The sequence below is a fragment of the Rhizobium sp. SVR5-9E genome (assembly GCF_056755095.1).
This window is the reverse complement of sequence record NZ_JBNDHS010000010.1, coordinates 1-56,343: the sequence shown is the minus strand read 5'-3', so window position 1 is coordinate 56,343 and position 56,343 is coordinate 1. Positions and strand designations below refer to the sequence as shown.

At 61.0% G+C, this 56,343-nt stretch carries 53 protein-coding genes and 1 pseudogene (1 of these 54 only partly in view); 23 read left to right on the top strand and 31 right to left on the bottom strand.

All coding sequences use genetic code 11. The annotated features are described in order from the left end of the window. The 6 genes from ACPYOJ_RS07845 to ACPYOJ_RS07820 all read right to left on the bottom strand — a co-directional run. Positions 1-1,009: the 5' portion of a cell wall hydrolase gene (locus ACPYOJ_RS07845; RefSeq protein WP_481415736.1), read on the bottom strand. The gene continues 170 nt to the left of window position 1, outside the view; only the first 1,009 of its 1,179 coding nucleotides appear in the window; the start codon lies at positions 1,007-1,009; the stop codon falls past the left edge of the window. A gap of 165 nt (positions 1,010-1,174) precedes the next feature. Further along, entirely contained in the window at positions 1,175-3,073 is a 1,899-nt protein-coding gene (locus tag ACPYOJ_RS07840; RefSeq protein ID WP_168828558.1) for a potassium transporter Kup, read from the bottom strand. Between the two features lie 18 nt (positions 3,074-3,091). Next, the gene (locus tag ACPYOJ_RS07835) at positions 3,092-4,069 is read right to left on the bottom strand and encodes a magnesium transporter CorA family protein (RefSeq protein WP_481415735.1); all 978 of its coding nucleotides are present in this window, start codon (positions 4,067-4,069) and stop codon (positions 3,092-3,094) included. Positions 4,070-4,483: 414 nt separating this feature from the next. Beyond that, a complete protein-coding gene (gene apbC / locus ACPYOJ_RS07830) occupies positions 4,484-5,623 on the bottom strand; it encodes an iron-sulfur cluster carrier protein ApbC (RefSeq protein WP_481415734.1) in 1,140 nt (379 codons plus the stop codon). Between the two features lie 520 nt (positions 5,624-6,143). After that, a complete protein-coding gene (locus tag ACPYOJ_RS07825; protein ID WP_168828555.1) occupies positions 6,144-6,878 on the bottom strand; it encodes a helix-turn-helix transcriptional regulator in 735 nt (244 codons plus the stop codon). Positions 6,879-7,105: 227 nt separating this feature from the next. After that, positions 7,106-7,900 (bottom strand): IclR family transcriptional regulator, encoded by a 795-nt coding sequence (locus ACPYOJ_RS07820; RefSeq protein ID WP_481415733.1) that lies wholly within the window; start codon positions 7,898-7,900, stop codon positions 7,106-7,108. A 98-nt stretch (positions 7,901-7,998) separates the two neighbouring features. Between ACPYOJ_RS07820 and ACPYOJ_RS07815 the strand changes: the two genes are divergently transcribed. The 5 genes from ACPYOJ_RS07815 to ACPYOJ_RS07795 all read left to right on the top strand — a co-directional run bounded on the left by ACPYOJ_RS07815 (position 7,999) and on the right by ACPYOJ_RS07795 (position 12,028). Then, positions 7,999-8,769, top strand: a complete 771-nt coding sequence (locus ACPYOJ_RS07815; protein ID WP_481415732.1) for an SDR family NAD(P)-dependent oxidoreductase — start codon at positions 7,999-8,001, stop codon at positions 8,767-8,769. After that, complete coding sequence (locus ACPYOJ_RS07810) at positions 8,769-9,686, top strand: 2-dehydro-3-deoxygalactonokinase (protein ID WP_481415731.1); 918 nt, start codon at positions 8,769-8,771, stop codon at positions 9,684-9,686. Before ACPYOJ_RS07815 ends, ACPYOJ_RS07810 begins: the two co-directional genes overlap by 1 nt. Positions 9,687-9,696: 10 nt before the next feature. Beyond that, positions 9,697-10,329, top strand: a complete 633-nt coding sequence (locus ACPYOJ_RS07805; RefSeq protein WP_481415730.1) for a 2-dehydro-3-deoxy-6-phosphogalactonate aldolase — start codon at positions 9,697-9,699, stop codon at positions 10,327-10,329. 2 nt (positions 10,330-10,331) lie between these two features. Next, positions 10,332-11,219 (top strand): SMP-30/gluconolactonase/LRE family protein, encoded by an 888-nt coding sequence (locus ACPYOJ_RS07800; protein WP_481415729.1) that lies wholly within the window; start codon positions 10,332-10,334, stop codon positions 11,217-11,219. Between the two features lie 209 nt (positions 11,220-11,428). Continuing rightward, positions 11,429-12,028: a PRC-barrel domain-containing protein gene (locus ACPYOJ_RS07795; RefSeq protein WP_168828549.1), complete on the top strand. Its 600-nt coding sequence runs from the start codon at positions 11,429-11,431 to the stop codon at positions 12,026-12,028. A 50-nt stretch (positions 12,029-12,078) separates the two neighbouring features. Here the strand turns inward: ACPYOJ_RS07795 and ACPYOJ_RS07790 are convergent, their stop codons facing one another. From ACPYOJ_RS07790 to ACPYOJ_RS07780, 3 genes are all read right to left on the bottom strand, one after another. Continuing rightward, positions 12,079-14,124, bottom strand: a complete 2,046-nt coding sequence (locus tag ACPYOJ_RS07790; RefSeq protein WP_481415728.1) for an oxidoreductase — start codon at positions 14,122-14,124, stop codon at positions 12,079-12,081. 126 nt (positions 14,125-14,250) lie between these two features. After that, positions 14,251-15,612 carry a putative bifunctional diguanylate cyclase/phosphodiesterase gene (locus ACPYOJ_RS07785; protein ID WP_481415727.1) on the bottom strand — a complete coding sequence of 454 codons (1,362 nt, stop codon included), beginning with the start codon at positions 15,610-15,612 and terminating at the stop codon, positions 14,251-14,253. A 130-nt stretch (positions 15,613-15,742) separates the two neighbouring features. Then, positions 15,743-17,467 carry a response regulator gene (locus ACPYOJ_RS07780; RefSeq protein WP_481415726.1) on the bottom strand — a complete coding sequence of 575 codons (1,725 nt, stop codon included), beginning with the start codon at positions 17,465-17,467 and terminating at the stop codon, positions 15,743-15,745. 178 nt (positions 17,468-17,645) lie between these two features. On the opposite strand from ACPYOJ_RS07780, the gene mutL reads away from it, so the two are divergent. Both mutL and ACPYOJ_RS07770 read left to right on the top strand, forming a co-directional pair. Continuing rightward, complete coding sequence (gene mutL, locus ACPYOJ_RS07775; protein WP_481415725.1) at positions 17,646-19,463, top strand: DNA mismatch repair endonuclease MutL; 1,818 nt, start codon at positions 17,646-17,648, stop codon at positions 19,461-19,463. A gap of 64 nt (positions 19,464-19,527) precedes the next feature. After that, entirely contained in the window at positions 19,528-19,758 is a 231-nt protein-coding gene (locus tag ACPYOJ_RS07770; RefSeq protein WP_168828544.1) for a DUF2093 domain-containing protein, read from the top strand. A gap of 2 nt (positions 19,759-19,760) precedes the next feature. On the opposite strand, the gene lpxK is transcribed toward ACPYOJ_RS07770, so the two are convergent. From lpxK to ACPYOJ_RS07740, 6 genes are all read right to left on the bottom strand, one after another. Next, positions 19,761-20,798 carry a tetraacyldisaccharide 4'-kinase gene (gene lpxK, locus ACPYOJ_RS07765; RefSeq protein WP_481415724.1) on the bottom strand — a complete coding sequence of 346 codons (1,038 nt, stop codon included), beginning with the start codon at positions 20,796-20,798 and terminating at the stop codon, positions 19,761-19,763. Between the two features lie 189 nt (positions 20,799-20,987). After that, positions 20,988-21,707: an HAD family hydrolase gene (locus ACPYOJ_RS07760; RefSeq protein WP_481415723.1), complete on the bottom strand. Its 720-nt coding sequence runs from the start codon at positions 21,705-21,707 to the stop codon at positions 20,988-20,990. Between the two features lie 7 nt (positions 21,708-21,714). Beyond that, positions 21,715-23,034: a lipid IV(A) 3-deoxy-D-manno-octulosonic acid transferase gene (waaA, locus tag ACPYOJ_RS07755; RefSeq protein WP_481415722.1), complete on the bottom strand. Its 1,320-nt coding sequence runs from the start codon at positions 23,032-23,034 to the stop codon at positions 21,715-21,717. Positions 23,035-23,203: 169 nt separating this feature from the next. Continuing rightward, positions 23,204-23,452, bottom strand: a complete 249-nt coding sequence (locus ACPYOJ_RS07750; protein ID WP_481415721.1) for a DUF4170 domain-containing protein — start codon at positions 23,450-23,452, stop codon at positions 23,204-23,206. A 59-nt stretch (positions 23,453-23,511) separates the two neighbouring features. Beyond that, positions 23,512-24,321: a 3'(2'),5'-bisphosphate nucleotidase CysQ gene (locus ACPYOJ_RS07745; RefSeq protein ID WP_481415720.1), complete on the bottom strand. Its 810-nt coding sequence runs from the start codon at positions 24,319-24,321 to the stop codon at positions 23,512-23,514. A 14-nt stretch (positions 24,322-24,335) separates the two neighbouring features. Then, complete coding sequence (locus ACPYOJ_RS07740) at positions 24,336-25,682, bottom strand: TldD/PmbA family protein (RefSeq protein WP_481415719.1); 1,347 nt, start codon at positions 25,680-25,682, stop codon at positions 24,336-24,338. Between the two features lie 119 nt (positions 25,683-25,801). On the opposite strand from ACPYOJ_RS07740, the gene ACPYOJ_RS07735 reads away from it, so the two are divergent. Beyond that, positions 25,802-27,610, top strand: a complete 1,809-nt coding sequence (locus tag ACPYOJ_RS07735) for a monovalent cation:proton antiporter-2 (CPA2) family protein (RefSeq protein ID WP_481415718.1) — start codon at positions 25,802-25,804, stop codon at positions 27,608-27,610. 9 nt (positions 27,611-27,619) lie between these two features. Here ACPYOJ_RS07735 and ACPYOJ_RS07730 read toward each other — a convergent pair whose 3' ends face one another. From ACPYOJ_RS07730 to ACPYOJ_RS07720, 3 genes are read right to left on the bottom strand one after another with little or no spacing between them, the layout of a single operon-like run. Further along, positions 27,620-28,501 (bottom strand): patatin-like phospholipase family protein, encoded by an 882-nt coding sequence (locus ACPYOJ_RS07730; RefSeq protein ID WP_481415717.1) that lies wholly within the window; start codon positions 28,499-28,501, stop codon positions 27,620-27,622. Between the two features lie 24 nt (positions 28,502-28,525). Next, positions 28,526-29,086 carry a 16S rRNA (guanine(966)-N(2))-methyltransferase RsmD gene (rsmD, locus tag ACPYOJ_RS07725; RefSeq protein ID WP_168828535.1) on the bottom strand — a complete coding sequence of 187 codons (561 nt, stop codon included), beginning with the start codon at positions 29,084-29,086 and terminating at the stop codon, positions 28,526-28,528. After that, entirely contained in the window at positions 29,067-30,935 is a 1,869-nt protein-coding gene (locus ACPYOJ_RS07720) for a pseudouridine synthase (RefSeq protein WP_481415716.1), read from the bottom strand. The genes rsmD and ACPYOJ_RS07720 overlap by 20 nt, the downstream gene beginning before the upstream one ends. Before the next feature lie 91 nt (positions 30,936-31,026). Between ACPYOJ_RS07720 and ACPYOJ_RS07715 the strand changes: the two genes are divergently transcribed. Next, positions 31,027-31,461, top strand: coding sequence for a nucleoside deaminase (locus tag ACPYOJ_RS07715; RefSeq protein WP_168828533.1), 435 nt, complete (start codon positions 31,027-31,029; stop codon positions 31,459-31,461). A 20-nt stretch (positions 31,462-31,481) separates the two neighbouring features. Here the strand turns inward: ACPYOJ_RS07715 and ACPYOJ_RS07710 are convergent, their stop codons facing one another. Together ACPYOJ_RS07710 and ileS are read right to left on the bottom strand one after the other, a co-directional pair. Continuing rightward, on the bottom strand, positions 31,482-32,108 hold the full coding sequence (locus ACPYOJ_RS07710; protein WP_481415715.1) for a hypothetical protein: 627 nt from the start codon (positions 32,106-32,108) through the stop codon (positions 31,482-31,484). Between the two features lie 136 nt (positions 32,109-32,244). Continuing rightward, positions 32,245-35,145 carry an isoleucine--tRNA ligase gene (ileS, locus tag ACPYOJ_RS07705; RefSeq protein WP_481415714.1) on the bottom strand — a complete coding sequence of 967 codons (2,901 nt, stop codon included), beginning with the start codon at positions 35,143-35,145 and terminating at the stop codon, positions 32,245-32,247. Positions 35,146-35,520: 375 nt separating this feature from the next. Here ileS and ACPYOJ_RS07700 point away from each other — a divergent pair, with 375 nt between their 5' ends. Next, on the top strand, positions 35,521-36,732 hold the full coding sequence (locus ACPYOJ_RS07700) for an MFS transporter (RefSeq protein ID WP_481415713.1): 1,212 nt from the start codon (positions 35,521-35,523) through the stop codon (positions 36,730-36,732). Positions 36,733-36,744: 12 nt separating this feature from the next. On the opposite strand, the gene ACPYOJ_RS07695 is transcribed toward ACPYOJ_RS07700, so the two are convergent. Beyond that, positions 36,745-37,728 carry a bifunctional riboflavin kinase/FAD synthetase gene (locus ACPYOJ_RS07695; protein ID WP_481415712.1) on the bottom strand — a complete coding sequence of 328 codons (984 nt, stop codon included), beginning with the start codon at positions 37,726-37,728 and terminating at the stop codon, positions 36,745-36,747. A gap of 13 nt (positions 37,729-37,741) precedes the next feature. Beyond that, the gene (locus ACPYOJ_RS07690) at positions 37,742-38,590 is read right to left on the bottom strand and encodes a TIGR01459 family HAD-type hydrolase (RefSeq protein WP_481415711.1); all 849 of its coding nucleotides are present in this window, start codon (positions 38,588-38,590) and stop codon (positions 37,742-37,744) included. A gap of 315 nt (positions 38,591-38,905) precedes the next feature. On the opposite strand from ACPYOJ_RS07690, the gene groES reads away from it, so the two are divergent. From groES to ACPYOJ_RS07675, 3 genes are all read left to right on the top strand, one after another. Further along, on the top strand, positions 38,906-39,202 hold the full coding sequence (gene groES / locus ACPYOJ_RS07685) for a co-chaperone GroES (protein ID WP_004675403.1): 297 nt from the start codon (positions 38,906-38,908) through the stop codon (positions 39,200-39,202). Between the two features lie 55 nt (positions 39,203-39,257). Next, complete coding sequence (groL, locus tag ACPYOJ_RS07680; protein ID WP_481415710.1) at positions 39,258-40,904, top strand: chaperonin GroEL; 1,647 nt, start codon at positions 39,258-39,260, stop codon at positions 40,902-40,904. A gap of 639 nt (positions 40,905-41,543) precedes the next feature. After that, a complete protein-coding gene (locus ACPYOJ_RS07675; RefSeq protein WP_481415709.1) occupies positions 41,544-41,990 on the top strand; it encodes a hypothetical protein in 447 nt (148 codons plus the stop codon). 52 nt (positions 41,991-42,042) lie between these two features. Here the strand turns inward: ACPYOJ_RS07675 and ACPYOJ_RS07670 are convergent, their stop codons facing one another. Then, positions 42,043-42,753 carry a glutathione binding-like protein gene (locus tag ACPYOJ_RS07670; RefSeq protein ID WP_481415708.1) on the bottom strand — a complete coding sequence of 237 codons (711 nt, stop codon included), beginning with the start codon at positions 42,751-42,753 and terminating at the stop codon, positions 42,043-42,045. 218 nt (positions 42,754-42,971) lie between these two features. On the opposite strand from ACPYOJ_RS07670, the gene ACPYOJ_RS07665 reads away from it, so the two are divergent. Further along, on the top strand, positions 42,972-43,397 hold the full coding sequence (locus ACPYOJ_RS07665; protein ID WP_168828524.1) for a DoxX family protein: 426 nt from the start codon (positions 42,972-42,974) through the stop codon (positions 43,395-43,397). Positions 43,398-43,471: 74 nt separating this feature from the next. On the opposite strand, the gene hisG is transcribed toward ACPYOJ_RS07665, so the two are convergent. The 3 genes from hisG to hisS are packed head-to-tail and all read right to left on the bottom strand — an operon-like array spanning position 43,472 to position 46,918. Beyond that, positions 43,472-44,167 (bottom strand): ATP phosphoribosyltransferase, encoded by a 696-nt coding sequence (gene hisG, locus ACPYOJ_RS07660; RefSeq protein ID WP_481415707.1) that lies wholly within the window; start codon positions 44,165-44,167, stop codon positions 43,472-43,474. After that, positions 44,164-45,285, bottom strand: coding sequence for an ATP phosphoribosyltransferase regulatory subunit (locus ACPYOJ_RS07655; RefSeq protein WP_481415706.1), 1,122 nt, complete (start codon positions 45,283-45,285; stop codon positions 44,164-44,166). Before ACPYOJ_RS07655 ends, hisG begins: the two co-directional genes overlap by 4 nt. Position 45,286: 1 nt before the next feature. Next, on the bottom strand, positions 45,287-46,918 hold the full coding sequence (gene hisS / locus ACPYOJ_RS07650) for a histidine--tRNA ligase (RefSeq protein WP_481415705.1): 1,632 nt from the start codon (positions 46,916-46,918) through the stop codon (positions 45,287-45,289). A gap of 137 nt (positions 46,919-47,055) precedes the next feature. Between hisS and ACPYOJ_RS07645 the strand changes: the two genes are divergently transcribed. The 5 genes from ACPYOJ_RS07645 to copM all read left to right on the top strand — a co-directional run bounded on the left by ACPYOJ_RS07645 (position 47,056) and on the right by copM (position 49,299). Continuing rightward, positions 47,056-47,814 (top strand): hypothetical protein, encoded by a 759-nt coding sequence (locus ACPYOJ_RS07645; RefSeq protein ID WP_481415704.1) that lies wholly within the window; start codon positions 47,056-47,058, stop codon positions 47,812-47,814. 66 nt (positions 47,815-47,880) lie between these two features. Then, on the top strand, positions 47,881-48,144 hold the full coding sequence (locus tag ACPYOJ_RS07640; protein WP_481415703.1) for a BrnT family toxin: 264 nt from the start codon (positions 47,881-47,883) through the stop codon (positions 48,142-48,144). Next, positions 48,125-48,436: a BrnA antitoxin family protein gene (locus tag ACPYOJ_RS07635; RefSeq protein ID WP_481415702.1), complete on the top strand. Its 312-nt coding sequence runs from the start codon at positions 48,125-48,127 to the stop codon at positions 48,434-48,436. The genes ACPYOJ_RS07640 and ACPYOJ_RS07635 overlap by 20 nt, the downstream gene beginning before the upstream one ends. Before the next feature lie 133 nt (positions 48,437-48,569). After that, positions 48,570-48,848, top strand: a complete 279-nt coding sequence (locus ACPYOJ_RS07630) for a hypothetical protein (protein ID WP_481415701.1) — start codon at positions 48,570-48,572, stop codon at positions 48,846-48,848. Between the two features lie 76 nt (positions 48,849-48,924). Continuing rightward, positions 48,925-49,299, top strand: coding sequence for a CopM family metallochaperone (gene copM / locus ACPYOJ_RS07625; RefSeq protein ID WP_481415700.1), 375 nt, complete (start codon positions 48,925-48,927; stop codon positions 49,297-49,299). A gap of 55 nt (positions 49,300-49,354) precedes the next feature. Here the strand turns inward: copM and ACPYOJ_RS07620 are convergent, their stop codons facing one another. Then, positions 49,355-50,404 (bottom strand): aldo/keto reductase, encoded by a 1,050-nt coding sequence (locus tag ACPYOJ_RS07620; protein WP_481415699.1) that lies wholly within the window; start codon positions 50,402-50,404, stop codon positions 49,355-49,357. 237 nt (positions 50,405-50,641) lie between these two features. Between ACPYOJ_RS07620 and ACPYOJ_RS07615 the strand changes: the two genes are divergently transcribed. Beyond that, complete coding sequence (locus tag ACPYOJ_RS07615) at positions 50,642-51,346, top strand: HAD family hydrolase (RefSeq protein ID WP_481415698.1); 705 nt, start codon at positions 50,642-50,644, stop codon at positions 51,344-51,346. A gap of 1 nt (position 51,347) precedes the next feature. On the opposite strand, the gene ACPYOJ_RS07610 is transcribed toward ACPYOJ_RS07615, so the two are convergent. Continuing rightward, on the bottom strand, positions 51,348-51,851 hold the full coding sequence (locus ACPYOJ_RS07610) for a hypothetical protein (protein ID WP_481415697.1): 504 nt from the start codon (positions 51,849-51,851) through the stop codon (positions 51,348-51,350). Further along, complete coding sequence (locus ACPYOJ_RS07605) at positions 51,848-52,477, bottom strand: DNA-3-methyladenine glycosylase I (RefSeq protein ID WP_481415696.1); 630 nt, start codon at positions 52,475-52,477, stop codon at positions 51,848-51,850. The genes ACPYOJ_RS07610 and ACPYOJ_RS07605 overlap by 4 nt, the downstream gene beginning before the upstream one ends. A gap of 210 nt (positions 52,478-52,687) precedes the next feature. Between ACPYOJ_RS07605 and ACPYOJ_RS07600 the strand changes: the two genes are divergently transcribed. The 3 genes and pseudogenes from ACPYOJ_RS07600 to ACPYOJ_RS07590 form a co-directional block, all read left to right on the top strand. After that, positions 52,688-53,446, top strand: a complete 759-nt coding sequence (locus ACPYOJ_RS07600) for a L,D-transpeptidase (RefSeq protein WP_481415695.1) — start codon at positions 52,688-52,690, stop codon at positions 53,444-53,446. A 136-nt stretch (positions 53,447-53,582) separates the two neighbouring features. After that, entirely contained in the window at positions 53,583-54,254 is a 672-nt protein-coding gene (locus ACPYOJ_RS07595) for a L,D-transpeptidase (protein ID WP_168828510.1), read from the top strand. Between the two features lie 163 nt (positions 54,255-54,417). Next, positions 54,418-54,804: pseudogene (locus ACPYOJ_RS07590) on the top strand (lipid A oxidase); the annotation flags it as partial. A 92-nt stretch (positions 54,805-54,896) separates the two neighbouring features. Here ACPYOJ_RS07590 and ACPYOJ_RS07585 read toward each other — a convergent pair. Together ACPYOJ_RS07585 and ACPYOJ_RS07580 are read right to left on the bottom strand one after the other, a co-directional pair. Next, the gene (locus tag ACPYOJ_RS07585; RefSeq protein ID WP_481415694.1) at positions 54,897-55,325 is read right to left on the bottom strand and encodes a hypothetical protein; all 429 of its coding nucleotides are present in this window, start codon (positions 55,323-55,325) and stop codon (positions 54,897-54,899) included. A 37-nt stretch (positions 55,326-55,362) separates the two neighbouring features. Continuing rightward, the coding region (locus ACPYOJ_RS07580; protein ID WP_481415693.1) for a heterodisulfide reductase-related iron-sulfur binding cluster at positions 55,363-56,343 on the bottom strand (981 nt) is incomplete at its 5' end.

Below are 56,343 nucleotides of genomic sequence, written 5' to 3'. Positions count from 1 at the left end.
GGGCGACACGCCAGTGATACTGGGAGTTTACGCGATCCCTGATGTTGTCGCAGGCAAAGGAGAACTGGCAGCGATTGCGCCAGTCTTCGTTCTGGTAGACGACGCCGCAGATGGTTTTCGGATAGGCCGGATTGCGCACCCGGTTGAGGATGACCTGCGCAACGGCGGCCTGCCCCTTCACCGATTCGCCGCGGGCTTCGAAATAGATGCCGGATGCCAAACACTGCTGTTCGCCCGCGGAAAACACGCTGGCCGGCAGAATGCTCGCCGCCCACGCGTGATCTTTCGCACCGATCTGAGGGACGAAGCGGCCATCGTTTGCGGAATCGGTGAGAATCGAATCGAAGGGCGATTGGCGGGCGTAGTCCGGCGCCGCCGGAGCATAGGCCGTCGCCAGCACATCGGCCTTGTCGTTGTTAACCAGGCCGGCCAGCAGCGCCGGAACTCCGGGGGCCGGCTTGACCGGCTGTTTCCGGTAGAAGTTGGTCGCGATTTCGATTTCCTTGCCCTTGATCTTCGGCTTGACGAAGGCGGACTTGTCCTTGAGATCGAAGCTCGGTTGGAACAGCAGCTGCGTACGGTGGAGAATGGAGCCGGCGGAAAAATCCTTCGGCGGCTGCATCTTCTCGACGGCGACAATGCGGCCCTTCTTGGTTTCTCGGTTCACGCGGTCTTCGTCCGGCGTGTCCTCGTGGCCCTTGCCTTCTGCGACAAAGGCGACCTTGCGGCCATCCGGAAGCACCATCCCTGCCCCGGCGGCAATCGACCCCGTCACAAGCGGATCCGTAAAAGCGAGTTCGGCCTGATGGAGCGAACCCGCCGGGGAATTGGTCATGACCATGCGCCAGTTGTCACGGCTCTCATCAAGCCCGGCGAGCATGGCTGCGAGATCGGCGTGGGAAGCCATGCTTGGAGATGCGAGCCACCCGCAAATGCCGAAGACGGCGGGTGAAATCCAGCTTTGAGGGAGGGAACGCAGCTTGCTGCGGACAACGGGATTTCGACGCAACGCCAGACTCCGACACGGGACGCTAAACACTCCCTCGAAAATCCTCCATTAACCTTGATGCTTGGTTAATGCGGATGCGCCGAAATTCATCCATAAGCACTTTTGATAGCCGAACACACAGAACCCGGCGCGACGGCCGGGCCCTTGAAAGCGCTGATTGGGTCGTCAGATGATGACGTGCGAGCCGAGCTCGACCACGCGGTTTGCCGGCAGGCGGAAGTAGTCGGAAGGGTTCGCTGCGGCATTGGCGAGCGCGATATAGAGCCGATCCTGCCAATAGGGCATTCCCGACTTCGCATCGGGAACCAGCTTGCGCCGGCCGAGATAGAAGGAAGTGGACATGATGTCGAACTTCAAGCCGGTCTTTCTGAGTGTCGCGAGCGCCTGCGAGACGTTCTGCGTTTCCATGAAGCCGAAGAGCAACTCGACCCGGGTGAAACGCTCGGAGACTTGCTCGACCTTGTAACGGTCAGCACTTGCAACACGCGGCTTGTTGACGGTTCGGATCGTCAGGATGACGTTCCTGTCATGCAGGACGTGGTTGTGCTTCAGATTGTGCAGCAGCGCCGCCGGCGCCGATTCCGGATCGCTGGTGAGGAAAATCGCGGTACCCGGCACATGAGCAGGCGAGTGATCGCTCTTGCGCTCGATGGAGCTGACGAAGGAGGCCAGCGGAATGTCCGTGTGACGGGTCTTCTCCATGAGAAGCGCCGTGCCGCGCCGCCAAGTCCACATGATGATGATGAAGGCGCTGGCGATCAGGATCGGAATATAGCCGCCGTCGTGGATCTTCAGCAGGTTGGCGCCCAAGAAGATCAGTTCCAGCGCAAGCAGCGGCAGGAGGACGATTGCAGTCACCGGGAGCGACCAGTTCCAGCGCGTCCGGACGAATTCGAAGGCCATGATGGAGGTGACCACCATCGCGCCCGTGACCGAGATGCCATAGGCTATTGCAAGCGCATCCGAGGTCTTGAACGTGAGGACGAGGAACAAGACACCGATGAAGAGCACGGTGTTGACCGCCGGCAGGAAGATCTGACCGGTATGGGTTTCCGAGGTGAAGAGGATTTCCATGCGTGGCAGGAAGCCAAGGTTGATCGCCTGCCGCACGAGCGAGAAGGCGCCGGTGATGACCGCCTGGCTAGCGATGATGGTCGCCGCCGTCGCCAGAATGACGGCGAAAGGAAGCGCCCATTTCGGGAACATGAGGTAGAAGGGATCCGACATCGTCTGCGGGTCGCCGAGTACCAGCGCGCCCTGGCCGAGATAATTCAAGGCAAGCGCCGGGTAGACCAGCACGAACCACGCCCATTGGATCGGACGGCGGCCGAAGTGGCCAAGATCCGCGTAAAGCGCTTCGGCCCCGGTAACCGTCAGGAAGACGGCACCCAAAACGACGATTCCGTAAAATCCTTCCTTGAACAGGAAACTGACGGCATAGTACGGATTGAAGGCTGCCAGGATCTCGAAGTCATCAGAGATGTGTGAGATGCCGACAATCGCCATGACAAGGAACCAGACCGCGGTGATAGGCCCGAAGAAACGGGCCACGGCAGTAGTACCGTGCGATTGGACGACGAACAGCAAGACTAGGATGCCCGCCGAGATCGGCATGATGTAAGACGAGAGGTCCGGCGCGACCAGCTTGACACCTTCCACGGCGGACAGAACCGAAAGCGCCGGTGTAATCATGGCATCGCCGAGGAACAGGGCCGCGCCTGCGACACCGAGCAGAAGCAGCACTGCGGTGTGGCCGTTTGCCGTCTTCATCAAAAGAGCAAGCAGGGAAAGCGTACCGCCCTCGCCTTCGTTATCGGCGCGCAACAACAGCAGCACGTATTTGAGCGTGACGATGATCGTCAAAGCCCAAAGCATCAGCGAGATAAGGCTGATGACCTCGAAACGGGTGAGACCGTCGTGAGCGACCGGCTTCAGCGCTTCGCGGAATGCGTAAAGCGGGCTGGTGCCGATGTCCCCATAGACGACGCCCACAGAGCCCAGCGCAAGATAGAAGAGCTTGCGCGGCGTCATGTTGCGATCCTGCGAATGGCTTTCGTCAAGCATTGGATGACTACAAGCTCCTCAGAGCCAGCCTTTCCATCGGAAGAAGAAAAACGGAACGATAGCGGAGATCGCCATCAGGCCCAGCGAGACTGGATAACCCGCGATCCAATGAAGCTCCGGCATGAATTCGAAATTCATACCATAGATGGAGGCAACAAGCGTCGGCGGCAAGAACACCACGGATGCGATCGAGAAGATCTTGATGATCGAGTTCTGCTCGATGTTGATGAGGCCGAGCGAGGCATCCAGCAGGAAGGTGATGTTTCCGGCGATATAGGACGCATGCTCCGTCAGCGACTGGATATCGCGAGTGACGGTGCGCGCCAGTTCCTTCGTCGCCTGATCCTTCTGAACGGCGGGAATGGTATAGAAGAAGGTCATGAGGCGTGCGAGCGACGCAAGGCTGTCGCGCACCTTGCTGACCAGGCGTTGATGGCCGGCAATGTCGCGGAGCTTCAGCTCGAGATAGTTCGAGGGCTTGCGGACCTTCTTGGCGCGGTCCCCGAAGACGTGCGTCGAAAGAATGTCGATACGAGCGACGGCCAGCTCGAGAATTTCCGCCGTGCGGTCGGTGATCGTCTCAAGCAGCTTGCCAAGAAGAGCAGCGCCGTTTCGCCACTGTTCCGGCACCCGATGAAGAGCGGCAATGAATAGCGCAAAGGATTTGGGATGGGCGTAACGGATGGTGATCAGCCGGTTGCCGGCAAGGATGAAAGCGACATCGGTCAGTGTCGGTACGTCAGTCTCGGTTTTCCAAAGCAGCGAAGCCGTCATGAAGACCGCACCATCGTCCGTGTAGAGACGCGCGGAAGGCTCGATATCCTTCATGTCGTCGCGGGTCGGAACCTCGATGCCGACGACCTTTTCGACATAGAGCTCTTCCTCTCGGGTCGGTTCGACCATATCGATCCACACCGCGTCCTCCGGAAACTCCGCAAGCTGCGAAAGGTCACGGATTTCGACCGAATTGCAATTCGAACGATAGGCGGTAATCACCGGGCGTTGCTCCAGCCGCCGGCTTGCCTTGCAGTGCCTGTGTTGTTCATCGAGATCCCTTTCACTGGCGCGGCAGCCGCCGAGGCGCCGCGCGAGCTATGAGTCTCCGATCCTAACGACCACGGAAAAAAAAGGTTCATACAACTCCAGCTGCATCCGGTCATAGCCCGGATATGCATTCTGCTCAACCGCACCGCAGTCACCAATCCCGACCGGCAAGACAACTGCGAAGATCCAGGCTAGCCGAGGCCTTCAAAGCAAGCACGGCCATCCCCGGGCATCCGCAGAAGCTGCCATCATGGCGACGGCGGGCCATATGACGGAAAGCTGTGAAATAATCAAGGTGTGTTGCGAAAAGTCGGCGGTTCGGTCGCATTTCCTTCATAATTTGGAGGATAGCGCCCGCCGAAGCAGCTACTCGAAAACGATGGCCGGCGCCTGCCGTTGTGGCTGGCCGCCGAGCTGCGCCCAGACCTTTGAAGCGATCTCACGATAGATACCCGCAACGACGCCGTTCGGCTCCGATGCAACGAGCGGCGTACCGGCGTCAGAGGTTTCGCGGATATTAATCGTCAGCGGAACCTCGCCAAGGAAGGGTATGCCGATGCGCTCGGCTTCCTTGCGGGCACCGCCATGGCCGAAAATATCGTAGCGGGTGCCAGTATCGGGCGCGATGAAATAGCTCATATTCTCGATGATGCCGAGAACCGGGACCTCCACCTTGCGGAACATGTTAAGGCCCTTGCGGGCGTCAATGAGCGCGAGGTCCTGCGGCGTAGAGACGATGACGGCGCCGGCGAGCGGCACCTGCTGCGCCATCGTGAGCTGCGCATCGCCGGTGCCGGGGGGCATGTCGACGACGAGCACGTCCAGTTCGCCCCAGGCGACTTCGCGCAGCATCTGCAGCAGCGCCGATTGCACCATCGGGCCGCGCCAGATCATCGCCGTTTCCTCGTCGACGAGGAAGCCCATCGACATGACCTTGAGGCCGTAATTTTCCATCGGATTGATGATGCGGCCATCGATCTGCGTCGGGCGGCCTGAAATCTTGAGAAGGCGCGGCATCGAGGGGCCGTAGATATCGGCATCAAGAATGCCGATGCGAAGACCGTTGGCCGATAGGCCGAGAGCGAGATTGACGGCAGTCGTCGATTTGCCGACGCCGCCCTTGCCGGAGGCGACCGCGATGATGGCGTTGATGCCGGGAACACCGAGCTTGCCGGCCCGCGGCGGCTGTTGCTGCTGAGCGTGGGAATGGCCGTGCGGAGCGCCCGCAGCGGGGCGGGCGGCGGGCGCGGATGCCTTCTTGTCGGCGGTCAGCGTTACAAGCGCACCCTTTACGCCAGGCAGCTCCCTGGTGACGCGTTCGGCGGCGAGACGCAAAGGTTCGAGCTCGTTGGCGCGCTCGGCAGGAACGGTGATCGAGAAGTAGACTTTGCTGTCGGAAATGAAGACGTCTGAAACCATGCCCAGCTCGACAATATTATTTTCGAGATCGGGACCGCGTACGGTCTTCAGCGTTTCGAGAATCTGTTCCTTGGTGACCTCGGTCATTCCCACCCTCATCATCGTCCTTGAAGAAAGGTAGATAGTGGAGGGCCGCGACTTCGCCAAATGAAATCGGCGTTTGAAGCAGCGGAAATGCTCAATCTAAATCCGTTGCGGCCATCTGGTCCGCCGGGCTTTCGCCCTGATGACCGCAACGGTTTCTCCGATAACCCGGCGCTGAGGGCCGACTAAAACAACATCCGGAAATAGCCAAAGGAAAGATGACCCACACCTTGCGCCTAGAGCCACATCTCAGGTGAGCCGTTACAAAAAGGCAACAACCGCCGCCGGCTGCGGATGAAGGAGATGCATCAACGCTGCCGACGACGAATTGCCGATGGCGCCGTTCTTTTTTGGCGCTCTTCAAAGTCCCCTCTGGACCTCTGCCAGTAGTTATGCAGAAAGTGTGCCAACTGCTCAGAGGCCAGAGTTGTCCTTCTAGAGGGGTTTCCCGTCGCGATCGCGCCAGAGGGGTGCCGAAGTTTTGTGCGCCGCGCCACGCCGCTGCATGCGCTTTAGGCTGGGGCTACTTGATGATGCCAATGCGCAGCGCCTTGGCGACGGCTTGGGTGCGGTTGACCGTATCAAGCTTCTTCGTGGCGCGATTCAGGTAATGATTGACCGTATGTTCCGAGAGGTGGAGGATCTCGGCGATTTCCGCGCTCGTCTTTCCCGCCGCCGTCCAATTCAAGCAGTCGACTTCGCGATCCGTCAGCGTGTCCCTCATGCGCGTATCCAGGCTGCGGATCTCCGCGAGCCTGTCGAACACATGGATCGAGATATAGGAAAGATCGCGCATCTCTTCCGGCGTGAAGTGCTCCCGATCACCGGAGAAGGAGATAGCGCCGCGCACGCCGGATGGCTCCTGCGTCGGAAAATATGCGGCGCGCGTCATCTTGAACCGCTCGAAAAGCGCCGCGACCAGCACCGCCTTGCCGTCCTCCCTGGATCCAGTGGGCTTCGTGGTGTCATAGAAAAAAGGAACAGACGACGTCCGCAAGCGACGCAGGATCGGGCTGTTCGCCAGCAAACTCTCCTGATCATAGACAGTAAGCAGTTCGGCGGGCCAGTTGGTGATGACCGTCGTGCCTTGAAGCTCGAGTGAGGTGACCGGCGGGAGATTGAGCACCATGAATGCACGGCTTCGATATGCTTCCGTCACACGCTTCATGATCCGGAAGATATCGAACTGGGTTTTCAGCCCCACGATCTCCTGAATAAATCCATCTACACCGGTGGATGCTGGCGACAATGGTGTCATTTACTTTTTCATCTTCTCAAGGGCGCTATGGCGTCTCAGACCGTTTGTGCCTGCAAGCCTGGGGGCGCCCACATTAAATTATGAAAACCGGTCGAAATACAATGGCCGACATAACTATAGGTTTTAACAGGCTCTAATTGTCGTGATTCGCGAAGGAATCTCAACATATAGCTTATAACCCATTACTATCACGATAATATTTACATATACGCATCCATGGGATGCATTTATCCGCGCGGACCAAGGCGGATTCGGATGGCGTCCATTATCGATTGCGCTGCCTGCTTTACGGGCGTTGTCCATTCTTCGAGGCGCTCAAGCGTCAGCCGGTAGGCCGGGCCGGTAATCGAGACACCGCCTGTGAAGCTTCCGTCCACCGTCCAGACCGCCGCCGCGACACAGCGAATGCCGAGTTCGTGTTCCTCGCGATCGAAGGCGGCGCCGGTTTGGCGGATCGTCTTTAGTTCTTGCAGCAACGCATCGGCTGAAGGGAGTGTGTGCGGCGTGAAGCGGTTGAAGGAGAGGTTGCGTGCAAGCGGCTCCACCGCATCGTCAGGCAACACCGAAAGAGCGGCCTTGCCGACGCCGGTGCAATAAACGGGCGACGCATTGCCGATCTGCGAGTACATGCGGACAGATTGCCTACCCTCGATCTTGTCGAGATAGATGATCGAGGTTCCGCGCAGGACGCCGAGATGAACGGTCTCGCCGCTCATCTGCTGCAGGTCCTTGAGATATGGTTCGGCGATCAGCCGGAACTCATTCCTCGCCCAGCTCCTTGACGCAAGATCGAGAAGCCGCAACCCCGGCACGTAGCGGCCGTCGGCATCGAATTCCAGAAGCCCTTCTTCGACAAGATGGACGAGCTGGCGATGCAGCGTGCCGCGCGGCTGGCTGGAAAGTGCAAGAATATCTGTAAAGCGCATGGGACCATCGGAGTGCGTCACGAGTTCGAGCAGCGCCATCGCCTTGCCCAATGTACCCGTTTCGCTTTCCCCAGACGCGCCTTTTCCCCGAGCCATCTATCGCCTACCCTGGCCTTGACATGATCGGCAGGCTAATTGAATAATTCCACATAGTCAAATTGTGTTCCAAATAATGGAACAGCGGGAGGCAAACCGTGACGGCCATAGTTGCGCAGTTTCCGGAATTCAAAGATCGCACCGTACTCGTCACAGGTGGCGGCTCCGGCATCGGTGTTGCGATCGTGGAAGGCTTTGCCCGGCAGGGTGCGAAGGTCTCTTTCATCGACATCGCCGAGAAGGAAAGCCGCGAGCTTGCAATGCGGCTCTCCCGCGATACGGAGCACCCGGTGCATTTCTTCAAGGCCGATCTTCGCGATATCGGCGCGATCCGGCAGGCGGTCGATGCAGTGGTCGCCCAGTCGGGGCCGATTACCGTTCTCATCAATAATGCTGCCTGGGACGACCGGCATGATTTCGACGCGGTGACCGAGGAATACTGGGACAACAACCAGGCGACCAACCTTCGCCATGTCTTCTTCACCGCACAGGCGGTAGCACCGTCCATGCGTGCGGCTGGCGGTGGCGCGATCATCAACATGTCGTCCATCGCCTTTCTGTTGAACATGCCGGACTTTCCGTCCTACACCGCGGCAAAGGCCGCCGTCATAGGGCTCACGAAGAGCATGGCGGGGAAGCTTGGACCGGACAATATCCGCGTCAACTGTATCCTGCCGGGCATGATCGTGACCGAGCGGCAGATGGAGCTCTGGCTGACCGAAGAGAGCATCGCGCAAACCATCAAGCGGCAATGCCTCAAGAAGGTCCTGCATGCCGACGCGATCGTCGGCCCTTGTCTGTTTCTTGCATCCGACTGCGCGGCCGCTGTGACTGCGCAGTCCATGATTGTCGATGGAGGCATTTTCTGATGGCGAATCCCGCTTATGTCGCGGTGGATTGGGGTACGAGCAGTTTCCGGCTCTGGCTGATCGGCGCAGACGGTAACATTCTTGGCGAGCGCCGCAGCGGCGAAGGCATGACGACGGCGGCCAAGACCGGCTTTGCCGATGTTCTCAACGCGCATCTTGCAGCACTCTCGGTGCCGGAGAACGTACCGGTCATCGCCTGCGGCATGGTCGGTGCCAAGCAGGGCTGGGTCGAAGCGGGCTATATCGATGTTCCGGCTTCACTTTCCTCGATCCTCACTGGTGCGGTTTCCGTTCCGGGCCAAAGCCGGGATGTGCGTATCCTCCCGGGTCTTGCACAACGCGACAAGGCAGCGCCGGACGTGATCCGCGGCGAGGAGACACAGTTGCTCGGCGCTCTCGGCCCCGGCAGCAAGGGCATGCAGGCCGTCTGCGTGCCCGGAACTCATTCGAAATGGGTTCACGTCCAGGACGGGGATGTGATCGGGTTTTCGACCTTCATGACCGGCGAACTCTTCGACGCGATCAGCAAGCATACGATCCTGTCGCATGCCGTTGCAGGCGCCGATGATGCTCCCGCCGACAATTCCGCATTCAAAGCGGCGGTCTCGACGGCGTACCGTCAGCCCGCGATGGCGACGAACCTTTTCTTCACCGCCCGTTCCGGCCAGCTTCTTCACGGACTGACCGCAGCCGGTGCCCAAGCAAAGATCTCCGGCACGCTGATCGGCCTGGAAATCGCCGGCGCGCTGTCCGATGCTCCGGCTGACACGCCTGTGACGCTCGTCGCCTCGGGCCGGCTGCAGAGCCTTTATGAAACGGCGTTCAAGTCCCTGTCCTTAAAATATACTAGCATTGATGCAGACACAGCCGTGCGCCGCGGGCTCTCGGCCGCTGCCGAAGCCATCTGGCCGAACTGAGGAAATTTCCATGAACCGCATCCCCTTCCCCTCCATGAAGCGCCCGCTCATTGCCATTCTGCGCGGCATCAAGCCGGAAGAAACCCAGGCTGTCGTCGGCGCGCTGATCGAAAACGGCCTGACCGCGATCGAAATCCCGCTGAATTCGCCCGAGGCCTTCAAGTCCATCGAGATCGCCGCCAAAATGGCGCCGCCGGAATGCCTGATCGGCGCGGGGACCGTGCTGACCGTCGAAGCAGTCGACAGCCTTGAAAGCGCCGGCGGGAAGCTGCTCGTCACTCCGAATGTCGAGCCCGACGTCATCATCCGCGCGCGCGGCTATGGGATGGTCACGATGCCCGGCGTCTTTACGCCGACCGAGGCTCTCGCCGCCGCCCGCGCCGGGGCGACCGGCCTGAAGTTCTTTCCGGCCAGCGTACTCGGACCCTCGGGGATCACCGCCATCCGCGCCATTCTGCCGCCGGATCTGGTGATCGCGGCAGTCGGCGGCGTTTCCGACAAGAATTTCGGCGATTACACGAAGGCAGGCATCCTCGCCTTCGGCCTGGGCACCAGCATCTACAAGCCGGGAATGACGGCCGCGGAGGTTGCCGAGCGCGCCAAGGCCACCATTTACGCCTATGACGCAGCCGTAGGAGCGTAGGCATGACGGAAATGTATGAATTTCAGGGCAAAGTTCTTTGCAACACCAATTCGGTACTTGGTGAAGGCCCAACCTACGACCCCGGCACTGATACCGTCTGGTGGTTCAATATCCTCGGCAAAGAACTGCACGAACTGAACCTCGGCACCGGGGAGAAGAAGATGCATTCCCTGCCGATGATGGCGAGCGTGATGGCGCGCATCGATGCCAACCGCCAGCTCCTGGCGACCGAGGAAGGACTTTTCGTCCGCGACACGAACAGCGGCAACCTGACCTTCTATGCAGCGCTCGAAAACGACAAACCGGAGAACCGCTCGAACGATGGCCGCACGCACCCCTCCGGCGCGCTGTGGATCGGCACGATGAGCAAGCGCGCGGAGAACCAGGCAGGCGCGATCTATCACGTCGCCGGCGGCAAGGTGACCAAGATCTTCAGCGGCATCAGTATCCCGAATTCGATCTGCTTTTCACCGGACGGTGCGATCGGCTACTACACCGATACGCGCATCAGCCGTCTCATGCGCGTCATGGTCGATCCGCAGACGGGACTTCCGGCAGGCGAGCCGATCGTCATGGTGGACAGCATGGAGGATCCAGGCGGTCTCGACGGCTCTGTCTGTGATGCGGACGGCTATATCTGGAACGCGCGCTGGGGAGCGGGCGTGGTCGACCGGTACAGTCCCGACGGCTTGCGTATCGCCCGTTACACGGTGCCTGCCGCACAGCCGTCCTGCCCCGCCTTCATCGGTGTCAATGCGGATCGCTTGGCGGTAACGACCGCCTGGGAAGGGCTCGACGAGTCTGCACGGTCGTCGCAGCCGCAGGCTGGCGCGCTGTTGGAGCTCGGAGTGACGGTGAAGGGTGTTTTCGACCCGATCTACGTGCTCTGACACGCCCGGAAGAGCACGCGCCGTGGCTACGTTGCATCGGCCAAAATCACACGCATGTCGCTAAAAGTTCCACCTAAATGGTGAAATTTTTCCGCATTTATCAGCGGAACCAATAGCCTACCCAGTCATTGTCCTTTCGAACCGGCACGGAAAACGCCAACGGGCGGCCGCGCTTAAGACCACTCGAAGGAACAAAAGGTAGGTTCGAAATGACACGCAAACTTCTGACGACCGTTGCCGCTGGCGCCCTGTTTGCCACGGCCTTCGCACCGGCGGCATTCTCGCAGACCCAGCCGGCTCCCGCCGCGCCGGGTGCTACGCAGACGGCTCCGGCCGAACCGGCTGCACCGAAAATGCCGGACGCCACCGCGCCGATGAATGACGCAGCCAAGGCTCCGGCTCCGGCTCCGTCAGCCGATACGGCCCAGGCTGGCGGCGGCTATTTGACGGAACAGGGAGCGGACCAGATCAGCGCCAACACCTATATTGGCCAGTCGGTCTATAACGCCGAGAACAAGAGCATTGGTGAGGTCGACGACTTGATCATGAAGAAGGATGGCGGCCTGGTGGCTGCTGTGATCGGCGTCGGCGGCTTCCTCGGTATCGGCGAGAAGGATGTCGCCGTGCCGATGGAAAAGATCACCGCTGCCCAGAACCCGCAGGACGGCAGTATGAAACTGACGACCACGGAAACTGCCGACTCGCTGAAGGCCGCTCCGGAATTCAAGACGCTGCAGATGCAGGCAGCCGAAAAGCCTCCGGCAACAACGGGCACAGACACAACGGCAACCGGTTCGACCAAGAACTAGTTTCGCGCTTTAAGTAGAGCGTAGGCGGCGTCCGAAAGGGCGCCGCTTTCTTATAAGAGAGCACAGAAACGCAATGCGTCGTAAATCGCCGCATGAATGTTGCGGCTTGAGACCGCGTCGCCGATCCTGATGAGATCGAACTGCGCATCAGGGTTTTTCACTGCAAGCGGATATCGACGCCCGACGAGAGCGGCATAGTCGACGGCACCGAGGTTTCGCGACTGCGGCTTGAGTTCCAGATAGAGATCGGCATTCGCAACGGTGCCATGCTCGACGACGACTTGTGCGACGTGACGCTCCCGCACGACGTCTCCTGCATAATCTGAACCCAGCACGGCGACGAGCCCGTTTCCTTCGCGGCGGACAGCCATCAGCCGGGTGTTGATCGTCACGCGGACATCCCGCTCGGCGAAAGCCTTGGCATACGGCACATGGTTCATGCCTCCCATTTCGGGAGCGAAAAAGCGCTCGGGCGAGACGAGTTCCAGTTCCGCGCCGCTGTTGGCGATGACCTCGGCCGCCGACATGCCCGGATGGCCGCCGTTGTCGTCAAAGAGCAGGACGGAGCCCTCCGGCTTGATTGCCCCCGCAAGAATATCCCAGGACGAGGTGACCAGATCATCTCCCGCATCGAGTTCCGGCGACTGCGGGATACCGCCCGTTGCCACGACCACCAGATCGGGCTGAAATGCGAGGACCTCCTCGGCGCCGGCATAGACGTCATAGTGGATTGCGACGCCGAGGCGCTCAAGCTCGGCGAGCCGCCAATCGACAATCCCGACCATCTCCTTCCGGCGCGGATTGCGGGTCAGCAAGTTGATCTGACCACCTGCCTTGCCCGTCGCCTCCAGGACTTCAACATGATGGCCGCGTTCGGCGAGCACCCTTGCCGCCTCGAGACCCGCCGGTCCCGCTCCGACGACGGCGGCCTTTCGCAGGACGTCCGCCTTCTCGATCTCGTGTGGCATTTCGGCCTCGCGACCGGTGGCGGCATTGTGAATGCAGAGCGCCTCGCCGCCTTCGTAGATGCGGTCCAGGCAGTAGGTGGCGCCGACACACGGGCGGATGCGGGCCTCCTCTCCGGCCATTACCTTTCTGGCGATATGCGGATCGGCGATGTGGGCACGCGTCATGCCCACCATATCGAGCTTGCCCTCGGCAATCGCATGCCTTGCGGTCGCGATGTCCGCTATTCGCGCGGCGTGGAAGACGGGAAAGTGCGTCGCCGCCCTCACCTCGCCTGCGAAATCCAGATGCGGCGACGCAGGCATTCCCTGGATCGGGATGACGTTGTTCAGCGCCGCATCGTGATCGATATGGCCCCGAATGATGTTCAGGAAATCGACCGTGCCGGAAGCCACGAGGCGCTTGGCGATTTCGATACCTTCTTCGCGCGAAAAGCCTTTCTCCCAGTCCTCGTCCGCAGCCATGCGGATGCCGACGATGAAGTCCGGCCCCACAGCCTTTCTGACCGCTTCGGTGACCATCAGCGAGAAGCGCATGCGGTTTTCCAGCGATCCGCCGAACTCGTCTTCCCTATGGTTGGTCGCAGGCGACCAGAAACCGTCCATCAGGTGCCCATAGGCTTCGAATTCGATGCCATCCAGTCCCGCAGCCTGCATGCGCTCGGAGGCCGATACATAGTCGGCGACGATGCGCTCGATGTCCCATTCCTCCGCTTCCTTCGGAAACGCGCGGTGGGCGGGCTCGCGGATGGGAGACGGCGCCAGCACCGGCAGCCAATCGCCCCGGTTCCAGCCGGTGCGGCGGCCGAGATGGGTAAGCTGGATCATCACCGCCGCGCCATATTCGTGACAGTCGTCCGTGAGCTTTCTTAGCCACGGCACGATCTCGTCGCGGTCGGCATGCAGGTTACCGAAGGCGGGCGGCGAATCCGCCGAGACGACAGCCGAGCCGGCAGTCATCGTCAGTGCGATGCCACCCTTCGCCTTTTCGCGATGATAAAGCCGGTAGCGGTCAGTCGGCATGCCGTTTTCGGAATAGGCCGGCTCGTGCGCGGTGGACATGATGCGGTTCTTCAGCGTCAGATGCTTGAGCTGGAAGGGTTGCAGGAGGGGATCTTTGGATGACGTCATCGACACTCGCTTTTCCGCGCCGGCACGCGGCATGAATCTTCCGCCAGGGCGATCATGACGCAGGACTGGAGGAATTGCGATGCCTGATGGCGGCGCGGACTGGCCTCGATGCGGCCTGCCTCAAACTCAGGCCGGCAGACGGTCGATCGCGGCTGTGTCGTAATAGTTCTCGTGGAGGAAGCGCAGCGTCGCAATGCCGTCGGCAGGCTTGCCGAAGTGGTAGCCCTGTCCCATGCCGCACCCCAGCGACCGCAGCTTCGCGGCTTCCGAATAGTCCTCGATGCCTTCGGCAACGACTTCGAGATCGAGACCTTCGCACATCGTCAGGATCGCCTTGACGATGTGCTCGGAGGCACGGTCGGAATTGATGCGCGAGACGAAGGCACGGTCGATCTTCACCTTGTCGAAGATGAAATCACGCAGGCGGCCGAGACTGGATTGGCCGGTCCCGAAATCGTCGAGCGAGATGCGCACGCCCGCCTGGCGCAGATCGGAAAGGATGCGGTGGGCCGTATCGGCGGAACTCATGACGGCGGTTTCGGTGATTTCGAGCTCCAGCCGGTGCGGGTCAAAGCCGACGCGGCCGAGGATGGAGAGCACGTTGGTGCTCGTGCCCGGGTCCATCAGCTGCGCGGAGGAAAGATTGAAGGACAAGAACAGCTCGCGCGGCCATGAGAGCGCCGCCTCGGCTGCCTTTCTAAGCAAGGTTTCCGACAGTGCGTCGATGAAACCGCGCTCCTCGGCAAGCGGTACGAAGACACCCGGCGAAACGAAGCCGAGATCCGGATCGTTCCAGCGCGCCAGGGCCTCAAAGCCGATCACCTGATTATTCGACAGCGAGACGATCGGCTGAAAATGCACATCGATGGCGTCCGAAATGATGGCATTTCGAAGCGCCTGCTCCAGCTGCGTGGCGCGCTTCATCTCCTGTGCGATCTCGCGCGAATAGACGGTGATCTGGCTGCGCCCGCGGCGCTTGGAGCGATAGAGAGCGGTTTCAGCGCTTTTTAAAAGTTCGTCGAATTCCTCACCGGCAAACGGATAGATGGCAAACCCGAAGGACGCGGAAAGGCGAACATTGCGATCGCCGAGATCGTAGGGCGCCGACAGCACTTCGCGGATCATCTGCCCGAACTTTTCGGCACTCGCGCGCTCGAAGATCAGCGGCAGCACGAAGGCAAATTCGTCGCCATCATGGCGGGTGACCAGGGCTCCATCCGGAATGCATGCCTTCAGGCGAAGGGCAACCTGGCAAAGGATCTCGTCGCCGGCCGCGGAACCGAAGAGATCGTTGATCGGCTTGAAGGAATCGAGGTTAGCAATACCGATGGTGAAAGGAGCCGGATCGCTTGCGCGCTCCGTGGAAATCTGGCGGACGCTGTCGCGCATGCGGTGGCGGTTACCGAGGCCGGTAAGCGGATCGGTATATGCCATAGCCTGAAGCTCGTTCTGGCTCACAGGCAAGAAGGGTATATCCGCCGGCTTCATCGTTCAACCTAAGCTGTCGTCATTCGCACTCGGAAGAATGGCGAGCAAGTCTTAACAAACCGATAGTACGCGGCGCCCTCAGCGCATTCGCGTGTAGGCGGCCAATGGTATCGCTTAGGGTCAGAACCTACTAAATGCGTGCCCGGAGCGGCTCGGCGGCAAGATACTTCTGGAAGATCGTTTCCAGCATGTCCGGACTGACGGGCTTCATGATGACATCATCCATTCCCGCCTTCGTGCATTCGGCGCGATCCCGCTCAAATGCCTGGGTCAACACACCGATGATCGGCGTATGTTGCGGCTGGTCTTCTTCCATCTCACGGATCATGCGCGCCGCCTCGAAACCATTCAGTCCCGGCAGCGAAATGTCCATCAGCACGATCTGCGGCTTGTGCTCCGTCCAGAGACGCACAGCATCGTCGCCGCTGGCCGCGATCATATAGCGATAACCCAGTCCCTCGAGGATTTGGGAAAAGACGATCTGGTTGATGTCGTTGTCTTCCGCCACGAGCACCTGGAGAAAGTCCGCCTCCGAGGACGTCGTGATCTCCCAGTCGGCTTCGCCTTCGGTTGTGGGCGTCTGCTTGTTGCGGTTGAAGTGCCGGGCGATCTGGAACGTCAACTCGTTGGCAAGCTGGAACCCATCCATGACCAGAACCGGAATGCCATAGTGCCCGGCGAGCTCCAGGCAGCGCATGCCCATTTGATTGTCGATGATCACAAGATCCAGCGTAAGGCCGGCAGAGGTTGCCATCTCGAGGAACCGCTCCTCCTCATCCTCGCCCCTGACCGCGCATGCTTCAAAGCCGTATTTCGCAAGCGTGCGGATCGCGCCCGCTTCAGCGGCGATGTCGCCGGTGACGACCAGGATCTTGCGGCCGGAAAAGTTTTCCGGAACGATCGTCTCCATCGCGGCCGGCTCCCGGTGCTCGGTATCGCCGTTAAGCGGCACGTAGGCCCGGCGATAGGAGTGATGGCTCGACGTCGTGATTGCAGTTGCCCGGTCGAACTCGTCGAGATCGGCGCCCTCGCGCGGCAGATCCTGCATCGTGGAGACAAGGAAATAGCGCCCCGGCTTACCGATGCGGTGCTTGCGGCTGACGATGTCGCGCTCCGAACCATCGCGCGAGATCTGCCGCTGACGCACCACGGACATCTCGCCCGTTTCCAGAACATGCCGATCACTCTCTTCGAAGCGCTGAGCGACTTCGGGGGAGAAGAGATCACTGCTCTTGTGGCCCAGCACCTGGTCGACGGTCGTCTGATATTTCTCGCAGAAGGCGATGTTGGCGGCGACGTAAGTGAGATTGCGGTCCTTGACGAAGAGCGGGAACGGCAGGTTGTCGAGGATATCCTCGGTGAGCTGCACGCGTTCGAGGTCGGAACGCCACTGCTCCTCGCGTTTCCTCTCCTCGGAAATATTCGAGATGACGGAAACGCAATAGCCGCTCGGCAGACGGCGCTTGACCAACCGGACCCAGCGGTCGATGCCGTGGCGCTCGATCATCTCGTACCGCTCGCGCCAGTGGGAGGCAATCCTCTGCGAAAGCCAATCCTCGCGGCCAAGCGAACCGCCCGGTTGCTTAGCTGCATATTGCTGGTGAAGGCCAGTGTCGTAGACCGCACCGAGAAAATCCCGTAGCCGGGTCCCGGGCTTCAGGACGACCGGCGAGATCGGGAAAAAATCGAGCACCTGCCGGCTCGCGAAAATTATCTGATCGTTCTTATCGTAGATGATGAGAGCGGCCGAGAGGCCATCCGCAATGGCTTCAAAGAGCGCAGGCTGCAGGTCAGTTTCAGGCAGCATTTCATCGCTTATGGATGATGCGTCCGCCTTTTCGAAGCCGGCACTCATTCCTTCACGTCCCACATCGATCCGATTTCACAGCGCTCATTGGTTGTATGCGCCCAAAATGCCAGCTTTCCCCTAACGGCAGCTTAACATTAAGCAGTACAATTCAGGGAAGCTGAACACTCCTCTGGACGGAGCTTTTTAGCCTTCCCTCGGACATGCGAATCCGCGAAAATGAGATATGGCCATCAGACAGCTCTCCGAAACGCTCATCAACCAGATCGCCGCCGGCGAAGTCATCGAACGTCCGGCCAGCGCGGCGAAAGAACTGATCGAGAATGCGCTGGATGCCGGTGCAACCCGCATCGAGATCGCCACCTCCGGGGGCGGCAAGGGCTTGCTGCGTGTCAGCGACAACGGCGTCGGCATGGATGCCGCCGATCTGGAACTTGCAGTGCGGCGGCACTGCACCTCGAAGATTTCGACAACGCTCGATGACATTCGCACCCTTGGCTTTCGCGGCGAGGCTCTGCCTTCCATCGGATCCGTAGCGAAGCTCAGCATTTCCAGCCGCCGGAAGGATGGCGGCGTCGGGAGCGAAATTGCAGTCGCTGGTGGCAAGGTGCTGCATCTCAGGCCCTCCGCAGGCAATCCGGGCACGATCGTCGAAGTGCGCGACCTCTTTTTCGCAACGCCTGCCCGCTTGAAGTTCCTGAAGACGGAAAAGGCCGAGGCGGCGGCCATCACGGAAGTCGTCAAACGGATGGCCATCGCTTTTCCACGCACGCGCTTTGTGCTGTCCGGCACCGACCGCAGCACGCTCGAGTTTCCCGCGACCGGAGACGACCACCTGGCCCGGATGGCGCAGGTGCTCGGCAAGGAATTCCGCGACAACGCGATTGAGCTCGATGCAGAGCGCGAAGGTATCGCACTCACCGGTTTTGCCGGCGTGCCGACTTTCAACCGCGGCAACTCGGCGCATCAGTATGCCTTCGTCAACGGCCGCCCGGTGCAGGACAAGCTGATCCTCTCGGCGATCCGCGGCGCCTATGCAGAAACGATCCCGGCCGGACGCTATCCGGTAGCCGTGCTGTCGCTGTCGCTCGATCCGGCTCTAGTTGATGTCAACGTGCATCCGGCCAAATCGGACGTCCGCTTCCGCGATCCCGGTCTCGTGCGCGGGCTGATCATCGGCGCGGTTCGCGAGGCACTGGCGCGCGACGGAAGCCGGGCGGCAACGACAGGCGCCGACGGCATGCTGCGCGCCTTCAGGCCAGGCTTCCAGCCGAACTACCAGCGACCGCCGCAAGCGGCATGGTCGGCCGAAACCTCCCCGTCCCGCCCCTATCAGACGACAAACGGCAGTTTTGGCGAGAGGCCGCAGAGTTCTTTCGACGGGCTGAGCATGCCGGCCGCGCGCACCGAACCGCAGGCTCGGACATTGCAGCAGACCGCGCCTCGCGAAGAACCGCAACCGCACTATCCACTCGGCGCGGCGCGGGCGCAGATCCACGAAAACTACATCGTCGCGCAGACAAATGACGGACTTGTCATCGTCGACCAGCATGCCGCGCATGAGCGGCTGGTCTTCGAGGCAATGCGCAAGGCGCTGCATTCGAACCGGCTGGCGTCTCAGGTTCTGCTGATTCCGGAAATCGTCGACCTGCCGGAAGAAGATTGCGACCGGCTGATGGTGCATGCCGAGGGGCTTGGCGAGCTCGGTCTTGCGATCGAGCGCTTCGGGCCGGGCGCGATTGCCGTACGCGAAACGCCGGCAATGCTCGGCGAGGTGGATGCGCAAGGCCTGATCCGCCAGCTTGCCGACGAGATCGCAGAGTGGGATACGGCCTCGGGTCTCGCGGCCAAGCTCGAATACGTCGCTGCGACCATGGCCTGCCACGGCTCGGTGCGCTCCGGCCGCAGGCTTCGCCCGGAGGAAATGAATGCGCTGCTCCGGCAAATGGAAGTGACGCCGGGTTCCGGCCAGTGCAATCACGGACGGCCGACCTATATCGAACTGAAGCTGTCGGATATCGAGCGCCTGTTCGGACGCAGCTGAAAATACTGGCAATCGTGCTTTCGCCGCGATATTGGCAGGAGAAGGCAACCGGGAACGGAGCAGGATGAACTTGTTTGAAGCAAATGGAAACCGCGAAGCGAAGATCCGCTATCTCGACGCAGATTTCCAGATCCTGTCGCCGGGCTCCTACGTCGTCTGCGCCATGACCGGCAAACATATCCCGCTCGACGAACTGCGCTACTGGAGCGTTGCCCGGCAGGAACCTTATGCCGACGTGGTCTCGTCCTTCGAGGCGGACAAACGCGCGGGCGTGCTGCCGAACCAGAAGCGCTGATATTACTTGCGTTTTTCCCTCAGCCGCCGCTGCCGGCAGGCATCTATCGCACGATCGACGATAAGACCGGGCGCCTGATGATCCTCGAAAGCCATTTCGACTTCGATGACGCGGCATTTGGCGGCGAGTTCTTCGGCCCTGCCATGATGGCCCGCGAGCCGCACGAAGTCCTTCGATGTGGTGACGATCGACAGGTTTTCCCGTTCGGCGGTTGACAGCAGATCCACCATCTCGTCGTCGGTCAGGTGCTCGTGGTCACCGAAGGACCTGCTGACTGCGATCTCGGCGCCAAGCGATTCCACCGTCCGGAAGAATTTGCCGGGATCGGCGATGCCTGCGAAAGCCAGCACCTTCCGGCCGGCGAGATCGTTCTCGCCGTAGACTTTCAGCGATGCGGTGAAATAGGGTTTTGCGGCACGGGCAGCCATGCGGACGACCGCGTCCGCGGCATTGCCCTTTCCTACTTTTAAGAGAGCGCTGACGTAGCGCATCTGCACCGCGATCGGCGCGCGTACCGGCCCGCCCGGCACCGTATGTGCGTTGCCCAGGCCGCGCACGGCATCGATAACCAGCAAGGCGTAGTCGATTGCGAGCTTCGCGCTCTGGAAGCCGTCATCCATGATGATGAGGTCGGCGCCCTCCTTGACCAGCCGCTCTGCGCCCTCGACCCGGCGGCGGGAAACGACCGTCAGCGCCTCGCGGGCAAGCAGCAGCGGCTCGTCGCCGACGGCAACCGCGCGATGATGAGCGGGTTCGACAACCACTGTAACGTCCAGAGAGCCTCCGTAACCACGGCTCAGGAAGCCGGGCTTCAGGCCCTTTGCTTTAGCCGCGCGGGCGATCGCCAGCGCTGTCGGCGTCTTTCCGGCGCCGCCGACGGTGAAGTTGCCGACGCAGATGACCGGTACGGGAACGGAGGCGCGGTGCGCATGCTTCATCCGGTAGCCGGCGATGCGTCCGTAAAGGAAGGAAAAGGGCGAGAGCGTCCACGCCCGCCAATCGGCTTTCGTCCACCAGAACGGCGGCGCTTCGGATACCATAGGTGCCGCCTTGCGCTCTTCCGGTGCCCCCAGCACCCGGTTACTCATCGACTGCGGGGAAACAAAGGGCAAAACTGAAGAAAAAGCAAGCTTTTGCTTCCCGCACCCTCATTCCTGTGCTCGTCGGTGGAGTGAGGGAGCTACGGAGGTGCGGTCGCGACATAATCGACCGGCTATGCCTGCAGCCAATCACGCTGGCTGGAGGTCGTGCAGCAAATCCTCAAGTTCGGTGATGTCGTTGAGGCAATAATCGGACGCAGCCGCGAGCGATTCCCGCGAACCGGTGCCCGTCAGAACAGCGACCTTGAGGCCCGCCTCCGCATTGTGGCCCATGTGCAGATCGTGATTGTTGTCGCCGACGACCGCCACTTCCGCCGGCTTCAGCCCGGTCGCCTTGCAGAAGCCAAGAACCATCCCGGCTTCCGGCTTGCTGCCGAAACCGCTGTCATAGCCGGCGATGTAGTCCACAAACTCGGCAAAGCCGAAACGCTGGGCCATCAGGCGGATAGAGCGTTCGTTGTCGCTGGAAGCGATGCCCAGTTTGAAGCCACGGCCATGCAGGCGGCCGAAGAAAGCGGCCAGATCCGTCACAGGAACGCTGAATTCCGCGGCATTGGAAAAAAGCTCGTCGAGCTTGATCGCCAGTTCCACGACCTCGACCTTGGATCCGGCAGCGACCAATCCTTCGGCGATCTGCCGGGTATTGCCAGCCGCAAGCAGGCTGTCGGGCACGATGTGGCCGGTCAACGGGTCCATGCCGCAGGCGGCGAGCAGCTGATCGGCAAGAACGGCATCTCCTTGGGAAGCGATGCGCGCCAGCTCGCGGTTCACCGGCAGCCAGCTCTCATCATAGTCCAGCAGGGTGCCGTCCTTGTCGAAGAGAATGCCCTTGATGCTTCTAGCCACCATCTTTGAATCAGCCCTCTGCCATCATTTTCGGCAGCAGTCTTGCCTTTACGGTCAGCGGATTGATGTAGGGCTCGAGAGACTTCACCGTAGCCGTCAATGCGCCGCGCATTTCTTGCACAGCGCCAATGCCGGCGTCGATCATTTTGCGCCGCGCCTCGTCGTTGATAAGAAGATAGTGGACCCCCTTGGCCAGCATCTCGGTATCGCGCACCATGCGCGCGCTGCCGCGCCGGGCGAGCTTCTGATAGGCCTCGCGGAAATTCTGGACATTGCTGCCGGAAAGCACGGCGCAGCCGAGCATGGCAGGTTCGAGCGGATTTTGGCCGCCCTCCGCAAACAGGGAACGGCCGACGAAGGCGACTTCCGTCAATCGCAAGTAAAGGCCCATCTCGCCAATCGTATCGCCGAGGAAGATATCGGTGTCCGGCGACAGCACGTCGTTGCGTGTGCGGCGGGCAACCTTGAGCCCAAGCTTGACGAGCTCTGCTTCGATCTCATCCGAGCGCTCGGGATGCCGCGGCACGATGATGGTCAGCTGTCCGTTGCGATCCTTGAGCGTGCGATGAACGATCGCCGCGGCATTCTCCTCGCCGTCGAAGGTCGAGATCGCGGCCCATGTCTTGCGCCCCCCGATCTGCTTCTTATAGCGGGCCAAGGTCGATGCGTCATAAGGCGGCGCGTCCGTATCGACCTTCAGGTTGCCGGAGGTGGTCACATGCCTTGCGCCGAGATCACGGAAGCGCTCCGCATCAACATCCGACTGAGCGATGACAAGTGCGAGATTTTCGAACAGAGCTTCGGCGATCGCGAGACGCCGCTGCCAGCGCGCGAACGAACGGTCGGACATGCGGGCATTGACGAGAATCTGCGGAATGCGCCGGCGGCCGAGTTCCATGATCGTCGCCGGCCAGATCTCCGACTCCGCAATGATGGCGCAATCCGGCTGCCAGTATTCGAGGAAGCGGCCGACCGCAGGCTTCAGGTCGAGCGGCACATATTGGTGGATCGCTTCATTGCCGACGCGCTCGGCGGCAAGCTTTGCGGAAGTGATCGTTCCGGTCGTCAGGATAACATGAATGTCGCGGCGGCGGATCTCGCGGATGAGGGGAATGATGGCGTTGGTCTCACCGACGCTCGCGGCGTGGATCCAGACAAGCGGACCCTGCGGCCGGTTGGCGCTCGCATAACCGAAGCGCTCCATGCGGCGGGCGCGCTCTTCCTTGCCCTTTGCGGTCCGGTAGGCGAGATAGGCACTGACGAGTGGGGAAGCGATGGTCCCCGCCGTCCGATAGAGGCCCAGCGCGAACCGCGCGCTCGGCGAGCTCATCTAGAATGCCTCCGATCAGCAGTGATCCTCATCAAACCCATTCCCCAATCATTGTTGCGGCCGGAATGACCGAGTAATTTGTTCAGAATGCGTCAATCGACGGCGGCGAGTATGGGCTGCTGCAAGCCGGCACCGCCGCTTGAGCAAATGCCGGTGCATAAACGCCTAATCAGGCTTTTCCGCTCATATTCTCGGGATCGAGCAAGCGATGCATATGGACGATGAAATAACGCATATGCGCGTTGTCGACCGTCGATTGCGCCTTACCTTTCCAGGCCGTCAGCGCGGAGGCGTAGTCCGGAAAGATGCCGACGATATCGAGATCCTTCAGATCGCGAAACTGGACATCTGCCAGGCTTTCCAGTTCGCCGCCAAATACGAGATGCAAGAGCTGCTTTTTGCCGCCGGATTCCGTCATTTTTCTTCTCTTTCGCTTCTATCCCCCGCGCCTTCATCTGCGGGATTTTGACGCAAACGTCAACTGCTTCGTCTCAGCGCAAGCCCTTCGAGGAACTCCGCAACGCGGGGCGCGGCAGCGCCGCAAAGCTCGGCGTGACTGACCTGCGGGCGATTGTAGAGAACCGCGCGTCCCTCGAGGTCGGTGAGCCGGCCTCCGGCGCGCTCCAGGATAAGGTCGGCCGCCGCCAGATCCCAATCATGCGAATTGCGCTTGACGAAGGTGCCTTCGAGGCGGCCGTCGGCAACCATCGCGAGGCGATAGGCGAGCGACGGCACATGCTTTACCCGCTCGATTTTCTCCTGAAGATGACCAGGAAACGATTTCAGCACATCCTCGCCTATCGCAAAACGGCTGACGGTTTCCGGCCCCTTGGCCGATGCGGCGATGCGCTCGCCATTCTTCATCGCAATGCCGCCTTCGACGGCCTCGAAAAGCTCCTCGAGTGCGGGAGCGTAGAGCACTCCCGCGACGGGCCTGCCGCGATGGACCACGGCGACGCTGACACACCACAAGGTCTGGCCGCCGAGGAAGGCGCGCGTGCCGTCGATCGGATCGATGATGAAAAGCGTCTCTGTCGAAAGACGGGCGGCGCTATCTTCCGTTTCTTCGGAAAGCCAGCCGTAATTCGGCCGGGCGGCGCGCAGGATCGATTCAAGCCGTTCGTTCGCGGCGAAATCCGCGGCGCTCACCGGAGAGCGGCCTTCGTTCTTCCACCAGACTTCCGGCGACTTGTTGAAGAAATTCAGAGCGACGCCGCCTGCCTGTTTCGCGGCATCGGCGATCAATTCGAGATCGCTCTGCCAGCGAAGCGTTCCAACGTCGTTCATTGCATCAATCCATTCTAGCGCCCGGCGAGCGTCATTCCCTCGATCGCGAGAGTCGGGGCCGCAACACCGTATTTGCGGTCAATGTCGTTGGCGGGCGTTATGCGCATGAACATGTCCATGAGGTTCGAAGCGATCGTCACTTCGGACACCGGGAATGTCAGTTCGCCGTTTTCGATCCAGAAGCCGGTGGCGCCGCGGCTGTATTCGCCGGTGATCATGTTGACGCCCTGGCCGATAAGCTCGGTCACATAAAAGCCGTTGCCGACGCTCCGGATCAGATCTTCCGGCGAAATGTCGCCAGGCTCAAGGGCGAGGTTCGTGGAGGTGGGTGTTACCGAATTGCCGCTGCGCACCCCGCGCCCGTTGGTTTGCATGCCGATTTCGCGCCCTGTCGCGGTGGAGAGAAACCAGTGCTTCAGCACACCATCCTCGATCATGACCAGCCTCTCGCCGGAAATGCCCTCGCCATCAAAGGGACGCGACGACGGGCCGCGAACGATCAAGGGGTCGTCCGTAATCGAAAGGCCGGATTTCAAGACCTGCTGGCCCATCTTGTCGCGCAGGAAGCTGGACTTGCGCGCGACCGCCGCCCCATTGATCGCGCCGGCGATATGGCCGACAAAGCCCCGGGCGATGCGCGGATCGAAGACGACCGTGACGTCCTTGCCGGTATCGACCTGGCGCGGATTGACACGCTTGACCGCACGCTCGCCGGCACGGCGGCCGATTTCGGCAGCCTCGTCGAGTTCGGCATAATAGAGGCGGCTGTCGTAGTCGTAGTCGCGCTCCATGCCGGTGCCTTCGCCGGCAATGACGCTGACCGAACGGCCGAAGCGCGAGCCCATGTAGCTTCCCTCGAAGCCGTGCGACGTGACGAGAACCAGGCCTCCATAACCGGCCGAAGCCCCGCCGCCGGAGGAATTGGTGACGCCCTTGACCTCAAGCGCCGCGGCCTCCGTCGCAAGGGCGGCCTCGCGCAACATGTCGGAGGAAACCTCCGTCTGGTCGAAAAGCTCGAGGTCGGGATAGGACTTCGCAAGCCTGTCCTCGTCCGCAAGGCAGGCGAACGGATCTTCGGGCGAAACCTTCGCCATTGCGACGGCGCGTTCGGCGAGCGCCTGTAGATCGAAGCCGGGATTGGCGGAAACGCTGGCAACCTTCTTGCTGACGAACACCCGCAGCGAAAAATCGTCGCTCTCAGACGATTCCGTGCCTTCGACCTTGCCCAGGCGGACGCTGACGGACTGCGAGCGAGAACGCACGACAACCGCATCGGCGGCATCGGCGCCGGCCTTCCTGGCGAGATCGATCAACTGGCTTGCGCGGGAAAGAAGTGTCGAGGAAGCTATTTCTGAGGACATGATTTGGCCTTTCCTTGGGCTTCCATTTATTGTGCACTTCCGGAAGCATCAAGGCCGCCGCTGCCGATTCTTTTTCGCGCAGCTTGCAGCCCACCCTATCATTGAAAGAACTTCACAGCATGTCCGCTCCCAATGCCCTCTTTTCCGAAACGATCCTGCTGCTCGGCGGAGCGGTCGTCGCAGCTCCGATTTTTAAGAAGCTCGGGCTTGGAACCGTGCTCGGCTATCTTGCCGCAGGGGTGGTGATCGGCCCGATCCTTCACGGCATCGCCGATAGCGAGCAGGTTCTGGGCGTTGCCGAACTGGGCGTGGTCTTCCTGCTCTTCATCATCGGCCTTGAGCTGAAACCGTCGCGACTTTGGCAGATGCGCCGTGACATCTTCGGGCTCGGCACCGCGCAGGTCGTGCTGACCGGACTAGCTTTGATGGCGCTTGCCTATCTTTCCGGCGTGCTCGACTGGCGGGGAAGTATCATCGCGGGTTTCGGGCTTGCGCTTTCCTCCACCGCCTTTGCCATACAGATTCTCGACGAGCGGGGCGAGGTGAACACGAGGTACGGACAGCGCTCCTTCTCGATGCTGCTTCTTCAGGACCTGGCGATCGTACCGCTGCTAGCGCTGATCACCGTTCTCGACGGTGGAAACGGCAGCAATACCCCGTTGCTGGACTTTGCCATCTCCGTCGGCGCCGTCGGCGCGATGATCATTATGGGCCGCTATCTGCTGACACCGCTCTTTCAGGTGATCGCAAGGACCGGCGCACGCGAGGCGATGATCGTGGCCGCCCTCTTCGTCGTTATGGGATCAGCCAGCCTGATGCAGTTCGCCGGGCTTTCCATGGCGATGGGTGCGTTTCTCTCCGGCGTCATGCTCGCCGAATCCTCCTACCGGCACGAGCTTGAAGCGGACATCGAACCCTTCCGCGGCGTGCTGCTCGCCATTTTCTTCATGGCGGTCGGACTGTCGCTTCAACTGAACGTGCTGATCGACAATGCAATCTTCATCATCGCCGCGGTGCCGATCTTCATGGCCGTCAAGGCGGTGATCATCTATGGCCTCTGCCGGGTGACCGGGTCTTCGCACGACGATGCCATCCGCATTGCCTTCCTGTTGCCGCAGGGAGGCGAGTTCGGGTTCGTGCTGTTCACCTCTGCGGGTGCGGTCGGACTGATGCCCTCGAGCACCGCATCGCTTCTCGTTGCCATCGTGACGCTCTCAATGGCACTGACACCACTCGGCGCCGCACTTTCGAAGCGCATGCTGAAGGGGGACGAACAGGAAGAACTCGACGAGGACTTCGAGGGAGCAGGAGCCGATGTGCTGATGGTCGGCTTCTCGCGTTTCGGTCAGATCGCTGCACAGATCCTGCTGGCCGGCGGGCGGGACGTGACGGTGATCGACTTTTCCCCGGACCGCATCCGCCAGGCCTCGTCGTTCGGCTTCCGCATCTATTTCGGCGACGGCACGCGCAAGGACGTGCTGCGCTCTGCCGGAATCGACAGAGCCAAGATCGTTATCGTCTGCACACAAAAGCGAGAGATCACCGATAAGGTGGTGGAACTGGTGCAAGCCGAATATCCGCATGCCAAGCTCTTCGTGCGCTCCTACGACCGCATCCATTCGATTGCGCTCAGAAACCTCAATGTCGATTACGAACTGCGCGAAACGCTGGAGTCCGGCCTGCTGTTCGGCCGCCGCACGCTGGAGGCGCTCGGAGTGAGCATGGAGGACGCCTATGAAATCGGCGAGGATATCCGCCGGCGCGACGAGGAGCGGCTGGTGCTGCAGGTCACCGAAGGCCTGCAAGCCGGCCGTGACATGCTCTTCTTCCGGCCGGTACGGCCGGAACCGCTGGTGAAGCCCAAGCGGGCGCTGGAACTCGACGACGATCCGTTGGCTGGAACCGCAGAAGCGACCGCCGATGCTTAGGGCGGCGAACTAGGCTCTGATGCGAGCGTCGAATTCCTGTTCGAGCGCACGCTTCAATTCGTCCTTCACGCCTGCCGACATCGCCAGCACCTCGCGCGCCTTCAGGAAATCCATGACGCCGGTGCGGCCGACGGAAGGGCGCAGGAAGATATGCGGCGGCTGGAGCTTCAATTTGAGGCTGATCGCGGTCTGCATCATCAACTGGCCGGATCCGAAGATGCTTTCCATGCGGTTCGGAATATGCGTGCCATCGCCTTCCGGAGCGCCGACGACATCGACGCCGATGACGATGTCGGCGATATCCATCAGGCATTCGTAAGGCACCGGATTGCTGATGCCGCCGTCGATCATCACCCGGCCATCAAGGCGCACGGGCATGAAGACAGCGGGGATGGAAGACGATGCCGCAAGCGCCGGGAACAGCGCCCCCTCGTTGATGACGACCTCGTTCTGCCCGTAATAATCGGTCGTGATGACGTTCATCGGAATAGGCAGATCCTCGAAACGGTCCGGCAGGTCGGCAGGCAGGAAAGCTTTGAGGATACGCTCAAGATTGAACTGACCGATGCGGATGCCTTTGGCAACGGCGTCCCGGACCGTCTGCGGCCGGAGACCCCAGATGCGGCTGACGACGGCAGTCTTGTTGCCGACGGTCATCAGCGCGTGCTCTCGGATCGCATCACCCGTCATGCCGGCGGCCATGCCGGTGCCCATGATCGCGCCGATCGATGCACCGGAAATCGCAACCGGGCGGATTCCGAGTTCGTCGAGGGCGTCAATGACGTGGATATGGGCAAGACCGCGTGCGCCGCCGCCCCCGAAGGCTACGGCCACAGTGGGCGTCGCGCTTGGGACAGGCATGTCATTACTCTCAATAACCGCCTGCTGCACAATCCCACTCCGGATGATCCGCCGCTACTGTGGTTGGTAGCGGAAAAAATGCACCTTTGTATCGCCGAAGACGCGATCTTCCAGAAAGAGATAGGCAGGGTCGGCGGAAACGGCAACATCCGAACGCTCTTCCAGAACGGCGATAGCACCCGGCACGAGCCAGCCGCCCTTGGCTGCGGCAGCCATCGCCTTTTCGCCCAATCCCTTGCCATAGGGCGGATCGGCGAAAAGCATGTTGAATGGCTCGAGATTGCCGACGGAGCCGAGGTCCGTGGCATCACGCCGCAGGATGCGCGTGCGGCCATGGAGGCTCAGGGCGTCGATATTCTCCCAGAGAAGCCCCCTGCCCTCGACGCTGTTTTCGACGAAGAGCGCATGGCGGCAACCGCGCGACACGGCTTCGAGGCCGACGGCGCCAGTCCCGGCAAACAGGTCGAGGATCCGGGTGCCGTCAAGACATTCCGGATAGGCATGGTTCAGGATATTGAACAGGCTCTCACGCGTCCGGTCGGCAGTCGGCCGGATGTCGTTCGATTTCGGTACGGCGAGCGGCCGTCCGCGAAACTCACCGCCGACGATCCGCACCGCGCGTCATTCCCTTTCCTTTCGGTCCACCACGCGACGGCCCGCCCGAAGGCCTGCCGCCACCACCCGGCCGATCGCCCTTGGGCTTGCCGGAGAAATTCTTCGATCCGCCCGGCTTACCGCCGAAGCTCTTGCCGCGGGGCTTACCGCCCGCAGGCTTGTCGCCGAATGGCCGTTCGCCACGCGGACGTTCCGAGCGGCCCTCTCCGGGAGCGCTGCGTGCAGCACGCGGACGATCGCCGAAGGAACGGGGACGCTCGTCACCCTCTTCGCGCGGCCTGCGATCACCGCGAGGCCTGTCGCCGAAGGGGCGATCGCCGCGCGGAGGACGGTCGCCAGCCGGGCGGTCTCCGCGAGCGGGACGATCACCAAACGAACGTGGGCGCTCATCACCCTCTGCACGCGGTCTGCGGTCGCCACGAGGCTTGTCGCCGAAAGGCCGATCTCCACGGCGGTCTCCACGAGCGGGGCGGTCACCAAAGCCGCGGCCCTCGCGGGCCGGCCGGTCGCCGAACGAGCGCTTGTGGCCGAAACCTTCGCCGTCATCCTTGCCCTTAGCCGGGACTTCGCTGGAACGGATCCACTCGCCTTCATCGTCGCGGGCACGGTTGATCTGCGGGCGCGGGCGATCCTCGCCGCGGGCAAAGCTCTTCGGCTGATCGTCGAATTCGCCGCGCTTGCGGGCGGTCTTGGCATTCTTGGCGGCCTTCGCCGCGGCCTTTTCGCCAAGCGGACGGGCGCCGGGCGCCATCCAGACATTGGCGCTGCGACGGCTGCCGAGCGCCGGGCGCTTCGGCCGGTCGTCATCCCTGCGGCCACCTTCGTGCCTGTCCTCCCGACGATCGTCGCGCTTCGTATCGAGGCGGCTCAGCGCACGCTCGCGCTTGTCTTCCGGCTTGCGAGGACGTTCGCGCCGTTCCGGCTTGGCTTCAGCTTCTTCCTCGGCGGCTACGGCAGGCGCGTTGTAGATCGGGGCATCGAAATTCGCCTTGGCATCCTCGATCAGCCGCGGACCAAGCTGATCGCGCAGCGTGCGGCCGCGCACTTCGATCACGTGGCCCTCCGGCAGATCGCCGAGCTGGAACGGGCCGTAGGAAATACGGATGAGACGGTTCACATCGAGGCCGAGCGCACCGAGCACGTTCTTGATTTCGCGGTTCTTGCCTTCGCGAAGACCCATGGTGATCCAGACGTTGGAACCCTGTGTGCGGTCGAGCGTCGCCTCGATCGAGCCGTAGAGCACGCCGTCGACGGCGATGCCGTCCTTCAACTTGTCGAGCGCTTCCTGATCGATCTCGCCGTGGGCGCGCACCCGGTAGCGGCGCAGCCACCCGGTGGTCGGCAGCTCGAGGGCGCGCGCAAGCCCGCCGTCATTGGTAAGCAGAAGCAAACCTTCCGTATTGATATCGAGGCGGCCGATCGACATGACACGGGGCAGCTCTTCCGGAAGCTTGTCGAAAACGGTCGCGCGGCCTTCCGGGTCGGAGTTAGTGGTCACCAGGCCGGCAGGCTTGTGATAGAGCCACAGGCGGGTGCGCTCGATGCCGCGGATCGGAACGCCATCGACCTCGATCTTGTCGGCAAGCGTGACGTTGACGACCGGCGTATCGAGAATCTTGCCGTTCAGCGTGACGCGGCCTTCCATGATCATGCGCTCAATGTCGCGGCGCGAGGCAACGCCTGCGCGCGCCATGACCTTGGAGATGCGTTCCGCCTTGGCCTCGCCTTCGGCCTCGGTGGCTGCAGCCGTCGGCGCAGCGCTCCTTGCCGGCTTGCCTTCATTTTTCGGCCGCGCATCGCGCGCGGGGGGCTTGCCACCCGGCCGTTTTGGCTTGTCTTTGAATGTCATTTGTTGTTTGCCTGCCTTTTGGGGCCTGTCTATCAGGTCGCGCCCCTGCGGTTAAGTAGGAAATTGCCGGATCGTGAAGACAAATCAGTTTATGGAAATGGCACTCGAGGAGGCGCTGGCAGCGGGCGAGCGCGGCGAAGTGCCCATCGGCGCCGTTGTGGTCTTAGAAGATAGGGTGATCGGACGCTCCGGCAACCGGACGCGAGAGCTCAACGACGTGACCGCCCATGCTGAGGTTGCGGCCATTCGTATGGCCTGCGAGGCGCTGGGACAGGAGCGCCTGACCGGCGCCGATCTCTATGTGTCGCTGGAACCCTGCACGATGTGCGCCGCCGCCATTTCCTTCGCGCGTATCCGCAGGCTGTACTACGGCGCGGAAGACCCGAAGGGCGGCGCGGTCGATAACGGCGTGAGGTTCTACGCGCAGCCCACATGCCACCACGCCCCGGAGGTCTATTCCGGTTTGAACGAAGTTCGATCGGCTGATCTTCTCAAGAAATTCTTTCAGGAAAAGCGAGATATCTGATCCCGCCCCGCAGGCGGCTGCTACTGAAGGAAGTTCCACCATTTCTTGCCGGTACCGGCAACAGCGGCATCCTTCTTGCGCTGCTTATCCTTCTTCGTCTCGGGTTCGCCGAGATCCTCAAGCTTGGCCGGGTCGTCGACCTGACGATATTCCGTCGGCGGATCGGAGATGAAGCGGCGCTGATCGATATAAGCACCCTTCTGCAGGGCACGGGCTTCGCGATAGGCCTTGGTCTGGGCTTCCGTCGTCGGGCGGCCGCCTTCGACGCCATTCTTGGCAAGCGGCGAGACGTAGGTGGATTTATCGCTATTGTCATCCGCCTCCTTGACGAGGCGTGCACGGGTTTCTTCCGGCGACTCGACCCACTGCGGATTGCCCGCAGTGGCGATCGACTGCTGCGGCTCGACAAGCGTTTCCCCGGAAGCCTGTGCCGGCATGACCAGCGTCGGGCGCGGCGTGTACTTTACGCCCTTGTTCTTGGGCTCGCGAGGCGCAATAGACACTGCCTGACCGAGATCGTCGCCGAGCTGTGCCATTGCGGTCGTGCCGGTGCCATAGGTCGGGCTCGTGCAGCCCGAAGTCATCGAGCTCGCCGCCACAACAACTGTCAGGCAAGCGCCTACATGGAACCAACGCGTCGCTAACATGAAAACCTTTCCAGCCATGCCGGTGCAATCATCGCCCTACCGGAATGTCCCCCTGACGTAAAATTCCGGCCATTTTCAGGCAGCTTCTACCGGATGAACTGCAAAATAGCAATTCATCCGGTAGTTTTCCTCTGCTTTACAATCCGAGCTCGCGAAGTGCAGCGGCGTCGCGTGCCGATACATCCGGATGGTTCGGATCGGACCCGACATCCTTGGTGATGCGCCAGGAGCGGGCGCATTTGGTGCCTTCGGCAAGTTTCGGCTCGACGCTGACACCGGGAACTTCCGGCAGACGGAAAGCCTCCGCCGGACCTTCGCCGCCGACAACAGCGATATCCGAGGTGATGCAGATTTCCGCGAAATCCAGCCCGTCGAGCGCGGCGCGGAGCGCACCGTCCGTGACGTGCACGACCGGGGCCGCCTCCAGCGACGAGCCGATGCGCTTGTCCTTGCGCTCGATTTCGAGAGCGCCGGTGACGACCGAGCGGATGGCGCGGACCTTCTTCCACTTCTCGGCGAGCGCCTCGTTCTTCCATTCGGCCGGGATTGCCGGGAATTGTTCGAGATGAACCGACACGGCGGAAGGATCGCGCGAAAGCCAAGCCTCCTCCGTGGTGAAGGGCAGCATCGGCGCAAGCCACGTCACCATGCAATCGAAGATCGTGCGGATGACATGCAGGCTTGCACGGCGGCGCAGGCTGGACGGCGCATCACAGTAAAGCGCATCCTTGCGGACGTCGAAATAGAAGGCCGAGAGCTCGACATTGGCAAAGTCGATGAGCGCGCGGGCGATCTTCTTGAACTCGAAGGCGTCGTAGGCTTCGCGCACAAGCTGATCGAGTTCTACCAGACGATGGAGCATGAGCTGCTCAAGCTCCGGCAGATCGCCAAGCGCGATGACCTCGCCCTTGTCGTGCGCCAGTGTGCCGAGCATCCAGCGGATCGTGTTGCGCAGCTTGCGATAGGCGTCGATGTTCGTCTGGATGATCGCCTTGCCGAGACGCTGGTCTTCCCAGTAGTCGGTGGTCATGACCCAGAGCCGCAGGATGTCGGCGCCGGCGTCTTTCATGACTTCCTGCGGGGTGACGGTGTTGCCCTTGGACTTCGACATCTTCTCGCCCTTCTCATCCATGGTGAACCCATGGGTGACAACGGCGTCGTAGGGCGCGCGGCCGCGGGTGGCGCAGCTTTCCAGAAGCGAGGAATGGAACCAGCCACGATGCTGATCCGAGCCTTCGAGATAGACGTCGGCCGGCCACTTGAGGTCCGGGCGATCCTCGAGCGTGAAGGTGTGCGTGGAGCCAGAATCGAACCAGACGTCGAGGATATCCATGACCTGCGTCCAGGGCTCGTTGGCCTTCGCGCCAAGGAAGCGCTCGCGAGCGCCTTCGGCGAACCAGGCATCGGCGCCTTCCTTCTCGAAGGCTTCGAGGATGCGGGCGTTCACCGCCTCGTCCTGCAGGATGCCGCCCTCCTCATCGACGAAGAGGCAGATCGGCACGCCCCAGGCACGCTGGCGCGACAGGACCCAATCCGGACGCTGTTCGATCATCGCGCGCAGGCGGTTCTGGCCGGCGCCGGGCACGAAGCGGGTTGCGTCGATGGCGCTCAGCGCGCGCGAGCGCAGCGTGGTGCCGTCGCCGAGTTCCTTGTCCATATAGACGAACCACTGCGGCGTGTTGCGGAAGATGACCGGCTTCTTCGACCGCCAGGAGTGCGGATAGGAATGCTTCAGGCGACCGCGCGCAAACAGCGCATGGCGGGCGATCAGCGCCTTGATGACCCGTTCATTGGCGTCACCCTTCTTGCCCTTGTCATCGATGACGCGTGCCGCCCCACCCTCGGCGTCCGGACCGAAGCCGGGAGCGTCAAGGGTAAAGAATCCTGCGTCATCCACAGGGAACGGGATCGTCGAGGAGATGCCGCGCGCTTCGAGCGCCCGGGCGTTGTCCATCCAGGCGTCGAAGTCTTCGCGGCCATGGCTAGGCGCTGTATGGACGAAACCGGTGCCGGCATCATCGGTCACATGATCGCCATCGAGCAGCGGCACCTGGAAATGGTAGCCGCCGCCGAGGCCGTGCAGCGGATGGGCGCAGGTGATGGCGGCAAGTTCCGCCGCTTCCACGTCGCGAACATGTTTAAACGTCACCTTCGCCTTCGCGGCAGATTCCTCTGCCAGACGCTTGGCAAAGATCAGCTTCTCGCCGGGTTGCGGACCGAAATCATTCTCCGCCGATGCAACCTCGTAGAGGCCGTAGCCATAGCGCGAGGAATAGGCGATCGCGCGGTTGCCCGGGATCGTCCATGGCGTCGTCGTCCAGATGACCACAAAGGCGCCTGCAAGAGATTCCGGGCCTTCCACGACCGGAAACTTCACCCAGATCATATCGCTTTCGACATCGGCATATTCGACTTCGGCTTCCGCAAGCGCGGTGCGCTCGACCACCGACCACATGATCGGCTTGGAGCCCCGGTAGAGCTGACCGCTCGTCGCGATCTTGAGGAGCTCGCCGGCAATGCGGGCCTCGGCATGGAAATTCATCGTCGTGTAGGGATTGTCGAAGTCGCCCTCGATGCCGAGGCGCTTGAACTCCTCGGACTGGATCTTGATCCAGCCGGCGGCGAATTCGCGGCACTCCTGACGGAATTCGTTGACCGGAACCTCGTCCTTGTTCTTGCCCTTCTCGCGGTACTTCTCCTCGATCTTCCATTCGATCGGAAGACCGTGGCAGTCCCAGCCGGGGACGTAGTTGGCATCACGGCCACGCATCTGGAACGAGCGGTTGATGACGTCCTTGAGGATCTTGTTCAGCGCGTGGCCGATGTGGATGTTGCCGTTGGCATAGGGCGGGCCGTCGTGGAGGACGAACTTCTCCCGGCCGGCGGCGGAGGCGCGCAGTTTCTTGTAAAGGCCCATCTCCTGCCAGCGGGCAACGGTTTCCGGCTCCTTCTGCGGCAGGCCGGCGCGCATCGGGAAGTCAGTCTCGGGCAGATAGAGGGTCTTCGAGTAGTCGATCTTTTCGGCTGTATCGGTCATGTTCAGCAATCGTTTCTGAGCGCCTTTTAGGCGCAACGGCTTCTAAATGTCTGGTGACGGAAGCGCTCGTTCACCCAAGCGCCAAAAACCCGGACCTTCCGGTCGCTTAGCGCGCGCGGAAGGCCGGGCCGATAATTCGCATCGCGCTCGGCAGCCGGACTTTGTTCATCGCGCCGGTTCATAGGCGCTTTTGCCGGGAAAAGGAAGAGGATTTTGCACTCGGCAGGCAATCACGAGCCGAGGTTAAATTGCCTGCCCGGCAGAATAATTTCGTGACACTGTCGAAATGACCGCAGCTCGAACGTCTTTAGGTTGCGGGCGTATGGAGGACACCAGGCGCCCTGATCAAACGTATCCCTGAGGAGTGAGGTGGATATGAGCAGTTCCTACCGTTGGGTCATCGTCGCCGCGGGCGCCCTGATGACGTGCGTTGCGCTCGGCGCGATGTTCTCTCTTGCCATTTTCCAGGTACCGATCGCCACCGAAACCGGCTGGTCGCACACCGGTATCGCCAGCGCCATGACACTCAATTTCGTCGTCATGGGCATTGGCGGCTTCATGTGGGGAGCGATCAGCGATCGCTTCGGCCCCCGCATCGTCGTGCTGATCGGCGCAGCGCTGCTCGGGCTTGCGCTCGTTCTTGCCAGCCGCGCCGGATCGCTCATCCAGTTCCAGCTGACCTATGGCATCGTCGTCGGACTTTCCGCCAGCGCCTTCTTCGCGCCGATGATCGCGGCGACGACCGCATGGTTCGACGAGAACCGCGGGCTCGCTGTTTCGCTCGTCTCGGCCGGAATGGGCGTCGCACCCATGACGATCTCGCCGCTCGCCCGTGCGCTGATCTCGGCCTATGACTGGCGTACTGCGATGCTGATCATCGGCGTCGGCGCATGGATGCTTCTGATACCTGCAGCGCTCCTCGTCCGCCGCGCACCCGTAACAGCCGGCGAAGCCGGGGCGTCCATGCTGGCGGACGGCGAACGGCCAGCGCTTGGCAAGATCTTCCGCTCGCCGCAGTTCATCGTTCTCGGCGGCACCTTCTTCGCCTGCTGCGCGGCGCATTCCGGCCCGATTTTCCATATGGTAAGCTACGCCACCATTTGCGGCGTGGCGCCGATGGCGGCCGTCAGCATCTATAGCGTGGAAGGACTTGCGGGCCTTGGCGGACGGCTTCTTTATGGCAGCCTCGCCGACAGGCTCGGGGTGAAACCGGTGCTCGTCGCCGGGCTGCTGGTGCAGGCGGCGGCGCTCGCCACCTATCTCGCCGTCAGCGAACTCGGCCAGTTCTATGCGCTCGCCGTCATCTTCGGCAGCGCCTATGGCGGCGTGATGCCGCTCTATGCCATCCTTGCGCGCGAATATTTCGGCCCGCGCGTCATCGGCACGGTGTTCGGCGCCGCGACGATGCTTTCCAGCATCGGCATGGCCTTCGGACCGTTGGCCGGCGGCTGGATCTTGGACACCTACGGCAACTATTCCTGGCTGTTCATCGGCTCGGCGCTGGTCGGGCTTGGGGCCGCGGGGATTGCCTTGGCATTCCCGCCGTTCCGCGGCGAGAATGCCCAGGCTGCGTTGGGAACGTCGTGACCGTGGACGGTGCTAGCTGAAGCAGAGTTTCCGGTCGAGCTCGCCGAGCGGCTTGACGCCCGCAAGCAGCGCCCTCGCCTCCTGCTCGTCGCGCTTCATCTGCTCGATGAGGGCTTCCAGGCCATCGAACTTCAACTCGGGCCGCAGATAGCCGAAGAGGGAGACGGAACAGGTCCGGCCATAAAGATCGCCGCTGAAATCGAAAAGATAGGTCTCGAGCAGCGTCGCGCCGTTTTCGGTCACCGTCGGTCGTCGGCCATAGCTGGCGACGGCATCGTAGAGCGTGCCGTCGTCCAGGCGGAAGCGAACGGCGTAGATGCCGGCTGCAAGTTCGGCCTCTGGCGGAAGCTGCATGTTGGCCGTCGGAAAGCCGAGCTGCCGGCCGAGCTTTTCCCCGCCAATCACCTCGGCCTCGACCGTGTAGTGATAGCCGAGCTGAGCGGCCGCCTCACTGACGTCGCCTTCCTTCAGCAGCTCGCGGATGCGGCTCGAGGAGACAACCTCGGCATTCTCGTCGCGGAAGGCGTCGATCAGGGTGACGCCGAAGCCGTATTTGTGGCCGGCATCCATCAGGAAGGCCGGGCCGCCCTCGCGGTTCTTGCCGAAATGGAAATTGAAACCGGTGACGACTTCGGACGCGCCGAGCCAATCCCGGAGGATGCCGTGAACGAACTCGTCAGGCGAGCGCTGCGAAAACTCACGATCGAAGGGGTATTCGATGACGGCATTGAAGCCGATCGCCTCGAGGATACGTGCCTTCAAAGGGGCTGGCGTAAGGCGAAAAACCGGCGTTTGTGGCTTGAAGACCGTTCGCGGATGGGGTTCGAACGTCAGCACGAGCGCGGGGATGCCCCGCTCTTTCGAGATTTCCAGCGCGCGATTCAGCACCGATTGATGGCCGCGATGCACGCCGTCGAAATTGCCAATGGCAATCACCCCGCCTTTCAAGCGGGCGGGCAAGGGTTCGCGGGTTTCGTTGCGGTGGAAGACGGTCATCGGCGGGCTCTTCTTAAGCGAGGCGCGGCATCCACCACTTCGGCGTTGCCCTCTCGCGCTCGAGGAAGGCGTGCAGGATCGCCTCGTCGGGCTCCCCGTTCAGCGTGTATTCCTTGGCATGAATGCCGCCGCTGATATACAGAAGATCGAGGCCGTAATCGAGAGCCCCGCGCACATCCGTCGGCATACCGTCGCCGATCGCGAGAATACGGCTCTTCGGGAAATCGCCGTGGGCCTCGCGCGCAGCCGCAAGCACGGCGTCATAGATCGGCGTGTGCGGCTTGCCGGCGATGCGCGTTTCGCCGCCGAGTTGGTGGTAGTAAGCGGCCATCGCACCGGCGCACGGGATGATGCGGTGTCCGCGCTCGACAACGAGGTCCGGATTGGCGCAGATCATCGGCACGTTGCGTGCCTGAAAATCCTTCAGCATCTCCGTATAGTCTTCCGGCTTTTCCGTCTCGTCGTCGAAGAAGCCGGTGCAGACGAGCGATTCAGCCTCCTTGGCATCGACGCGCTCGACGCCGAGGCCCTCGACGATTGCACGGTCGCGTTCAGGACCGAGCAGGAAGACCTTCTTCGGGCCTTCGGCAATCAGGCCGCGCGTGACGTCGCCAGAGGTGACGATCCGATCATAGGCGCCGTCCTGTATGCCGATCTGGCGCAGCTGGTCGACCACCTGCGGCGCGAGCCGCGGCGAATTGGTGATGAGCACGACGGTGAGCCCCTCGGCGCGCGCCGCTTCGAGAGCCGCCGCAGCCTTCGGGAAAGGGTCGATCCCATTGTGCAGCACACCCCAGACGTCGCAGAACACGGCGTCATACTGGCTGGTGATCTCCGCAAAACTCTCAATCCGCTTGGCCATTCGATTTCCCGATTGCTTTTCAGTCAGGCGTGACATCGCAAAGGCATGCCGCGATGGCAAGGATTTTCGGCCGATCCTTTAGCAAAAACCTGAAGCGGCCTCCACCGGCCGGGCTGCGGCATAGATTCCGCAATCGTCTGGGACATTTCTCGCGCTCTTCACAATTCCGGCGCAAAAATCCGTGATGGGTCTTCTTGACTCCTTCTGGAGCCATCCCTAAATGCTCGCCGCTAGCACTCCTCACTGGAGAGTGCTAACACTCATCGATGTGGGCCTTCCCGGTCCGCGAATGTCATTTGATCGAGGGATTAGACAATGGCAAGCACCAATTTCCGCCCCCTTCACGATCGCGTCGTTGTTCGCCGCGTTGAGTCCGAAGAAAAGACCAAGGGTGGCATTATCATCCCGGACACCGCCAAGGAAAAGCCGCAGGAAGGCGAAATCGTCGCCGTCGGTTCCGGCGCTCGTGACGAGTCCGGCAAGGTCGTCGCTCTCGACGTCAAGGCTGGCGATCGCGTTCTGTTCGGCAAGTGGTCGGGCACCGAAGTCAAGATCAACGGCGAAGACCTTCTGATTATGAAGGAAGCCGACATCATGGGCATCATCGGCTGATCAGCCGGTTATCCCGTCCAGAATATCGCTGACACCCTTTTCAGGAGTTCTCAAAATGGCAGCTAAAGAAATCAAGTTCGGCCGCACCGCGCGCGAAAAGATGCTGCGCGGCGTCGACGTTCTCGCTGACGCAGTGAAGGTAACGCTCGGCCCGAAGGGTCGTAACGTCATCATCGACAAGTCCTTCGGCGCTCCGCGCATCACCAAGGACGGCGTATCGGTCGCCAAGGAAATCGAACTTGAAGACAAGTTCGAAAACATGGGCGCCCAGATGGTCCGCGAAGTTGCTTCGAAGACCAACGACATCGCCGGTGACGGCACCACGACTGCTACCGTTCTCGCCCAGGCCATCGTTCGCGAAGGCGGCAAGGCCGTAGCAGCCGGCATGAACCCGATGGATCTGAAGCGCGGCATCGACCTCGCTGTTGCTGAAGTCGTCAAGGATCTCCAGGCCAAGGCCAAGAAGATCAACACTTCGGAAGAAGTCGCACAGGTCGGCACGATCTCCGCAAACGGCGAAAAGCAGATCGGTCTCGATATTGCTGAAGCCATGCAGAAGGTCGGCAACGAAGGTGTCATCACCGTCGAAGAAGCCAAGACCGCTGAAACCGAACTCGAAGTCGTCGAAGGCATGCAGTTCGACCGCGGCTACCTGTCGCCCTACTTCGTGACCAACCCGGAAAAGATGATCGCCGACCTCGAAGACGCCTTCATCCTCCTGCACGAAAAGAAGCTTTCGAACCTCCAGGCTATGCTCCCGGTTCTCGAAGCCGTCGTTCAGACCGGCAAGCCGCTCCTCATCATCGCTGAAGATGTCGAAGGCGAAGCTCTTGCTACGCTCGTCGTCAACAAGCTGCGTGGTGGTCTCAAGATCGCTGCCGTCAAGGCTCCGGGCTTCGGCGATCGCCGCAAGGCCATGCTGGAAGACATCGCCATCCTGACGGGCGGCACTGTCATCTCCGAAGACCTCGGCATCAAGCTCGAAAACGTTACGCTCGACATGCTCGGCCGTTCCAAGAAGGTTTCGATCTCCAAGGAAAACACCACGATCGTTGACGGTGCCGGCGCAAAGTCCGACATCGAAGGCCGCGTTGGTCAGATCAAGGCTCAGATCGAAGAAACCACTTCCGACTACGACCGCGAGAAGCTGCAGGAACGTCTTGCCAAGCTCGCTGGCGGCGTTGCCGTGATCCGCGTCGGCGGCTCGACGGAAGTCGAAGTCAAGGAAAAGAAGGACCGCATCGACGACGCTCTCAACGCGACGCGCGCTGCCGTTCAGGAAGGCATCGTACCGGGCGGCGGCGTTGCCCTGCTTCGTTCGTCCACGAAGATCACCGCAAAGGGTGAGAACCAGGACCAGGAAGCCGGCATCAACATCGTTCGCAAGGCACTTCAGTCGCTGGTTCGCCAGATCGCTGAAAACGCTGGTGACGAAGCCTCGATCGTTGTCGGCAAGATCCTCGACAAGAACGAAGACAACTACGGCTACAACGCTCAGACCGGCGAATACGGCGATCTGATCGCTCTCGGCATCGTCGACCCGGTCAAGGTTGTTCGCACCGCTCTGCAGAACGCAGCTTCGGTTGCTTCGCTGCTGATCACCACCGAAGCCATGATTGCCGAAGCTCCTAAGAAGGACGGCGGCGCTGCTGGCGGCATGCCGGGCGGCATGGGCGGCATGGGCGGCATGGACATGATGTGATAGGCGAAAGCCTGCACATCTGAGCCATCCGGTTCAGTTCAGGAAGGGCGGTCCTCGGGCCGCCCTTTTTGTTTGCCGGCGAGCGATTCGACCATCTGACAAAGCCGATGTATTTCCGATGGTGAAACGTTTAAGCGAGAGGGGCGAAGGTACTAGCCAACATCGAGGCTTTCGCGAAACTTGCTTTTCTTGTTTATTTTATGCGTTACTTATACTTGTAGCGAAAGTCGTATTTCAGCCTAGAAGTAAGAATTTTTAAAAGGTGGAACCGTTTACACGTGATCCGGACCGCAAAATTCTACCGGATTTTAACAGTTTTTGGTGCGGAAAGCGCCGTCAATGCATCAGCCGGCCTTCAGTACATCACGGAAAAAACATTTGCCGAGCGCACAAAACTGCATATAAATCCGCGCTGCAATTTTGAACGCATAAGAATACTTTTTCCCCCGCCAGCAAAAGCAATTCCGGCAAAGTCGGCCAGGTGCCTTCCAAGCCAAGATTTCGAGTAAAGCATTGTAGTAGAGCGCTGCCGGCAAGCCGCGCTTTGAACGCCCGGACATGAAGGACGGCGCAGCATGAGGATGTTTCGTCAGACTGCACGAGAGCGCGGATAGAACTGCGTCCGACCCGGGAAAGCCCTTGTTTAAGATCGCCAAAGCAACCGCTACCGCCCCCCGCATGCATGACTCACTGGATCTGCCGCATCACGATCAGGAGATGCTTGCGCAGTTCTCCGTCTCCGAGGCCTGGACCGGCGACTTTTCGACGGGCATTATCCGTCTCGGCGAGTGGAGCAGTATGCTGCATGGCCTTTCAACACAGGAATGCGGTCTTCTGAGCCTGTTGCGCTGCTATGATCCGAAAGATCGCGCCCATATCCTCACCCTATTCGAGCAAGCTGCGACGCTTTCGTCATCCTTCTGCTTCTCCACGACAATCCTGATGCCGAACGGTTTGCGGCAGCCGGTTTTCTGCATGGGTGCATCGAGCGGACTCGAGGCGCAGTTCAGCGGCAGCATGGCAGGCGTCTTCCTCTTCCCGCGGTTCAAGCTGGAACAAGGACATCAGATCGCCACCCGGCAATAGGCAGAAGCTTAAAAAGGCCGGTCCTGAGACCGGCCTCTTTTGTTTGCGCCGATTACTCCGGCTTGACGGGAATGTTCAGGCCCTTTTCGCTTGCCGGGCGAGCAATGCAGCGCTCGAGCCACGCCATGACGGAGGGGAACTTTGCGTAGTCCAGGACCTCCCTGCCGCCGTAGAAGATATCGGCGCCACGGATCCATGGGAATGTTGTGATGTCCGCGATCGTGTAGGTGTCGCCCATGATCCATTGACGTCCCTGCAGACGTGCCTCTAGCACGCTGAGCAGCCGCTTGGCTTCGTCCCGATAGCGCTCCACCGGATAGGAATTGTTGGCGACCTTCTCGGCCGCGAATTTGTAGAAGTGGCCGAATTGGCCGAGCATCGGGCCGATCCCGGCCATCTGGAAGAATACCCACTGAATGGTCTCGTAGCGCCCTACGGCATCCGCCGGTATGAGCTTGCCGGTCTTTTCCGCGAGATAGAGAAGGATCGCGCCGGATTCGAAGAGGCCAATCGGCTTGCCGTCAGGGCCGTTCGGATCGATAATCGCGGGGATACGGCCGTTCGGATTGAGCGAGATGAATTCGGGAGACTTCTGCTCGTTCGTAGCGAAGGAAATATAATGCGGCTCGTATGGTAGGCCGAGCTCTTCCAGCGCGACCGACACCTTCACGCCATTCGGCGTTTGCAACGAATAAAGCTGGATGACGTCGGGGTTCTTTGCCGGCCAGCGCTTGGTGATCGGGAAGCTTGAAAGGTCTGCCATTGGAATCTCCTTGGGGGATGGGAAGCAGACCATAGAAGAGCAGCTACCGCGAACACAAGCCACGCTGCGTGAGCGGTCGTTTCAAAATATTGAACAAACCGTCCGCTTCTGTTTATCTTTTCAGCTACGTCAAAATGAGCGAGTAGAAGGGGCAACGAGGTTCAGAAAGTGCCGGGGGCACAGGGACCTCCAGAGCAATCCAAACGGAGATCACGTCCATGTCGAATACCAGCAACGGCCTTATTCTTGTCGCCCGCATCCTCCTGTCCTTCATGTTTATCCTTGCTGGCTTCGGCAAGGTCACCGATCCGGCAGGCACTGCCGGCATGATCGCAGGCGCAGGCTTTCCTGCCGCAACGGCGCTGACCTATCTCGCAGGTCTCTTCGAACTGCTGACCGGCCTTGCCGTTCTCGTCGGCTTCCAGGTCCGCATCGTCGGCTGGTTGCTTGCGGCCTTCTCTATCTTCACTGCCATCTTCTTCCACCTGCCCTATGCCAGCGGCACCGAGCTGGTGAATATCCTCAACCAGATCATGGTCATGAAGAACTTCACGCTGGCCGGCGGTTACATCCTGCTCGCCACGGTCGGCGCAGGCGCCTACTCGATCGATGCCCGCCGCGGCGCATCTGCCGTCCGCGCATAAGCGAACAACCTCCCAAGCATAAGAAACCCGCCGTCGAAAGACGGCGGGTTTCTTCGTTTGGTCCTATGCTGAAATCAGAGGGCGCTTCGCACCGCTTCGATGATCCTTGCCAGCGACTGCTCGTCAGCGTGATTGTCCTTGCGGGCGCGCATGAGGCAGGCTTGCGAGCGCAGGATCACGCCGTCGTTCAGCACTCGCAGGTGGTTCGCCTTCAAGGTGGAGCCTGTCGAGGTGATATCGACGATAATGTCGGCCGAGCCGGACGCGGGAGCGCCTTCCGTCGCGCCAAGGCTTTCGACGATACGATAGAGCTGAATGCCGTGCTGGCTGGAGAAGAACTGCTGCGTCAGCCGCCAGTATTTGGTCGCGATGGTCAAGCGGCGGCCGTGGCGGGCGCGGAAGTCGGCGGCGACGTCTCCGAGATCGGCCATCGTATCGACGTCGAGCCATATTTCCGGAACGGCGACCACCACGTCAGCCTGCCCGAAACCGAGGCGGGCGCAGAATTCCACGCGCTTGTCTGCTTCAGCCAATCCTTCGCGTACGAGATCCTCGCCCGTCACACCGAAATCGATCGAGCCGTTGCCGAGTTCACGGGAGATTTCCGAGGCCGACAGGAAGGCGACATCGACGTCGTCCCATCCCTCGACGCGGCCGCGATAGGAGCGGTCGTTGCCGACGGCACTAATCTTCATGCCGGCGCGTTCGAAGATCGCCGAAGCGTCGTCCTTCATGCGGCCCTTGGAGGGCAGTGCGATGGTGATCGTCATGCCGCCGCCCTTTCCGTTTCGATGCGATCGAGCCAGAGCGAGAAGCCAACGGCCGGAATGCGATCCTTGGCGCCGAGCAGCGTCAAAAGCCTGTCGAAGCGCCCGCCGCCCACCAGAACGGCGGAAGAGCCTTCGATACCGACCTCGAAGACAAGGCCGGTATAGTAATCGAGCGGGCGCCCGAAGGCGGCGCGATAGTCGATGGACGACAGATCGATGCCGGAGTTCCCAAGGGCCGCCACCCGGCCATCGAAACGCGAAAGGGCGTTACCGAGCCTCAAACCGGCGGCATCGGCAAAGCCGGCGAGCGCGGCAGACGCGTTTATGAGCGGCACCCTGAGGGACAGGAACTCCTCGAGCACGCGGAAGGCCGCGTCGTCGAGGCGCGTTTCCGACAGGATCAGCTTCTCCTTCAGGCGGCGTGCGATCTCGGCCGGCGAGCGGCTTGCATTCGAGGAATAGCCGGTCGCCTGCATCGTCGTGTCGATGTGGGCGATGAGCGCCGCCTCATCTCCGGTCGCGATCAGCCGGGCGATATCGTCGTCGAGGCCGGTCACGAACTGCGGGCTGACGAGGCTCGCAAGCAGCGCCTCAAGCTGCGTCATGTTGCCGAAGGCGTGGATCAACCGCTTCTGCCAGCCGAGCGGCAGGCCGAGCGCCTGAACGACGGCTTCGAAGACCGCCTGATCGCCAAGCGTTACCGAGAAGCGCTTGCCGGGGAGAAGCCGCGTCAGGATGGCGGTCGCATCGCCGATGGCGCGGGCGTCAGCGCTGGCGATATTGATGTCGCCGAGATCTTCAATGCCAGCCTGGTAGAATTCGTTGCCGCCCTCACGGCGCTGGCGGAAAACCTCGCCGAGATAGGAATAGCGCTTGGGCGTGCCGGTGGCCGTTTCGATGTGGCGAATGCAGACGGGAATGGTGAATTCCGGGCGCAGGCACAGGCTCGCGCCGGTCTCGCTTTCCGTCATGAAGATGCGGCGGCGGAGGTCTTCGCCGGCGATGTCGAGAAAAGGCTCGGCCGGCTGGATTACCGGCGTGTCGATCCGCGCCGTCTTTCGGGCGGCGAATTCGTCCAGAAGGTCGTCGGCGAAATCGGGGAGGTTGATCAGGGGCATGTCAGCCCGCCCTCGCGCGATCTTCCGCCTGCGCCGCCAGAATTTCCTTCACCTTGGCGACGAGATCGGTCTCGGCAACGGTCTCCTGTGCGACGCGGGCCTCGCGCCAGCTCGCATTGTCCTCGATCTCGCCGGAAAGGCGCTTGCCCTCGATCAGATCCTTGATCTGCACGACGCCCTCAGCGCGCTCGTCGCCGCCCTGAATGATCGCGATCGGGCAGCCGCGGCGGTCGGCATATTTCAGCTGGTTGCCGAATTTCTTCCAGTTGCCCTGGAACATCTCGGCGCGGATGCCGGCGGCACGCAGCTCCTGCGTCATGCGCTGATAGCGGCCCATGGCGTCCACATCGCCGTCCATGACGGTGACGAGCACCGGCTCGATGACGTCCTGCTGGCCGAGCTTGCCGAGGTTCTTCAGCGCCGTCATCAGCCGCGAAACGCCGATGGAGAAGCCGGTCGCCGGGACCGGCTGGCCCATGAAGCGGGACACAAGGCCATCATACCGCCCACCGCCACCGACAGATCCGAAGACGACCTTTTCGCCCTTCTCGTTGGTCACGTCGAAGGTAAGTTCGGCCTCGTAGACCGGGCCAGTGTAATATTCGAGACCGCGCACGACGGAAGGGTCGATGATGACACGACCATCGTCATAGCCTGCTGCCCTCAAAAGTGATGCGATTACCTTGAGTTCCCCGAGCCCATCAAAGAGAACTGCATTATTCTCTTCATTTGCACCGATCTGACGGGCCTGTGCATCAAGCCATTCAGGCGGATATTCGACGTCAATGCAATCGAACCAGCGGCTTGGATTGCGACCGTGCCGCTCAGCGAACTCAGCATCAGATATGCGTCGTCCTTCGGCCGCAATTCCGATTCGAGCTTGAACTTCTAGCAATCCGACTAGGAACTCGATGTGAGGCTGCTCAAGACCTGCCCCCTTGGTGAAATCGCCGGATTCGTCTTTACGTCCCGGACCGAGCAAAAGTCTGACCCCATCAGCGCCAAACTTGTCAAACTTATCAATCGCACGCAGCACGTTGAGCCGCCGCAATGCATTCTCGTCACCGCCAAGGCCGATCGCCTCCAGCACGCCGTCCAGAACCTTTCGGTTATTCACCCGGATAACGTAATCGCCGCGCTTGATGCCGAGGGCTTCCAGCGTATCGGCCATCATCATGCACATTTCCGCATCGGCCTGGACGCCCGGCGCACCGACGGTATCGGCGTCGAACTGCATGAACTGGCGGAAGCGGCCCGGACCGGGCTTTTCGTTCCGGAACACATAGCCGGCGCGATAGGTACGGTAGGGAAGCTGGATCTCGTTGAAGTTTTCCGCGACATGGCGGGCGAGCGGCGCCGTCAGGTCGTAGCGCAGGCTCATCCACTGGTCGTCGTCGTCCTGCAGCGAGAAGACGCCTTCGTTCGGGCGGTCGCTGTCGGGCAGGAACTTGCCAAGCGCATCGGTATATTCGAGGAGCGGCGTTTCGACCGGATCGAAACCATAATGCTCATAGACTTCGCGAATCTTCGCGGTCATCTCGTTGACGGCGCGGATATCCGCCGCCGAACGGTCGACGAAGCCGCGCGGCAGGCGAGCCTTGAGCTTTTGTGGTTTCTTCTGCTTGTCGTTCATTTCCAACGCATTCCGCTCAATCGTGACAGTGGCGATTTCCTAGCGGATTGGGCCGGTAGCGGCAAGGGCGAAGGGGCCTTGAAGTGAACCGCAGAATCAAAGATCGAACAAGCACAGCCCAAATTGCGGAACCAGCCATGATCGTCGAAGCCTTGCTCTATCTCGCAACCCTGCCCGTCACGGCCAAGCCGCACCGTAAGTTCGTCCGCTATTCGGTCAATCTCTGGTCCCGCGGCAGGCGCTGCAGCAGGCAGTGGGCGGAGCATGAAGAGAAGAGCCAGTCGGCCATGCTTGCGGCGGCCTCCGGCCTTCGGCAGAAGCGGACGGTGGTCGTCTTGGGATCAGGACTCCTGCGCGACGTGCCGATCGAAGCGCTTTCCAAATCCTTCGACACGGTCGTCCTCGTCGATCTTGTGCACCTCGCCTCCGTCCGCTTCCGGCTGAAGGCAAAGGGATACCGGAACGTTCGCCTCATCGAGCGCGACCTTTCCGGCTACGATGCGTTGCGGGAAACGGGTTCGGCGGAGCCGCTCGGCTTCCTTCGCGGTGTGCCCTATCTCGATCTCGTCATTTCCGCCAACCTGCTTTCCCAGATCGGCCGCGGCGTCAAGCGGCGCTTCGAGGCCGAGCAGGACGGGGCGATGCCCCGGGATACCGTGCAGCGCCTGATTGCCGCGCACATCGAGGGCCTTCAGATCCAGCCCTGCGCTACCTGTCTCGTCACTGACACTTCCTACGCGGTGATCGACCGGAACGGAAAGACGCATGAGACCGCCGATTTGCTGCACGACGTCGCGCCGCCGGCTGACAAGACATCGTGGACATGGCCCGTCGCGCCACTTGGTGAGGAGAGCCGCGATTACCAGATCATCCACCAGGTGATTGCCGCTTATTGAGATGCATATTATGCTGGCTGCAATCCAGGATTTATTGTATCACTTTTAATATCGGATATCATTGCGGTGAAGATCGTTTGGGATGAGCCGAAGCGCCTCGCAAATCTCGATAAGCACGGATTGGATTTTGCCGATCTCGACCTGATGTTTTTCCTGTCCGCCGTTCTTCAACCCGCTCGCGGAGGCCGCATCATGGCGATCGGCAGATTTACGGACGGCACCATCGTGGTGATCTTCGCAAGACTGGGCGAAGAGGCTTTATCAGTGATTTCAATGCGCCCGGCCAAGGCAACGGAAAGGCGGCTACTGAATGACAGCAAAGAAAACTGAGTTGCAATCCGAATTCAAAGAAGGCCGCGGATACAGCAAGGAAGATTGGGACGCGGTCAGCGACAATCCCGAATGGACCGAGGAAGACTTCAAGAACGCGCGGCCCTTTGCCGAAGTCTTCCCGGAGCTTGCTGAAAGCATCCGCCGGGCGCGGGGCAGACCTGCTGTCGAAAAACCGAAGAGGCAGATTTCGCTGCGGCTCGATCCAGACGTGATCGACGCCTTCAAGGCGACCGGAAAAGGCTGGCAGGGACGGATCAACGAGGCGTTGCGAAAAGCAGCGAAGCTTTGAAAGCATTCTTATGAGCGGCCTTGGTTTTTGATGGCCATTCGCCTACCCTCCGCCCATGCGCTTCTTTGCCATCACAACGATGCTTTTCGGCTGGCTGTTTTACAGCGCGATGTCCGCACTGGCGGGTTGCCCCATGTGCGCGTCGATGCAGCAGCCCGTCATGGCCGAGATGCATCACGACATGGCGGGCATGGACATGTCGGCGCATACTAAGACGGACTTGCCCAAAAATCCCTGTGTAACCGGCGACACTGCGCATATGGCCTTCTGCACGGTCTGCGTAGTCGTGCCGCCAGCGCTTATGGTCGACACAAATGCGAAGCATATATTCGCTTATCCTTCGCCCGGCGCCGGGCAAGCGCTCGCCGATCATCGCATTGCCCCGCAACCGCCGCCTCCCCGGCTCGTCTGACGCAGTTTCTTCCATACCGATCGTGCGGCATCCGCCGCGCCTGTGAACCTATTGTCAGACAGAGGAAGGAAATCCCATGTCTTTGAAAATTCTCGCTTTCACCGCAGCTTTCGCGTTTGCCGTCCCGGCATTTGCCGAGGACATGCAGATGGACATGAGTAAGCCAATGGATATGATGAAGCCGATGGGCGACCACAGCCCTTCAAGCCATGCTTTCGCCAAAGCGAACGCCAAGATGCACAAGGATATGATGGTCGAGTTGACCGGCAACACCGACGTCGATTTCGTCCGCAGCATGATCCCGCACCATCAGGGTGCGATCGACATGGCGAAGATCGAGTTGCAATACGGCAAGGATCCGGAAATCCGCAAACTCGCCGAAGCGGTCATCAAGGCCCAGGAAGCGGAAATCGCCGAAATGAACACCTGGTTGAAAGCCCACGCGAAGTAAAGCCGTCAAGCAAGGAAACGCCGGTGCCTGACGCACCGGCGTTTCCGTTTTCAGTTCAGGCCTTCGGCTCGAAAGGTTCCGGGCGGCGGGCGGCGCCCTGGCGGGCAAGCATCCAGCCCGGATATTCCGGCGCCAGCGCGCTGACCTCGTCGAGTTTCTGCAGATCGCCGGCATCGAGCTTCAGCTGGACGGCGGCAAGGTTCTGATCGAGCTGATCGATGCGCTTCGCGCCAATGATGACGCTGGTGACGAACGGCTTGGCGAGAACATAGGCGAGTGCGACCGTTGCGACGCTGCTGCCGTGCTTTTCGGCAATCTCACGCATAACGGCAACGCAGGCCCAGGCCTTGTCCTTGTCCACCGGCGGAAAATCGAAGCTGGCGCGGCGGCCTTCGCCGTTGCCGGGCGCGCCCGGACCGTATTTGCCGGAGAGCAGGCCGCCGGCAAGCGGCGACCAGACCATCAGGCCGAGCTTCTCCTCATTCATCAGCGGCACGATATCGCGTTCGAGATCACGGCCGGCGATGGAGTAGTAGGCCTGGACGGTTTCGAAGCGGGCAAAGCCGCGGCGTTCGGAGATGCCGAGCGCCTTGGCGATCCGCCAGGCCTGCCAGTTCGAGACGCCGATATAGCGCACGAGACCGCGGGAGACGAGATCGTCGAGAGCGCGCAGCGTCTCGTCGATCGGCGTCACCGTATCGGTTGCATGAATCTGATAGAGATCAATGTGATCCGTCTGCAGCCGCTTGAGGCTGGCTTCGACGGAATCCATGATATGCCCGCGGGAGGCGCCGCGATCGTTGGGCTTGTCGCCCATAACGCCATAAACCTTGGTGGCGATGACAACATCCTTGCGCGGGACATTGAGGTTTTTCAGCGCCTGTCCGAGGAGCCTTTCGGATTGCCCGAAGGAATAGACATCGGCGGTATCGATGAAGTTGACGCCGGCCTGGAGCGAGCGCTCGACGATCTGGTCGGCCGCCTTCTGGTCGACGTCGGCGATGGCGCCCCAGGTGGTGCCGCTGCCTGCCTCACCGAATGTCATGGTGCCCAAGCAGATTTCCGAGACGAAAAGTCCCGTATTTCCGAGTTGATTGTAACGCATGAAGAAATTCCTTGTGTCGGCCGAAATCGACCGCTTGCGGGCTGCTGAATTCTAATCTTTCAATATTGGCCTGAACGGTCAGGCACAGCCGAAGCTGGCTGCAGGCAGGCATTTTACGTAATGCCAGGCAGCCGCATTTCAACGTCGCCTGCGACATATTGAGAGGAGAAAGCAGAAGCCCTTGTCTAAACACAGCCTCCCAATAGATTGCTGCTTCACAGGTTGCAGGAGCTTCAGATGAGCACGCACGCGCTGACGACGATCGGCTTCGACGCCGACGATACGCTCTGGCAGAACGAACAGTATTACCGGCTAACCGAGGAGCACTTCACGCAACTGCTCGCCGATTTCGCGGACGGTTCGCAGATTTCGCAGCGGCTGCTGGAAGCTGAAAAGCGCAATCTCAGCCACTACGGCTTCGGCATAAAGGGCTTTACGCTGTCGATGATAGAGACCGCGATCGAGATCACCGAAGGCAAGGTGCCGGCGAGCGTGATCGCGAAAATCCTTGATACCGGCCGCGACCTTCTTTCGCATCCGGTCGAGACCATGCCGCATGTCCGCGAGACGCTGGAATCCCTTGCCGGAAACTATCTGCTGGTATTGATCACCAAAGGCGACCTGTTCGATCAGGAGCGCAAGCTCGCCCAATCCGGTCTTGGCGATTTCTTCGATGCCGTCGAGATCGTCTCGGACAAGACGGCCGTCACCTATCGGCGGATTTTCTCGAAGCTCGGCGACGGTCCGGAACGGGCCATGATGGTCGGCAATTCGCTCAAGTCCGATATCGTGCCGGCGATTGCCGCCGGAAGCTACGGCGTCTTCGTGCCGCATGAGCTGACCTGGGTCCTAGAGCATGTCGACGAGCCGAAGGAGGCACCGCGCTTTCGAAAGATCGCCCATCTCGGCGAACTCGGCGGACTGCTCGACGGATTGTCCTGAGCTATTCCCCGGTACCGGATTTTGAGGGCGCAGCCGGGAACAGCGACGGACGTTGCGGTTCTTCGGGTTTTGCGGGCTGCGGTTGCCCGGCCGCCTGCGGCTCGATGAGCAGCGTATAGGGCGCTCCCAGGCCGCGGCGCGGCGAAGCCTTGGAATAATAGGGCCGCAGAAACCACGTGGTGTTTTCCTTCACGGTCACATCAAGTGCCGTGCCGTCCTCATCTGTGCCGAAAAATGCCTCATCATCGGGCTTGGAGAGATCGAAGATCGCAAGAAACGCATACTTGCTCTTTGTCGTAAAGCTGATCCTTACGTGTTGGCCGGCGCGCACCGGCAAGGTGTAGACACCGCTGTTGCCGAATTTGGTCCAGCCCTTGATCTGCATGGTGACCGCCGGAAACTGGAGCTTCTCCAGCTTTTCGCCGGGATCGAGCTGCGGTTCCTGGGCAAATGCCGCCGTCGCGCACAGAAAGAGCGCCGAAGCGATGCCGATCCACGCTCTCATGGGCGCACCAATGCCACGCGCATAGCCTCCACTTCGGGGCGGCGGAAGCAGCCTTCGATATGATCGTTGACGAGACCCATTGCCTGCATGAAGGCATAAACTGTGGTCGGACCGACAAAGGTCCAGCCGCGTTTCTTCAAATCCTTCGATATTCTTACCGAAACGGGTGTCGTGGGGTTGGCGGCGACGTGCTGGCGGTCGACAACGGCGGGGCGTTCATGAAGAGCCGGCTCATAGCTCCAGAAGTAGCGCCCAAGCGAGCCGAATTCGCTCCTCAGAGTAATGGCGCGCCTGGCATTGTTGATCGTCGATACGATCTTGCCGCGGTGGCGGATGATACCGGCGTCGGCAAGGCACCGCTCGATATCCCGATCATCAAACAGCGCCACCTTTTCGAAGTCGAAACCCGCGAAGGCAGCCCGGAAATTATCGCGCTTGCGCAGGATCGTCAGCCAGGAGAGGCCGGACTGGAACCCTTCAAGGCAGATTTTCTCGAAGAGGCGGATGTCGTCGGTGACCGGCCTGCCCCACTCCTCGTCGTGATAGCGCATGTAGTCTGGAAGATTTGCATGCCAGTGGCAGCGGCTCTTGCCGTCCTCGCCGATTATGATTCCCGTTTCGCTCATTCTTCGCCGCCATTTCTTCGTCAGAATCCGGCTTTAGCATTTGCTAACCCTGTTTCCAAACCGAAGAGTAACCCTGACGAAAAGTTTATTCCGCCAGCTGTCCCTTACTGAATCGATTTTTACCATTCGCTGGCGGCGATAATGGCAGCATGTTGGGCAGGCGGACTGCCGCCCTTACGCATTTTCGGTCATTTGTAGAGAGCCCGCCCGATGATGAAATCCGCATTGATTGCCGCCGGTGTGATCGGCCTACTGGCCTCGCCGGCCCTTGGCGACGACCGCTACGCAAGTCGTCCGCCCATCGTTCTCAGCCCCGACCTCACAGCTCCCTGGGTCAACCAACTCGGCAGCGACAATGTTCGCCCTGTGGTCTATCAGCGCCCCGCCCCGCAATGGCGCGGCTTCATCCCGCGGCTGCCTTTCTTCCGCCGTGCGCCTGCGCCCGAAGCCGCTCCCGCCCCACAGCAAGTTGCAGGAATTCGTCCCGACCTGCCGGTGATCCGCCATCAGATCGAGCCAGAGTATCTGCCGCAGATGGTCGACTACCAGACCAAGGAAAAACCGGGCACGATCGTCATCGATACGAACAACCGCTTTCTCTATCTTGTTGTGGCCAACGGCCAGGCCCGGCGTTACGGGGTCGGCGTCGGCAAGCCGGGCTTCGAGTGGGCCGGCGTACACAAGGTTACCCGCAAAACGGAATGGCCGGAGTGGACGCCGCCCTCCGAGATGGTTAGCCGCGAAGCTGCGAAGGGCCATTATCTGCCGGCCCGCATGGACGGTGGTCCGGAGAACCCGCTTGGCGCGCGCGCCATGTATCTCGGCTCGACGCTCTACAGAATCCACGGCACCAATGCGCCCTGGACGATCGGCAGTGCCGTTTCTTCGGGCTGCATCCGCCTGCGCAACGAGGATGTTGTCGACCTTTACGAACGCGTCAAAGTCGGTACGCGCGTTATCGTGATGTAACTGCTGGCTTTTACCTCACTTCTGGCAAGAACAGCCGGCACTCAGAATCAAAAATGCTGTGCCGGCGACAACTGATCTTGAATCGGGCTGAAGTTCAGGTAGCTTCGGCCCGATTTTGCTTTTGAGGGGAATCAATATGTTGAAAGTCGCCTCCGGCCTTGCGGCCGCCGGCATTGCATTTTCTATTGCAATCACGCCTGCCGTTGCTCAACCCGCCCACGATGCTGCACCCGTCGTCCGCGTTCCGAAAACCAAGTTCGTAAAGCCGGAGTTCAAGCGCAAGCTCGTGCGGCTCGTGACGAACGAAGAGCCGGGTACGATCATCGTCGATACCAACAACAAGTATCTCTACTACGTCGAGACGAAGAACCGCGCGACGCGCTACGGCATCGGGGTCGGCCGTGATGGCTTCGGCTGGTCAGGCGTCGTGAAGATCGGCCGCAAGGCCGAATGGCCGACCTGGACGCCGCCGGCCGAGATGCGTGTCCGCGAGGCCGCGAAGGGTCACATCATACCCGCCTTCCAGGAAGGCGGCGAAGACAATCCGCTCGGCGCACGCGCCATGTATCTCTATCAGGGCGGCCGCGATACTATTTTCCGTATCCACGGCACCAATCAGCCTTGGACGATCGGCCTGAACATGTCTTCCGGCTGCATCCGCATGATGAACGACGACGTCATTCATCTCTATTCGCGCGCGGCGGTCGGCGCGAAGGTGATCGTCATCGGTCCCGGCGACAAGCAGGGCAACGTCGCCTTCCAAGACAAGGGCATCGACCTGCTGCGCACCATCTTCGGCGACGGCTGATTCTTCGCCACTTGCTTGATGATGAAGGGCGGCTTTTGCCGCCCTTTTCATATTGGTGTCAGGTGAGATGGCTGTGGCGCAGATGGCGCTATTTCCAACCCTGCAATAAGCCTGTCACGGAAAGCGGGATAGATGTGCGCTGCTGATAATCAGGGAATTTTTCATGCATCGCATATTCAATCCCACTGCGGCGAGCCTTGCCATATTTTCCATTCTGAGCTTTTTGAACGCCGCGCCGGCTTCGGCCGAGGATCTCCAGTTTTCCTTCTATGGCGGATACCAGACGGCGCCCCATAGCGGCGTCGACCTATCCGACGGCACGCATTTTACCGCGGGATGGGAGGGCAAATCCTTCGCCTCGCCGCCCTATTACGGCGGCCGCATCACCTGGTGGCTGGAGGATTTCAACCATCCGAACCTCGGCTTCTCGATCGACTACACGCATGCCAAGGTCTATGCGGATGACGAGACGCTCCGCACCTCCGGCTGGTCGCATTTCGAATTCACCGATGGCCTCAATCTGCTGACCGCCAACGCGATCTACCGCTTCGCGGCGACCGCCTGAAAACGAATGTCATCACCAATGCCGTCAATCTCGGCCTTTCGTTTCACTGGTGATGCGGTGTCCTTCGTTGTTGCGACTCATTTGGAGCCGCAACTGACCTTGCCGCTGACTGCAAATGGCGTTTGACCGCCGGTGATCGTCAATCCATAGGTGCCCGAAAAGCTCTTTCCGGGCCCTTTGGCGAGAATGACGAGGCTCAGAGCCTGAGTGCCGGCGTCGTCGTCGGTATCGAATATCTCAAGGCGCAAATCGCCGTCATCCCACCAGCGGTTCGTGAGCTTGCTGGAATCGAACACGCGTTTCTTGAAAACGTCAGGAACCGAGCCGCTCTTGATCATCAGCGCGCCGCGGAAATGATTGAGCTTATGTCCGGCTTCGTCCCGAAAGCCGCTTTCGATCGTGAAGCGCGCGCTGCCATCGTCCGCCGAGCAGAAGAACCGGCTGTCGGCATGCGCAGCCCCTGCCGCGCCGAGCAGACCTGCAAGCAGTATCGTTATACGCCGCATATGCCAAACTCCGTCACCGGCCGAAAACCGGCCGAACTTAGGGTAACGGCAAATCTCTTAATTTTTGGGGTACATCGCCGCCATAAGCCCAATCCAGCAACTCAACCGTATGCAGAATCGGGATCGCGGTACCGGTGCCGATCTGGGTGATGCAGCCGATGTTGCCGGTGGCGATCACATGCGGCTTCGTCGCCTCGATATTCTTGACTTTGCGCGCCTTCAGCGCCGCGGAAATATCTGACTGCATGATGTTGTAGGTCCCGGCGGAGCCGCAACAGAGGTGGCCTTCCGCCGGTTCGCGAACGGTGAAGCCCGCAGCCTTCAGAAGCTGCTTGGGCGCCATAGTGATCCTCTGCCCGTGCTGCATGGAGCAGGCAGAATGATAGGCGACCGTGACGCCCCTTGGCATATGCGAAGGAAGGTCGAGCGTCGCGAGATACTCGGTGATGTCCTTGGCCAATGCTGATATGCGCGCAGCCTTTTGCGCATAGGCGGAGTCGAGCCGCAGCATATGGCCATAATCCTTGATCGTCGTGCCGCAGCCAGAGGCGGTGATGATGATCGCATCCAGACCGCCGTTTTCGATCTCCCTCGTCCAGACGTCGACATTCGCCCGTGCGCTCGCAAGCGCCTGTTCCTCGCGGCCCATGTGGTGCACCAGCGAGCCGCAACAGACCTCACCGGCCGGCGCCACAACCTCGATGCCGAGACGGGTCAAAAGCTTGATCGTCGCCTCGTTGATGGCGGGATCGAGCACCGGCTGTGCGCAGCCCGTGAGAATCGCGACACGACCGCGCTTTTCAGCCTTCGCTGCATGGACCGCGGGACGCGCAAAGGGTGACGGCGCCGGGATCTGCCTTGGCGCAAGCGCCAACATCGCGGCAAAAGGCTTCAGGGAAGACGCGCGCATCAAGCCCTTGAACGGTCTTCCGATCTTCGCGAGGTTCAGCGCCAGGCGAAAACGGCCGGGATAGGGCAGCACGGCCGCCAGGATGCCGCGCGTCATTCGCTCCATGAA

Coding starts and splice junctions, on each gene's coding strand:
- ACPYOJ_RS07715 (WP_168828533.1), top strand. CDS start 31,027: ATGGAAATGGCACTCGAGGAGGCGCTGGCAGCGGGCGAGCGCGGCGAA.
- ACPYOJ_RS07610 (WP_481415697.1), bottom strand. CDS start 51,851: ATGAGAGCGTGGATCGGCATCGCTTCGGCGCTCTTTCTGTGCGCGACG.
- ACPYOJ_RS07780 (WP_481415726.1), bottom strand. CDS start 17,467: ATGAGTGCCGGCTTCGAAAAGGCGGACGCATCATCCATAAGCGATGAA.
- ACPYOJ_RS07710 (WP_481415715.1), bottom strand. CDS start 32,108: ATGTTAGCGACGCGTTGGTTCCATGTAGGCGCTTGCCTGACAGTTGTT.
- ACPYOJ_RS07585 (WP_481415694.1), bottom strand. CDS start 55,325: ATGCGGCGTATAACGATACTGCTTGCAGGTCTGCTCGGCGCGGCAGGG.
- ACPYOJ_RS07605 (WP_481415696.1), bottom strand. CDS start 52,477: ATGAGCGAAACGGGAATCATAATCGGCGAGGACGGCAAGAGCCGCTGC.
- ACPYOJ_RS07690 (WP_481415711.1), bottom strand. CDS start 38,590: ATGGCCAAGCGGATTGAGAGTTTTGCGGAGATCACCAGCCAGTATGAC.
- ACPYOJ_RS07695 (WP_481415712.1), bottom strand. CDS start 37,728: ATGACCGTCTTCCACCGCAACGAAACCCGCGAACCCTTGCCCGCCCGC.
- ACPYOJ_RS07735 (WP_481415718.1), top strand. CDS start 25,802: ATGTCCGCTCCCAATGCCCTCTTTTCCGAAACGATCCTGCTGCTCGGC.
- hisG (WP_481415707.1), bottom strand. CDS start 44,167: ATGACGATCACCATCGCACTGCCCTCCAAGGGCCGCATGAAGGACGAC.
- ACPYOJ_RS07700 (WP_481415713.1), top strand. CDS start 35,521: ATGAGCAGTTCCTACCGTTGGGTCATCGTCGCCGCGGGCGCCCTGATG.
- ACPYOJ_RS07745 (WP_481415720.1), bottom strand. CDS start 24,321: ATGAACGACGTTGGAACGCTTCGCTGGCAGAGCGATCTCGAATTGATC.
- ACPYOJ_RS07655 (WP_481415706.1), bottom strand. CDS start 45,285: ATGCCCCTGATCAACCTCCCCGATTTCGCCGACGACCTTCTGGACGAA.
- ACPYOJ_RS07595 (WP_168828510.1), top strand. CDS start 53,583: ATGTTGAAAGTCGCCTCCGGCCTTGCGGCCGCCGGCATTGCATTTTCT.
- ACPYOJ_RS07665 (WP_168828524.1), top strand. CDS start 42,972: ATGTCGAATACCAGCAACGGCCTTATTCTTGTCGCCCGCATCCTCCTG.
- groES (WP_004675403.1), top strand. CDS start 38,906: ATGGCAAGCACCAATTTCCGCCCCCTTCACGATCGCGTCGTTGTTCGC.
- ACPYOJ_RS07785 (WP_481415727.1), bottom strand. CDS start 15,612: ATGAAGCCGGCGGATATACCCTTCTTGCCTGTGAGCCAGAACGAGCTT.
- ACPYOJ_RS07810 (WP_481415731.1), top strand. CDS start 8,769: ATGGCGAATCCCGCTTATGTCGCGGTGGATTGGGGTACGAGCAGTTTC.
- ACPYOJ_RS07645 (WP_481415704.1), top strand. CDS start 47,056: ATGATCGTCGAAGCCTTGCTCTATCTCGCAACCCTGCCCGTCACGGCC.
- waaA (WP_481415722.1), bottom strand. CDS start 23,034: ATGAGCTCGCCGAGCGCGCGGTTCGCGCTGGGCCTCTATCGGACGGCG.
- ACPYOJ_RS07615 (WP_481415698.1), top strand. CDS start 50,642: ATGAGCACGCACGCGCTGACGACGATCGGCTTCGACGCCGACGATACG.
- hisS (WP_481415705.1), bottom strand. CDS start 46,918: ATGAACGACAAGCAGAAGAAACCACAAAAGCTCAAGGCTCGCCTGCCG.
- ACPYOJ_RS07750 (WP_481415721.1), bottom strand. CDS start 23,452: ATGACGGAATCCGGCGGCAAAAAGCAGCTCTTGCATCTCGTATTTGGC.
- ACPYOJ_RS07630 (WP_481415701.1), top strand. CDS start 48,570: ATGTGCGCGTCGATGCAGCAGCCCGTCATGGCCGAGATGCATCACGAC.
- ACPYOJ_RS07820 (WP_481415733.1), bottom strand. CDS start 7,900: ATGGCTCGGGGAAAAGGCGCGTCTGGGGAAAGCGAAACGGGTACATTG.
- ACPYOJ_RS07670 (WP_481415708.1), bottom strand. CDS start 42,753: ATGGCAGACCTTTCAAGCTTCCCGATCACCAAGCGCTGGCCGGCAAAG.
- ACPYOJ_RS07740 (WP_481415719.1), bottom strand. CDS start 25,682: ATGTCCTCAGAAATAGCTTCCTCGACACTTCTTTCCCGCGCAAGCCAG.
- ACPYOJ_RS07795 (WP_168828549.1), top strand. CDS start 11,429: ATGACACGCAAACTTCTGACGACCGTTGCCGCTGGCGCCCTGTTTGCC.
- ACPYOJ_RS07825 (WP_168828555.1), bottom strand. CDS start 6,878: ATGACACCATTGTCGCCAGCATCCACCGGTGTAGATGGATTTATTCAG.
- ACPYOJ_RS07805 (WP_481415730.1), top strand. CDS start 9,697: ATGAACCGCATCCCCTTCCCCTCCATGAAGCGCCCGCTCATTGCCATT.
- ACPYOJ_RS07635 (WP_481415702.1), top strand. CDS start 48,125: ATGACAGCAAAGAAAACTGAGTTGCAATCCGAATTCAAAGAAGGCCGC.
- ACPYOJ_RS07800 (WP_481415729.1), top strand. CDS start 10,332: ATGACGGAAATGTATGAATTTCAGGGCAAAGTTCTTTGCAACACCAAT.
- ACPYOJ_RS07620 (WP_481415699.1), bottom strand. CDS start 50,404: ATGCGTTACAATCAACTCGGAAATACGGGACTTTTCGTCTCGGAAATC.
- ACPYOJ_RS07840 (WP_168828558.1), bottom strand. CDS start 3,073: ATGCTTGACGAAAGCCATTCGCAGGATCGCAACATGACGCCGCGCAAG.
- ileS (WP_481415714.1), bottom strand. CDS start 35,145: ATGACCGATACAGCCGAAAAGATCGACTACTCGAAGACCCTCTATCTG.
- groL (WP_481415710.1), top strand. CDS start 39,258: ATGGCAGCTAAAGAAATCAAGTTCGGCCGCACCGCGCGCGAAAAGATG.
- ACPYOJ_RS07790 (WP_481415728.1), bottom strand. CDS start 14,124: ATGACGTCATCCAAAGATCCCCTCCTGCAACCCTTCCAGCTCAAGCAT.
- ACPYOJ_RS07760 (WP_481415723.1), bottom strand. CDS start 21,707: ATGGTGGCTAGAAGCATCAAGGGCATTCTCTTCGACAAGGACGGCACC.
- ACPYOJ_RS07720 (WP_481415716.1), bottom strand. CDS start 30,935: ATGACATTCAAAGACAAGCCAAAACGGCCGGGTGGCAAGCCCCCCGCG.
- lpxK (WP_481415724.1), bottom strand. CDS start 20,798: ATGGTATCCGAAGCGCCGCCGTTCTGGTGGACGAAAGCCGATTGGCGG.
- copM (WP_481415700.1), top strand. CDS start 48,925: ATGTCTTTGAAAATTCTCGCTTTCACCGCAGCTTTCGCGTTTGCCGTC.
- ACPYOJ_RS07770 (WP_168828544.1), top strand. CDS start 19,528: ATGAACTTGTTTGAAGCAAATGGAAACCGCGAAGCGAAGATCCGCTAT.
- apbC (WP_481415734.1), bottom strand. CDS start 5,623: ATGACCGAGGTCACCAAGGAACAGATTCTCGAAACGCTGAAGACCGTA.
- ACPYOJ_RS07600 (WP_481415695.1), top strand. CDS start 52,688: ATGATGAAATCCGCATTGATTGCCGCCGGTGTGATCGGCCTACTGGCC.
- mutL (WP_481415725.1), top strand. CDS start 17,646: ATGGCCATCAGACAGCTCTCCGAAACGCTCATCAACCAGATCGCCGCC.